The 54,997-nt window shown below is 63.2% G+C and carries 56 protein-coding genes and 1 tRNA gene (2 of these 57 cut by a window edge); 27 read left to right on the forward strand and 30 right to left on the reverse strand.

Translation table 11 applies throughout. The features are described from left to right. On the forward strand, nucleotides 1-1,247 hold the 3' portion of the coding sequence (locus AX756_RS06945; RefSeq protein WP_068309727.1) for a tripartite tricarboxylate transporter permease. It extends 259 nt beyond the left edge of the window; only the last 1,247 of its 1,506 coding nucleotides appear in the window; its start codon lies beyond the left edge, outside the window; it ends in the stop codon at nucleotides 1,245-1,247. Between the two features lie 5 nt (nucleotides 1,248-1,252). After that, nucleotides 1,253-2,062, forward strand: coding sequence for an HpcH/HpaI aldolase family protein (locus AX756_RS06950; RefSeq protein WP_068309728.1), 810 nt, complete (start codon nucleotides 1,253-1,255; stop codon nucleotides 2,060-2,062). 271 nt (nucleotides 2,063-2,333) lie between these two features. On the opposite strand, the gene AX756_RS06955 is transcribed toward AX756_RS06950, so the two are convergent. Continuing rightward, nucleotides 2,334-2,720, reverse strand: coding sequence for an ester cyclase (locus AX756_RS06955; RefSeq protein ID WP_068309729.1), 387 nt, complete (start codon nucleotides 2,718-2,720; stop codon nucleotides 2,334-2,336). Nucleotides 2,721-2,988: 268 nt separating this feature from the next. Beyond that, nucleotides 2,989-3,561 (reverse strand): peptidoglycan L,D-endopeptidase MepK, encoded by a 573-nt coding sequence (mepK, locus tag AX756_RS06960; protein ID WP_068309730.1) that lies wholly within the window; start codon nucleotides 3,559-3,561, stop codon nucleotides 2,989-2,991. A gap of 363 nt (nucleotides 3,562-3,924) precedes the next feature. Here mepK and AX756_RS06965 point away from each other — a divergent pair, with 363 nt between their 5' ends. The 4 genes from AX756_RS06965 (at nucleotide 3,925) to AX756_RS06980 (ending at nucleotide 8,437) form a co-directional block, all read left to right on the forward strand. Further along, complete coding sequence (locus tag AX756_RS06965) at nucleotides 3,925-5,529, forward strand: L,D-transpeptidase family protein (RefSeq protein ID WP_068309731.1); 1,605 nt, start codon at nucleotides 3,925-3,927, stop codon at nucleotides 5,527-5,529. A 307-nt stretch (nucleotides 5,530-5,836) separates the two neighbouring features. After that, nucleotides 5,837-6,928, forward strand: coding sequence for a UDP-3-O-(3-hydroxymyristoyl)glucosamine N-acyltransferase (gene lpxD, locus AX756_RS06970; protein ID WP_068309732.1), 1,092 nt, complete (start codon nucleotides 5,837-5,839; stop codon nucleotides 6,926-6,928). Nucleotides 6,929-6,962: 34 nt separating this feature from the next. Beyond that, nucleotides 6,963-7,232 (forward strand): acyl carrier protein, encoded by a 270-nt coding sequence (locus AX756_RS06975; protein ID WP_068309733.1) that lies wholly within the window; start codon nucleotides 6,963-6,965, stop codon nucleotides 7,230-7,232. Further along, complete coding sequence (locus AX756_RS06980) at nucleotides 7,229-8,437, forward strand: beta-ketoacyl-[acyl-carrier-protein] synthase family protein (RefSeq protein WP_068309734.1); 1,209 nt, start codon at nucleotides 7,229-7,231, stop codon at nucleotides 8,435-8,437. Before AX756_RS06975 ends, AX756_RS06980 begins: the two co-directional genes overlap by 4 nt. Nucleotides 8,438-8,618: 181 nt before the next feature. Here the strand turns inward: AX756_RS06980 and AX756_RS06985 are convergent, their stop codons facing one another. Continuing rightward, nucleotides 8,619-9,296, reverse strand: a complete 678-nt coding sequence (locus AX756_RS06985; protein ID WP_068309735.1) for an invasion associated locus B family protein — start codon at nucleotides 9,294-9,296, stop codon at nucleotides 8,619-8,621. A 443-nt stretch (nucleotides 9,297-9,739) separates the two neighbouring features. Here AX756_RS06985 and AX756_RS06990 point away from each other — a divergent pair, with 443 nt between their 5' ends. Beyond that, the gene (locus AX756_RS06990) at nucleotides 9,740-11,284 is read left to right on the forward strand and encodes a helicase HerA-like domain-containing protein (protein WP_170307803.1); all 1,545 of its coding nucleotides are present in this window, start codon (nucleotides 9,740-9,742) and stop codon (nucleotides 11,282-11,284) included. Nucleotides 11,285-11,595: 311 nt separating this feature from the next. Here the strand turns inward: AX756_RS06990 and AX756_RS06995 are convergent, their stop codons facing one another. Both AX756_RS06995 and AX756_RS07000 read right to left on the reverse strand, forming a co-directional pair. Next, nucleotides 11,596-12,897 carry an HlyC/CorC family transporter gene (locus AX756_RS06995; protein WP_068309737.1) on the reverse strand — a complete coding sequence of 434 codons (1,302 nt, stop codon included), beginning with the start codon at nucleotides 12,895-12,897 and terminating at the stop codon, nucleotides 11,596-11,598. An 87-nt stretch (nucleotides 12,898-12,984) separates the two neighbouring features. Continuing rightward, nucleotides 12,985-13,602 carry a Hint domain-containing protein gene (locus AX756_RS07000; protein WP_082738983.1) on the reverse strand — a complete coding sequence of 206 codons (618 nt, stop codon included), beginning with the start codon at nucleotides 13,600-13,602 and terminating at the stop codon, nucleotides 12,985-12,987. Nucleotides 13,603-13,684: 82 nt separating this feature from the next. Here AX756_RS07000 and AX756_RS07005 point away from each other — a divergent pair. The 5 genes from AX756_RS07005 to AX756_RS07025 all read left to right on the forward strand — a co-directional run bounded on the left by AX756_RS07005 (nucleotide 13,685) and on the right by AX756_RS07025 (nucleotide 17,560). Continuing rightward, nucleotides 13,685-13,769, forward strand: a tRNA-Leu gene (locus AX756_RS07005). A 109-nt stretch (nucleotides 13,770-13,878) separates the two neighbouring features. Further along, a complete protein-coding gene (gene tig, locus AX756_RS07010) occupies nucleotides 13,879-15,216 on the forward strand; it encodes a trigger factor (RefSeq protein ID WP_068309739.1) in 1,338 nt (445 codons plus the stop codon). A gap of 111 nt (nucleotides 15,217-15,327) precedes the next feature. Beyond that, nucleotides 15,328-15,924 carry a GNAT family N-acetyltransferase gene (locus tag AX756_RS07015; RefSeq protein ID WP_068309740.1) on the forward strand — a complete coding sequence of 199 codons (597 nt, stop codon included), beginning with the start codon at nucleotides 15,328-15,330 and terminating at the stop codon, nucleotides 15,922-15,924. Between the two features lie 56 nt (nucleotides 15,925-15,980). Continuing rightward, nucleotides 15,981-16,361: a hypothetical protein gene (locus tag AX756_RS07020; RefSeq protein WP_068309741.1), complete on the forward strand. Its 381-nt coding sequence runs from the start codon at nucleotides 15,981-15,983 to the stop codon at nucleotides 16,359-16,361. Between the two features lie 158 nt (nucleotides 16,362-16,519). Beyond that, entirely contained in the window at nucleotides 16,520-17,560 is a 1,041-nt protein-coding gene (locus tag AX756_RS07025) for an aldo/keto reductase (RefSeq protein ID WP_068309742.1), read from the forward strand. Between the two features lie 87 nt (nucleotides 17,561-17,647). Here the strand turns inward: AX756_RS07025 and rplI are convergent, their stop codons facing one another. The 4 genes from rplI to AX756_RS07045 all read right to left on the reverse strand — a co-directional run bounded on the left by rplI (nucleotide 17,648) and on the right by AX756_RS07045 (nucleotide 19,448). Continuing rightward, nucleotides 17,648-18,271, reverse strand: coding sequence for a 50S ribosomal protein L9 (gene rplI, locus AX756_RS07030; protein WP_068309743.1), 624 nt, complete (start codon nucleotides 18,269-18,271; stop codon nucleotides 17,648-17,650). Between the two features lie 12 nt (nucleotides 18,272-18,283). Further along, complete coding sequence (gene rpsR / locus AX756_RS07035) at nucleotides 18,284-18,511, reverse strand: 30S ribosomal protein S18 (RefSeq protein ID WP_010139260.1); 228 nt, start codon at nucleotides 18,509-18,511, stop codon at nucleotides 18,284-18,286. A 29-nt stretch (nucleotides 18,512-18,540) separates the two neighbouring features. Then, a complete protein-coding gene (gene rpsF, locus AX756_RS07040) occupies nucleotides 18,541-18,897 on the reverse strand; it encodes a 30S ribosomal protein S6 (RefSeq protein ID WP_068309744.1) in 357 nt (118 codons plus the stop codon). A 191-nt stretch (nucleotides 18,898-19,088) separates the two neighbouring features. After that, nucleotides 19,089-19,448: a hypothetical protein gene (locus AX756_RS07045; RefSeq protein ID WP_156461412.1), complete on the reverse strand. Its 360-nt coding sequence runs from the start codon at nucleotides 19,446-19,448 to the stop codon at nucleotides 19,089-19,091. Nucleotides 19,449-19,647: 199 nt separating this feature from the next. Between AX756_RS07045 and fabD the strand changes: the two genes are divergently transcribed. Continuing rightward, the gene (gene fabD / locus AX756_RS07050; RefSeq protein WP_068309746.1) at nucleotides 19,648-20,580 is read left to right on the forward strand and encodes an ACP S-malonyltransferase; all 933 of its coding nucleotides are present in this window, start codon (nucleotides 19,648-19,650) and stop codon (nucleotides 20,578-20,580) included. 202 nt (nucleotides 20,581-20,782) lie between these two features. Beyond that, the gene (locus AX756_RS07055) at nucleotides 20,783-21,736 is read left to right on the forward strand and encodes a calcium/sodium antiporter (RefSeq protein ID WP_068309747.1); all 954 of its coding nucleotides are present in this window, start codon (nucleotides 20,783-20,785) and stop codon (nucleotides 21,734-21,736) included. A 61-nt stretch (nucleotides 21,737-21,797) separates the two neighbouring features. On the opposite strand, the gene AX756_RS07060 is transcribed toward AX756_RS07055, so the two are convergent. Beyond that, nucleotides 21,798-23,552 (reverse strand): acetolactate synthase 3 large subunit, encoded by a 1,755-nt coding sequence (locus AX756_RS07060; RefSeq protein ID WP_068309748.1) that lies wholly within the window; start codon nucleotides 23,550-23,552, stop codon nucleotides 21,798-21,800. Between the two features lie 373 nt (nucleotides 23,553-23,925). Here AX756_RS07060 and AX756_RS07065 point away from each other — a divergent pair, with 373 nt between their 5' ends. The 5 genes from AX756_RS07065 (at nucleotide 23,926) to AX756_RS07085 (ending at nucleotide 27,208) form a co-directional block, all read left to right on the forward strand. Beyond that, nucleotides 23,926-24,849 (forward strand): MBL fold metallo-hydrolase, encoded by a 924-nt coding sequence (locus AX756_RS07065; protein ID WP_231700999.1) that lies wholly within the window; start codon nucleotides 23,926-23,928, stop codon nucleotides 24,847-24,849. A gap of 15 nt (nucleotides 24,850-24,864) precedes the next feature. Next, entirely contained in the window at nucleotides 24,865-25,413 is a 549-nt protein-coding gene (locus tag AX756_RS07070; RefSeq protein WP_068309750.1) for a thioredoxin family protein, read from the forward strand. A gap of 4 nt (nucleotides 25,414-25,417) precedes the next feature. Then, entirely contained in the window at nucleotides 25,418-26,083 is a 666-nt protein-coding gene (locus tag AX756_RS07075; protein WP_068309751.1) for an HAD-IA family hydrolase, read from the forward strand. After that, nucleotides 26,083-26,775 (forward strand): HAD-IA family hydrolase, encoded by a 693-nt coding sequence (locus AX756_RS07080; protein ID WP_068309752.1) that lies wholly within the window; start codon nucleotides 26,083-26,085, stop codon nucleotides 26,773-26,775. Before AX756_RS07075 ends, AX756_RS07080 begins: the two co-directional genes overlap by 1 nt. A gap of 142 nt (nucleotides 26,776-26,917) precedes the next feature. After that, nucleotides 26,918-27,208, forward strand: coding sequence for a hypothetical protein (locus tag AX756_RS07085; protein ID WP_068309753.1), 291 nt, complete (start codon nucleotides 26,918-26,920; stop codon nucleotides 27,206-27,208). A gap of 54 nt (nucleotides 27,209-27,262) precedes the next feature. Here AX756_RS07085 and AX756_RS07090 read toward each other — a convergent pair whose 3' ends face one another. Both AX756_RS07090 and AX756_RS07095 read right to left on the reverse strand, forming a co-directional pair. Next, a complete protein-coding gene (locus AX756_RS07090; protein ID WP_068309754.1) occupies nucleotides 27,263-28,015 on the reverse strand; it encodes a YbaY family lipoprotein in 753 nt (250 codons plus the stop codon). A 110-nt stretch (nucleotides 28,016-28,125) separates the two neighbouring features. Continuing rightward, nucleotides 28,126-28,566 carry an Rrf2 family transcriptional regulator gene (locus tag AX756_RS07095; protein WP_068309755.1) on the reverse strand — a complete coding sequence of 147 codons (441 nt, stop codon included), beginning with the start codon at nucleotides 28,564-28,566 and terminating at the stop codon, nucleotides 28,126-28,128. 127 nt (nucleotides 28,567-28,693) lie between these two features. Here AX756_RS07095 and cydD point away from each other — a divergent pair, with 127 nt between their 5' ends. From cydD to AX756_RS07135, 8 genes are all read left to right on the forward strand, one after another. Then, a complete protein-coding gene (cydD, locus tag AX756_RS07100) occupies nucleotides 28,694-30,400 on the forward strand; it encodes a thiol reductant ABC exporter subunit CydD (protein WP_068309756.1) in 1,707 nt (568 codons plus the stop codon). Continuing rightward, nucleotides 30,397-32,052 carry an amino acid ABC transporter ATP-binding/permease protein gene (locus tag AX756_RS07105; RefSeq protein ID WP_068309757.1) on the forward strand — a complete coding sequence of 552 codons (1,656 nt, stop codon included), beginning with the start codon at nucleotides 30,397-30,399 and terminating at the stop codon, nucleotides 32,050-32,052. Before cydD ends, AX756_RS07105 begins: the two co-directional genes overlap by 4 nt. Before the next feature lie 182 nt (nucleotides 32,053-32,234). Then, nucleotides 32,235-33,845 carry a cytochrome ubiquinol oxidase subunit I gene (locus tag AX756_RS07110; RefSeq protein WP_068309758.1) on the forward strand — a complete coding sequence of 537 codons (1,611 nt, stop codon included), beginning with the start codon at nucleotides 32,235-32,237 and terminating at the stop codon, nucleotides 33,843-33,845. A 6-nt stretch (nucleotides 33,846-33,851) separates the two neighbouring features. Beyond that, a complete protein-coding gene (gene cydB, locus AX756_RS07115; RefSeq protein WP_068309759.1) occupies nucleotides 33,852-35,015 on the forward strand; it encodes a cytochrome d ubiquinol oxidase subunit II in 1,164 nt (387 codons plus the stop codon). A gap of 15 nt (nucleotides 35,016-35,030) precedes the next feature. Then, nucleotides 35,031-35,141 carry a cytochrome bd-I oxidase subunit CydX gene (gene cydX, locus AX756_RS07120; protein ID WP_068309760.1) on the forward strand — a complete coding sequence of 37 codons (111 nt, stop codon included), beginning with the start codon at nucleotides 35,031-35,033 and terminating at the stop codon, nucleotides 35,139-35,141. Between the two features lie 465 nt (nucleotides 35,142-35,606). Further along, on the forward strand, nucleotides 35,607-36,911 hold the full coding sequence (locus AX756_RS07125; RefSeq protein ID WP_068309761.1) for an NAD(P)/FAD-dependent oxidoreductase: 1,305 nt from the start codon (nucleotides 35,607-35,609) through the stop codon (nucleotides 36,909-36,911). A gap of 10 nt (nucleotides 36,912-36,921) precedes the next feature. After that, nucleotides 36,922-37,281 (forward strand): DUF5368 domain-containing protein, encoded by a 360-nt coding sequence (locus tag AX756_RS07130; RefSeq protein ID WP_068309762.1) that lies wholly within the window; start codon nucleotides 36,922-36,924, stop codon nucleotides 37,279-37,281. A gap of 116 nt (nucleotides 37,282-37,397) precedes the next feature. Continuing rightward, nucleotides 37,398-38,372 (forward strand): SLAC1 anion channel family protein, encoded by a 975-nt coding sequence (locus AX756_RS07135; protein WP_068309763.1) that lies wholly within the window; start codon nucleotides 37,398-37,400, stop codon nucleotides 38,370-38,372. Nucleotides 38,373-38,642: 270 nt separating this feature from the next. Here AX756_RS07135 and AX756_RS07140 read toward each other — a convergent pair whose 3' ends face one another. The 18 genes from AX756_RS07140 to AX756_RS07220 form a co-directional block, all read right to left on the reverse strand. Further along, entirely contained in the window at nucleotides 38,643-38,891 is a 249-nt protein-coding gene (locus AX756_RS07140) for a DUF1289 domain-containing protein (RefSeq protein WP_068309764.1), read from the reverse strand. A gap of 79 nt (nucleotides 38,892-38,970) precedes the next feature. Further along, entirely contained in the window at nucleotides 38,971-39,129 is a 159-nt protein-coding gene (gene hemP / locus AX756_RS25040) for a hemin uptake protein HemP (protein WP_093149055.1), read from the reverse strand. A gap of 141 nt (nucleotides 39,130-39,270) precedes the next feature. Continuing rightward, the gene (locus tag AX756_RS07145) at nucleotides 39,271-40,029 is read right to left on the reverse strand and encodes a proteasome-type protease (protein ID WP_068309765.1); all 759 of its coding nucleotides are present in this window, start codon (nucleotides 40,027-40,029) and stop codon (nucleotides 39,271-39,273) included. Nucleotides 40,030-40,148: 119 nt separating this feature from the next. Continuing rightward, a complete protein-coding gene (locus AX756_RS07150; protein WP_068309766.1) occupies nucleotides 40,149-40,952 on the reverse strand; it encodes a transglutaminase family protein in 804 nt (267 codons plus the stop codon). Nucleotides 40,953-40,955: 3 nt separating this feature from the next. Next, a complete protein-coding gene (locus AX756_RS07155; protein ID WP_068309767.1) occupies nucleotides 40,956-41,897 on the reverse strand; it encodes an alpha-E domain-containing protein in 942 nt (313 codons plus the stop codon). A gap of 4 nt (nucleotides 41,898-41,901) precedes the next feature. Beyond that, nucleotides 41,902-43,329, reverse strand: coding sequence for a circularly permuted type 2 ATP-grasp protein (locus AX756_RS07160; RefSeq protein ID WP_068309768.1), 1,428 nt, complete (start codon nucleotides 43,327-43,329; stop codon nucleotides 41,902-41,904). A 136-nt stretch (nucleotides 43,330-43,465) separates the two neighbouring features. Further along, entirely contained in the window at nucleotides 43,466-43,918 is a 453-nt protein-coding gene (gene dtd, locus AX756_RS07165; protein WP_068309769.1) for a D-aminoacyl-tRNA deacylase, read from the reverse strand. Beyond that, a complete protein-coding gene (locus tag AX756_RS07170; RefSeq protein ID WP_068309770.1) occupies nucleotides 43,915-44,847 on the reverse strand; it encodes a carbohydrate kinase family protein in 933 nt (310 codons plus the stop codon). Before AX756_RS07170 ends, dtd begins: the two co-directional genes overlap by 4 nt. Before the next feature lie 195 nt (nucleotides 44,848-45,042). Continuing rightward, entirely contained in the window at nucleotides 45,043-46,236 is a 1,194-nt protein-coding gene (locus tag AX756_RS07175) for a TFIIB-type zinc finger domain-containing protein (RefSeq protein ID WP_082738984.1), read from the reverse strand. Between the two features lie 15 nt (nucleotides 46,237-46,251). Further along, nucleotides 46,252-47,403: an SPFH domain-containing protein gene (locus AX756_RS07180; protein ID WP_068309771.1), complete on the reverse strand. Its 1,152-nt coding sequence runs from the start codon at nucleotides 47,401-47,403 to the stop codon at nucleotides 46,252-46,254. A 29-nt stretch (nucleotides 47,404-47,432) separates the two neighbouring features. Then, nucleotides 47,433-48,383 carry a DUF2927 domain-containing protein gene (locus AX756_RS07185; RefSeq protein ID WP_170307804.1) on the reverse strand — a complete coding sequence of 317 codons (951 nt, stop codon included), beginning with the start codon at nucleotides 48,381-48,383 and terminating at the stop codon, nucleotides 47,433-47,435. A 30-nt stretch (nucleotides 48,384-48,413) separates the two neighbouring features. Continuing rightward, nucleotides 48,414-49,613, reverse strand: coding sequence for a toxic anion resistance protein (locus AX756_RS07190; RefSeq protein WP_068309772.1), 1,200 nt, complete (start codon nucleotides 49,611-49,613; stop codon nucleotides 48,414-48,416). Nucleotides 49,614-49,650: 37 nt separating this feature from the next. Beyond that, nucleotides 49,651-50,550 (reverse strand): 5-bromo-4-chloroindolyl phosphate hydrolysis family protein, encoded by a 900-nt coding sequence (locus tag AX756_RS07195; RefSeq protein ID WP_068309773.1) that lies wholly within the window; start codon nucleotides 50,548-50,550, stop codon nucleotides 49,651-49,653. Continuing rightward, the gene (locus AX756_RS07200) at nucleotides 50,550-50,759 is read right to left on the reverse strand and encodes a hypothetical protein (RefSeq protein WP_068309774.1); all 210 of its coding nucleotides are present in this window, start codon (nucleotides 50,757-50,759) and stop codon (nucleotides 50,550-50,552) included. Before AX756_RS07200 ends, AX756_RS07195 begins: the two co-directional genes overlap by 1 nt. 174 nt (nucleotides 50,760-50,933) lie before the next feature. Then, the gene (locus tag AX756_RS07205) at nucleotides 50,934-51,668 is read right to left on the reverse strand and encodes an SEL1-like repeat protein (protein ID WP_068309775.1); all 735 of its coding nucleotides are present in this window, start codon (nucleotides 51,666-51,668) and stop codon (nucleotides 50,934-50,936) included. A gap of 206 nt (nucleotides 51,669-51,874) precedes the next feature. Beyond that, nucleotides 51,875-53,170 (reverse strand): OmpP1/FadL family transporter, encoded by a 1,296-nt coding sequence (locus tag AX756_RS07210; RefSeq protein ID WP_068309776.1) that lies wholly within the window; start codon nucleotides 53,168-53,170, stop codon nucleotides 51,875-51,877. 206 nt (nucleotides 53,171-53,376) lie between these two features. Continuing rightward, nucleotides 53,377-54,234: a DMT family transporter gene (locus tag AX756_RS07215; RefSeq protein WP_068309777.1), complete on the reverse strand. Its 858-nt coding sequence runs from the start codon at nucleotides 54,232-54,234 to the stop codon at nucleotides 53,377-53,379. Next, nucleotides 54,231-54,997: the 3' portion of a glycosyltransferase family 8 protein gene (locus tag AX756_RS07220; protein WP_163887133.1), read on the reverse strand. The gene runs 205 nt beyond the window's last position; the window shows 767 of its 972 coding nt (coding positions 206-972); the start codon falls outside the window, past its right edge; the stop codon is at nucleotides 54,231-54,233. The genes AX756_RS07215 and AX756_RS07220 overlap by 4 nt, the downstream gene beginning before the upstream one ends.

The following is a 54,997-nucleotide window of genomic DNA, read 5'->3' on the forward strand; positions in this document are numbered from 1 at the left end:
CCTATGTGGATGACGCGCATGCGCTCTCACAGTCGGGAAAGGCGCGCACATCGCTCTTTGTCTCGCTCATCACCGCTGCCATCGGTGGCGTGATCGGGGTGATCATCCTGATGCTCGTGGCACCGCAACTCGCCCGCATCGCGATCAGCTTTTCCAGCTTCGAGACCTTCTGGCTGGCCTGCCTCGGTCTGACCTGCGCCATCTTCGTCGGCGGCGGGACGGTACCCAAGAGCTTTGCCTCGCTCTGCATCGGGCTGGCCATTGCCTGCGTCGGTATCGACGTGGCGGTCGGCCATCCGCGCTACACCTTCGGCACCTTCGACCTTCTGGACGGCATCTCCTTCATCCCCGCGATGATCGGTATCTTTGCCTTCTCCGAAGTGCTGCGGAACGTCCAGATCCTCGACAAACCGGCCGAAACGATCATCCACGCCACTGAAAAGGTCGGCGCGGCCCTGAAGGCCGCGCTCGCCGTGGTGTTCAAATATCCCAAGACGGTCGGAAGTTCCTCCGTGCTCGGCACGCTCGTGGGTGCGCTGCCCGGGGCAGGGGCCGATATTGCCGCCTGGATCTGCTATGCGCTGACCCGCCGCTTCTCGAAGAACCCGGAGAAATTCGGCAAGGGATCGCTCGAAGGCGTGGCCGCCGGCGGCTCTGCCAACAACGCTGCCATTGGCGGCGCCTGGACACCGGCGCTCGTCTTCGGCATCCCCGGCGACTCCGTCACCGCCATTGCCATCGGCGTGCTGTTGCTGAAGGGACTGACACCCGGCCCGCGGATCTTTGTGGACCAGCCGGAACTGACCTCGGCGCTGTTCGGCTCTTTCCTAGTGGCCAACATCATGATGATTCCGGTGGGAATTCTCGCCATCCTCGCCTCCACCTTCATCCTGAAGGTACCGCGCGCGGTCATGGCGCCGGTGATCCTGCTCTTCTCCATGGTGGGCGCCTTTGCCATTGCCGGCACCGTCACGGCGATCTGGATCGTGCTCGCGCTCGGCCTGATGGGTTACTACATGGAAAAGGTCGGCATCCCGCTCGCCCCCGCCATCCTCGGCATCGTGCTCGGCAAGATCATCGAGGACAATTTCATGGTCTCCATGATCAAGGCGCAGGGCGATCTGACCGCTTTCTTCGACAGACAATATTCGATGGTCCTCGGCATCATCACGCTTGGCCTCTGGGGACTGCTTGTCCTTCGGAGCATCCGTGAAATCTCACGGTCGAGGCCGCAAACAGAAGGGTAAGTGACATGAAAGGCAGGAATTGGCTCCGCGATCAGATCGCAGCTGGTCGTTGCGTGCGCGCGATCTGGCTTGACCTGGGGATTCCGTCCATTGCGGAAGCCGCGGTCTGGGCGGGCTGGGATTGCGTTGTGATCGACAACGAGCATGGCCCCGCGGGGCTGGAAACCACGATGCACATCATCCGCGCGGTCGAGGCCGCCGGTGGCCACGCCATCGTGCGCGCGCCCTGGAACGACCAGGTCTATCTCAAGCGCCTGCAGGAGATCGGTGCGAAGTCGATCATGATCCCCATGATCTGCAATGGCGAACAGGCGAAGGCGGCCGCCGATGCTTGCAGGTACCCGCCGAACGGCACCCGTGGCTATGCGGCACCCGTGGGGCGGGCGACGCAATACGGCACCAATACCGGCTACCTCGCGACCCATAACGAGGAAACCTTCGTGATCGCCCAGATCGAGCACAAGGACGCGATCCCAAATATCGCCGATATCGCGGCGGTCGATGGGATCGACATGCTGTTCCTCGGTCCCAACGACCTTGCGGGCACGGTTGGCCTTCTGGAGCAACTCGACAAGCCCGAGGCCGAGGCGTTGGCCGCCGAGACGGAACGCCGGATCCTGGAGACGGACAAGCTCATGGGCACGGTTTCCCGTCCGGCCTACAACCATGCCGAGTTGAAGGAGCGTGGCCATAACCTGATCGTGGGCGAGGTGGATATCTTGCTCATCATGGAAACCTTCCGCAAGGCGAATGCCAAAATGGCCGAGGCCCTCGGCGACAAGATTGCGGAAGCGGGCGAGACGAAAACCTACTGACAGGAAGTCCTGTCGACAGAGCTAGGGCTGTACCGCGTGGCATGGCCCTTGTTTTTTTGACCTGAAGTCGACCGTTGCTGGCTGGTGGTTTGAAGCGTTGCAAGTCAACAGATGGGTCAAACAGCCAACGCGACCTGCGCTGAACCGACGTCGAGCCAAGTCCGTCACTATGCTGGTCCTGCTCTGACAACGCGTGCCATCCAACCTCGAACCGGTTGTTGGTGGACGATACGGCGAAGGGCGCTGACGAGCCCATATCAGCCCATGAGGTTCAGATTTGGGCGGCGACAGCAGCCTTGTCGATGACAGACCAAACGCTCTGGATTTTTCCATCTCGGAATTCGTAGAACACGTTCTCATCGAACCGAACCCGTTTGCCGTTGACGGGATAGCCGAAGAACTGACCGATGGGCGTGCAGTCGAAGGCGAGGCGACTGGCGATCATTGGCGGATCACTGGCGAGATGGGTGAAATTGAAATAAAGGTCTGGAATCGCAAGGAAATCCTCGACGAGCATAGCCCGATAACCCTTTAGTCCGATAGTTCTTCCGTTGTACTCGACTTGATCGGCAACATAGCGGTGGAGGTTATCCCAGTCTTGTTTGTTCAAGCACTCTATATATGCCCGGTAGGCGCCTTTGATTTCTTCAGATGTCATGAAGCCTCCTTGGCCCCCTGGTCTTGCAGACGGAATTGAAAGTGTTCCCGCCCGCATTTTCGATAATCGAGTTGGCGTGTCGGGCTTTGCTGTACCCACAGCGATTGTCCCCTCAGTCGGTAAGGCATGCACCCCGTAAAGCAAGGGTGCCGTTTCGGCCTAGCGCCCTCAACCACAAAAAGAAAACGCCAAAGACCACGCCGCTTAATGCGGTCGTGGCCTTGCAGGGTGTGAACGGTCCTGTCCGGTCAGGGACAGGAAGGTCGCCTTAGCCGTTCCAGCTGCGGACGACGCCGCAGTCCATGTGCACGAAGTTGGAGCCGCGATAGGTGCCGACGCCGCCGCCACCACAGGATTTCGCAGCTTTGGCGACCTGATAGATCGAGCGGTTCCCAAGGCGAAGATCGGCTGCCTGACCCTTCAGGTGGAGGGAATTCTTGGCAACGCCGCGCGAACGCGAGCGGAGCATCGCATTGGTGGCGGGCGAGCGGTAGCCCGACAGGAGCATGTAGGGCTCCGAACTGTCGGTCAGGTTATGCGCGGCGGCCATGATGTCGATCGTCCGCGTGTCGATGGTCTTGACCTCGTTGCGACGCCAGTCGCGCATGAAAGCATTGATCTCTTTCAGCGCATCCTTGATGTAGCTTCCCTCGATCCAATAGATGGTGTCCATCGTCTCGCCGGTGCGCCCGTTATACATCTTCAGGCGGCGGATATCTCCCGCGCCCCGAAGGAAACCAGCTGCATTCGAGAATGTTGGCGCTGCCACAACGGCAGTCGCCGCGAACGCGGACAATACGCCACGTCGAGTAATGCCCTTAAGGGCTGACTTTTCTGTCATCGGTCCTTGCCTGTCCCGTTTCTCTTTCCGTTTCCGCTGTTTCGCGGATTTTTCACACCTCATCCCCAGGCGTGCCAGATTGATGCCACAAACCGATTCTCCTTCCAAGTGCGCATTTTGCACCGCAGCGCTGTGTGGCCGAAAATAGGCAGAAACCTGCTGAGAAAGCGCTAACAAGCGTGAATTTTTGGTTTCTTTCCCGGTACCTGCGCCAGCAAAGTGCAGGAAAGCCACATCTGCGGTGTGTCCCGGCAACAGCATTTGGGCAAGGATCGGTCCTATGACAGTTGTTCGTGGACTTGGCCCGCAGGCTCGTGGAAGCTTGGGAAACCTTGCAAACAGGAAATTTTCAAAGGACTTCCCATGTCGATCCTGACGAGACATTACCGCCTTGCGGCCATTGCCCCGGCATTGCTGGGGGCCCTGCTGTCCATCTCGGCCGTGCCGTTGCATGCTCAGGATACCGCCTTCCGGCAATCCGTGGCCGAGGCTTCCTATGGCAACGAGGCCGTCGGGGCCTTCTACCGGACGCGGAACTACGCGCCGATCTTTACCGGGGCCGAGGACGGACCGCGCCGCGCCGCGCTGCTGCGCGCGCTGCAGACCGCCGACATGCACGGCCTGCCGGCAGGCCGCTATGACCCCGAAGACCTAAAAGCGGCTTTTCGTGCCGCCAAGTCGCCGCGTGCGCTCGGCAAGGCCGAGGTTCTGGCGGCAAAGATGTTCGTGCAATACGCCCAGGACATCCAGTCCGGCGCCATGACCCCGCGCAAGATCGACAGCTCCATCGTGCGCGATCTGCCGCGCCGCGACCAGGTTGAACAGCTCAAGGCTTTCACCACGGCTTCGCCCGCGGGCTATCTGAAATCTCTGCCGCCGAAGACGCCGCAATATACCGCACTTCTGGCTGAGAAGATGCGCCTGCAACATACGTTGGAAAAAGGCGGCTGGGGCGCGGAAGTGCCCGGATCGGCGCTCAAGCCGGGCCAATCCGGCGATGCGGTCGTGGCGCTGCGCAACCGGCTCATTGCCATGGGCTATCTCGGCCGAAGCGCCTCGCAGCATTATGACGGCAACATGCAGATGGCGGTTCAGCAATTCCAGCTGGCGCACGGGCTGACGCCCGATGGGGTTGCGGGCGAGGGGACGATCAAGGCGCTGAATGTTCCGGCAAAGGAACGGCTGGCGTCCGTTCTGGTCGCCATGGAACGGGAGCGCTGGACCAATATTCCCAAGGGCAAGCGGCATATCCTGGTGAATATCCCGGAGTTTACCGCCCGTATCATCGATGACGGCAAGGTCAGCTTTGCCACGCGTGTCGTCGTGGGCAAGAACACGGACGGGCAGCGGACGCCGGAGTTTTCCGACGTCATGGAATACATGGTCATCAACCCGACCTGGAACGTGCCGCGCTCGATTGCCACCAAGGAATACCTGCCGCAGTTGAAGCGGAACCCGAACGCGGTCTCGCATCTTAAGCTGGTGGACTCGCGCGGGCGCACCGTGAGCCGGTCGGCGGTGAATTTCTCCAAGTACTCGGCCTCGACCTTCCCCTTCGCGCTGAAACAGCCGCCGTCGCAGCGCAACGCGCTCGGCCAGGTGAAGTTCATGTTCCCGAACCAGTACAATATCTACCTGCATGACACGCCTTCAAAGAGCCTGTTTGCGCGGGACCGCCGTGCGTTCAGCCACGGCTGCGTGCGCGTCGCAGATCCGAAGGATTTCGCCTATGCGCTGCTTGCGCTTCAGAGCGACGACCCCGAGGGATTGTTCAATGCTCGCTTGCGCACAGGGGCCGAGTCGCGCGTCAATCTCGACGTCACCGTGCCGGTGCACATTCAATACCGCACCGCCTTTGCCACGCCGAAGGGGCGGATGAACTACCGCGAAGATATCTATGGTCGCGATGCCAGGATCTGGGCGGAAATGCAAAAGGCCGGGGTCTCGCTGGAACTCGCCGGTAGCTGAGAGGTTTGCCGCTGTGGACGGGGGAGCCTCCGCTCTTGAAAGCGCTCCCCCCAAGCTATCTGAAGAAAGAGAACTTGAGCGCCTCTCGTGTTCGTCTTTCTCCAAATACCTCCGTTGGAGGCAAGATCCGCAGGAGTATTCCGGCGCCTGAACTCGCGCAACATTGATGTCCGCTGGAGGATCCCGATCTTCCTCGGACATTCCGGTTCGCCTTCAAGCAAATAGATGCACCTGCCAAACTGCGGTTGCGGTTTTTCCTCGCTTTGCTCTACATCTGCAGCCCAGAGCGAAAGGCGGGACGAGATCCATGCAACATTCCATTCAGAACATTGCCGATACATTGGGCGCCAAAGCCGTCGGGGATGCGTCCCTGACCATTTCCCGCGTTTCCGAACCGGCGAGTGCGGGACGGGATGCGCTGGCTATCGCGATGGCGCCGGCCTACGCGGAGGGCATCAAGGAGGGGGAGGCGCGCGCGGCGATCCTCTGGGACGGGGCGGATTGGGAGGCAATGGGGCTGGAAGCGGCGGTGTTGGTGTCGCGCCCCCGCTACGCGCTCTCCGGGCTGACGGAATTGCTCGATATTGGTCCGGAAATCGCGCCGGGCATTCATGAAACGGCGATCATCGACCCGAGCGCCGAGATCGGCGACGGGGCCGCAATCGGTCCGTTCGTGGTTATCGGGCGCGATGTCGTCATCGGCGTCGGCGCCCGGATTGGTGCGCATGTGTCTATCGGGGCCGATTGCCGGATTGGCGAGGACGCGCTGATCCATGCCGGGGCGCGGATCGGGCGCAACGTGCGCATCGGGGACCGATTTACCTGCCAGTCCGGCGCGGCCATTGGCGGAGACGGCTTCTCCTTTGTCACCCCGCAGGCCTCCGGCATGGAGCAAGCGCGCGGCGCGATGAGCGACGAGGTGGAGAATACGGGTCACCAATGGGTCAAGATCCACTCGCTCGGCGGTGTCGAGATCGGCGATGATGTCGAGGTCGGCGCCAATTCGACCATCGATGCCGGAACCATCCGTGCGACACGGATCGGCAACGGAACCAAGATCGATAACCTGGTCATGATTGCCCATAACGTGGTTGCGGGCGAGAACTGCCTGTTCTGCGGCCACTCTGGTGTTGCCGGTTCCTCGATTGTCGGGGATCGGGTGGTCATGGCGGGGCAATCCGGTGCCGTGGACAATATCACCATCGGCTCGGACGTGGTGATTTCGGCCGCCACCAAGGTGCTGTCCAACGTGCCCTCGGGCCGGGTTATGATGGGCTATCCGGCGACCAAGATTTCGAGCCAGGTCGAAAGCTACAAGGCCCTGCGGCGCCTGCCAAAACTGATGCGCGACGTCGCGGATTTGCGAAAGGTTCTTTCCAAGGGGAACGGCAGGGACTAAATGTCCCGCACGGCAAGAGCAGGGGAACCAGAAGATGGCCGAGAGCGTCAAGGATCAGGTGATCGCGATCATCGCGGAGCAGGCGGTTCTGGAACCGGGCGACGTTAAACTGGACTCCACGCTGGAGGATCTCGGCATCGACAGTCTTGGCCTGGTCGAGAGCATCTTCGCCATCGAGGAGGCGTTCGACATCTCGGTGCCCTTCAACGCCAATGAGCCCGAACAGAGCGAATTCGACATCTCGTCGGTCGCGGCCATCATCACCGCCGTCGAGGGGCTGGTCGCGGAGCAATCCGGCTCGTGAAACGCGTTGTCATAACGGGGCAGGGCACGATCAACGCTCTGGGAACGAACGTGCCCGAGACCTTGGAGGCGATGCGCGAGGGAAAATGCGGCATCGGTCCGTTGGAAATCCGCGATGTCGACCGGCTTGCCATCCAGATCGGTGGGCAGGTCAAGGGATATGACCCGGACAGCGAGTTCAACCGCCAGCAGATCGCCCTTTATGATCGGTTCACACAGTTCACGCTGCTCTCCGCCCGTGAAGCCATTGCCCAATCCGGCTTGAGCTTCGAGGGCGATCTGGCCGCGCGCTCCGGTGTCGTGCTCGGCAATTCCGGCGGCGGCATGAACACGCTCGACGACAATTACCGTACCGTCTACGAGGACGGGAAGAACCGCGTGCACCCGTTCGTCGTGCCCAAGTTGATGAACAACGCGGCCGCCTCTCATGTCTCGATGGAATTCAACCTCAAGGGGCCGACCTTTACTGTCGCCACAGCCTGCGCCAGTTCCAATCACGCGATGGGCCAGGCTTTCTATTTCATCCGTTCCGGCATGGCCGAGGTGATGATTACCGGCGGTTCGGAGGCGATGCTCTGTTTCGGCGGGGTGAAGGCGTGGGAAGGGCTGCGGGTGATGTCCAAGGATGCCTGCCGCCCGTTTTCAGCCAACCGCAACGGCATGGTGCAGGGCGAGGGCGCGGCGATCTTCGTCTTCGAGGAATACGAACACGCCAAGGCCCGCGGGGCCGAGATCATTGCCGAGGTGATCGGCTTCGCGATGACATCGGACGCGGCCGATATCGTCATGCCGTCGAAGCAGAACGCCGCGCGGACGATGACGCTGGCCATGAAGGATGCCCGGATCCGCCCCGAAGAGGTGGGCTATATCAACGCCCATGGCACCGGAACGGCGGCCAATGACAAGACCGAATGCGCAGCCGTCGCCGATGCGCTCGGCCATCACGCCAACGACCTGATGATCTCATCGACGAAATCGATGCACGGTCACCTGATTGGCGGCACCGGCGCAGTGGAACTTCTGGCCTGCACCATGGCGCTGAAGGACGGGATCGTCGCGCCCACGATCGGTTACGAGGAGCCCGACCCGGAATGTGCGCTGGATGTCGTTCCGAATGTCGCGCGCGAGGCCAGGGTCGATGTCGTCCTGTCCAATGCCTTCGCCTTTGGTGGCTTGAACGCCGTTCTGGCCCTGCGCCGGGTCTGAAGGCCAGCGGCTGATCAGCGGATGAGCGCGGGGCGATAACCCTTGTTTTCGGGATTTGCGACGACGTGTTTTCAGACCGCTGCGCTCGCCCATATTTGAAATCGACCAGTTCGCCACAAAGAAAACGCCGCCCAAATCGGACGGCGCTCTGCAAAGGTGGTCTGGATTTGAGCGGGTCGGCTCAGTTGCCGCCCTCGCTTTGGGCTTTGCGAACGGCTGCCTCGCTGGCCTTGTTCATCTCGGCGAGTTTGTCGTAGCCGGCGGTAAATCCGCTGAGAGACATCGTCAGGTTGACCTGCTGGTCGGGGGCGCGCAACGGAACGATGATTGCCTCGGCCTTGGCACCACGCTTGAAGGCCGTCACGGCGTCGGGGGCGAAGGGCACCTGGGCCACGCAGAATTGCGGCGAGCAATAGTTGAACTGGTGCTGGCTCTTGCGTCCGCCGTCGATCGACAGGGTCAACTGTTCGGACAGCAGGGTTTCCAGCGGTGCGTAGAAGGTGGCAACGGCCGGCGCCGGGCTTTCGGCGGGCAGTGTCACGACCTCGACGCGTACCGCAGGGTTGCCCTGGTCGAGAAGGATCTGGACCATGCGGCAGGGATCTGCTTCCAGCGTGGTGCGCAGGCACTCGATTTGCCAGTCCCCGGCCACTTCCGCGACATAGGGCTGTCCGAGGGCCTGATCGGCGGGCTGCTCCGTTTCAGCGGTGGCCGGCGCATCCGCGGCATCGGTCGGTTGGGAGGCTTCCGCTTCGGTGGCCGGTTGGTCCGAAGCCGTGTCCTGGGCGATGGCGGGCAGGGCGCCGAGAGTGGCGGCCAGGGCCACGCATGTCAGGCGGGAAGACGAAAGAAAGGTCATTTTCGCTGTATCGCTTCTTTGCTCGAGTTATCCTGATTGCTGGATGTATCACGGGTGCGCGGGCCTGTCAGCGGTCAAAGGCGCGGTGGGATCGCTTTGATGCGGATCTCCGGGGGGAGCTGGGACAGGTCATTCGGCGACCAAACAAAAAGGGCCCGGATGGACCCTTTCTGCGGGTGTTTCCCCGCGGTGATTTTTCACCGATTTAGTTCTCCCTGTCGGACGGGCCGACTTGACGAAGCAGACGCTATTGGCATCGGAAACATCCGTCAACAGTCAAATTAATATCTGCCAAGATTATGATCGAAATATAAAAACCTCTGCGGAAACCGGTTTCGGCGCCCCTCCCGGCACGTCAACCCGTACCCGCAGGTCTTTGCGGGCGCTGGCGAAGGCGGGACAAAGGTGTATCTTGGCGCGCAGATCGAGGCAGGAGGTAGGTGATGAGTGGAGTTTTCGTCGGGGGTGGTGGCGAGGGATATGCCAGCCCGCAGGAATTGTTGTTGCGCTATGCAAACCGTCACGGCCTGATCGCCGGCGCGACCGGGACAGGCAAGACGGTGACCTTGCAGATCCTTGCCGAGAGCTTTTCCGCCGCCGGCGTTCCGGTGTTCCTGTCCGATGTGAAGGGCGATTTGAGCGGCATGGCCGCGTCCGGTTCCGCCGAGGGGGCGCTTCATGCGCCTTTCATGGAGCGGGCGGCGACAATCGGGCTGGATCTGCAATATGATGCCTTTCCGGTCACTTTCTGGGATCTGTTCGGCGAGCATGGGCATCCGGTGCGCACGACGGTGGAGGAGATGGGGCCGCTCCTGCTTTCGCGGCTGCTGGAGCTGTCGGAGGTGCAGGAGGGGATCCTGAATATCGCCTTCCGGGTGGCAGACGAGCAAGGTTTGCCGCTTCTGGACCTCAGCGACTTGCAGGCGCTGCTGGTCTGGGTCGGGGAGAACCGCACGGCCCTCTCGCTGCGTTATGGCAATGTGTCCACGGCTTCGGTGGGGGCAATCCAACGGCGGTTGCTGATGCTGGAGAACGAGGGCGGGGATCGGCTTTTCGGGGAGCCGGCACTGGCGTTGGAGGATCTGTTCCTGACCGACGAGGCCGGGCGCGGGCGGGTGAATATCCTGGCCTCCGACAAGCTGATGGCGGCGCCGCGCGTCTATGCGACCTTCCTTTTGTGGCTGCTCAGCGAGTTGTTTGAGACCTTGCCGGAGGTGGGCGATCCGGAGAAACCGAAGCTGGTCTTCTTCTTCGACGAGGCGCATCTGCTCTTCGAGGACGCGCCCAAGGCGCTGGTGGACAAGGTCGAGCAGGTGGCGCGCCTGATCCGCTCCAAGGGGGTGGGCGTCTATTTCGTGACGCAGAACCCCGCCGATGTGCCCGACGACATTCTGGGCCAACTCGGCAACCGGGTGCAACACGCGCTGCGCGCCTTCACCGCCAAGGACCGGCGGGCGCTGAAACTGGCCGCGGAGACCTATCGCGACAACCCGCGTTTCTCGATCGAGGACGCGATCCGCGAGGTCGGGACGGGCGAGGCGGTGACCTCTTTCCTGGTCCGGAAGGGGGCGCCGGGCATGGCCGAGCGCACGCTGATCCGTCCGCCGTCCTCGCAGCTCGGACCGCTCGATGACACTTTGCGCGCGGAGGTGATGGCCAACTCGCCGGTCGTGGGGAAATACGACACGCTTCTGGACAGGGAGAGCGCGCGAGAAATGCTCGCGGAACGGGCCGCCAAGGCGGCGGCGGCGGCGGAGCAGATCGAGGAAGACGAGGAGGACGCTCCGATGGCGGAACGAGAATACCGCTCGGCGCGGCGCTATTCCGGGGCCCGTGTTGGACGCTCGACCGCGAAGCCGGCACGGCGGTCCTCGCGCTCGGATTCCGTTGGCGAGGCCTTCGCCAAGAGCTTCGCCCGCCAGCTCGGCACCCAATCGGGCAAGGCGGTGGTTCGTGGCATTCTTGGTGGGTTGTTCAAAGGACGATAAGGCCGATCGGGGGCGCTCCCGCCCGGCGGCTGCGCATCAAGATGCTTGCTGCCGGTTGGGGGGCGCGCGCGCCTGCGGCGCGCGCGGTCGGTGTTCGCAGCATTGCTCGGAAACCGTGCCACTCGTGCTTGCGGTGGGCGGAAGGGAAACAGCTGAGAGGCGCTTGAGGGCGCATTCCGCGTCCTCAAGCATCCCTTTCAATTGTGTTGGTTGATTTTCCAAAGCGTCAAGGACGCTGCGCGCCGCCTGCGGCGGTGTCCGCGGGCGCGGCCATCCTTGACCCTTTGCAGAATCACCCGGTGCAGCGTTCGTCAGAGCGGGCGGATCTTGAGCTGGGTCAGGCGGTTCTGTTCCCGTGTGACCACTTCGAAGCGGAAGCCGTGGAAGGAGAAGACCTGTCCCTGTTCCGGGATGGTCTGCGCCTCGTGGATGACAAGGCCGGCAATGGTGTTGGCTTCGTCGTCGGGCAGGGTCCAGTCGGTCGCGCGGTTGAGGTCGCGGATTGTTGTCGCACCATCGATGAGATAATTGCCCGCCTCGTCGGGCAGGACGCTTTGGGCCTCTTCCTCGTCGAACTCGTCGGTGATCTCGCCCACGATTTCCTCGAGGATGTCTTCCAGCGTGATCAGCCCTTCGAGCGCGCCGTACTCGTCCACCACCAGGGCAAAATGCGTGTGGCGGCGCAGGAATTCGCGCATCTGGTCGTCGAGCGTGGTGGTCTCGGGGACGAAATAGGGCTCCTTGGCGATGTCGAGCACCTGGAATTCGGCCAGTCCGCCCTCGACCGACTTCGCCTGTCGCAGCAGCCGGTCCATCTCGCGCAGCACATCCTTGGCATGGACCACGCCGATGATGTTCTCGGGCTCCTCGCGAAAGACGGGCAGGCGGGTATAGGCCGAGGCAAGGACCTGGGTAACGATGGCCTCCGGCGCATCGGCCGAGTCGATCATTTCGATCTGGGAACGGTGGAGCATGATCTCGTCCACCATCCGGTCGCCGAGATCGAGGGCGCCGAGCAGCCGGTCTCGGTCCTCCTTTTCCACGATCCCCTCGGAGTGACCGATCTGCAGCGCGCCGACGATCTCCTCGCGCACGGACAGCATCGAGTCTGGATCGATCTTCATGCCGAACAGCCACAACACGAAACGGACGATCGCCCGGATGATGGCAACAATCGGCGACAGGACGGTGATGAACGGCCCGATGATCGGGGCCGAGCGGGCGGCGGCCTTTTCGGGGTCGTTGATCGAATAGGTCTTGGGAAGAACCTCCGAAAAGATCAGCACCAGCAGCGTCATCACCAGCGTGGCCAGCGCGACGCCGCTATCGCCGAAGAGACTGGTGAAGAGCGCCGTGGCAAGCGAGGTGGCCAGGATGTTGACGAGGTTGTTGCCCAGCAGGATGCCGCCGATCAGGCGCTCGTTATCCTCCTTGAGGTCGAGCGCGGTGGAGGCGCCGCCCGAGCCCCTGTCCGCCATCGATCGCAGCTTGCCGCGCGAGGCGGCTGTCAGCGCCGTTTCGGAGCCGGAGAAGAATCCGGACAGCACCAGCAGGCAGAAAATCCCGGCGGCGGTGATCCAGAATGTGGTGTCGGGGTTGGCAACGCTTTCCATCAAGAGCTCTTTGTTTTTCTTTGCTCTGTTATGGGGATGGATGCGCGCCGCCGCAAGATTGGCCGTTCACATTGATGCGGGCGCGGATCAGCCTTCGATCATCAGTTCCAGACCGCCAGCATGCACAATCTCGTGTTGTTCGAACGCGAGCCGGACCAGTTTGATAGGTGCGTTGGGCTGGTGCCAGCAGATGCGCTCGTGGTCGACGAGCTCGCGCAGGGCAAACAGGCCGTCGGGAAGCTCGCTCGTCAGAAGCGAGCCTTCGAAGCGGCGCAGCAGGATCTTCTGATCGGGGGGCAGGAGCACGAAATCCTCCGGCCGGGCGCGGCCGAGCGCATTGGGGGCGATGCGGATCATCTTGCCGGTGAAGGTGTCGAAACACACGCTGCGCACAGTTGCCGGGCCCCGGCCACGCCGGATGACCTTGTCGCCGGGCGTGAGCAGGACTGCGGGAATCGGGCCGTTTTCGGTGTAAAGAGAGAGCGAACCGGTCAGGCCGGTCTCTTGCTGCGGCGATGGCTGCAGCGGCGGACGCCGGAGGGCGCTGCCGAGAAAGGGGATGTTCATGTGGCTGCTCGTGCCTGTTTTTTCTTTATCCTCAGATGCTAGCCCGTGCAGGGCGATCTGCCGAGAGATATCCACAGAATTTTCCACAGAAGGCACGAAGCGTTGCAAATCTGTGGTTTTTACGCTCGCATCCGGCATTCAGCCTTGCTAGAAGGGCGCGAATTTGGATCGGGCGGCTGCGGCGCTGTGAAATGCGCTCCGCAGTCTTTTCGATATCAAAGCGGATGTGGCGGAACTGGTAGACGCACCAGATTTAGGTTCTGGCGCCGCGAGGCGTGGGGGTTCGAGTCCCTTCATCCGCACCAATGACGTTTCGAGAGGAACGTTCGCAATGCTGGAGTGAGGGTGCCGGGGCCTTTCCGGGATCTGTTGCGGCGCGGATGTTTCGAATGTGAGGAAGGAAAGAGAAGAGCCATGCAGGTCACCGAGACCCTGAACGAAGGCCTGAAGCGCGGGTACCAGATCACCATCACGGCGGATGAACTGGACGCCAAGGTCAATGTAAAGCTGGCCGAGGCGCAGCCCGAGATCGAGATGAAGGGCTTCCGCAAGGGGAAGGTGCCGATGGCGCTGCTCAAGAAGCAGTTCGGCACGCGCCTTCTGGGCGAGGTCATGCAGGAAAGCGTCGATGGCGCGATGACCGAGCATCTCGAATCCACCGGCGATCGTCCGGCGCTGCAGCCCGAGATCAAGATGGAAGGCGAGAACTGGCAGGAAGGCGACGATGTCGTCGTTTCCATGAGCTACGAGAAGCTGCCTGAAATCGAGCAGCCCGAGCTCAAGGAAATCGCCATCGAGAAGATGGTCGTGAGCGCCGATGAGGCCTCTGTCGAAGAGGCGCTGAACGGTCTGGCCGAGCAGGCCAAGAGCTTCAAGGCGCGCCGCAAGGGCTCCAAGGCCAAGGAAGGCGACCAGGTCGTCATGGATTTCGTCGGCAAGGTCGACGGCGAGCCCTTCGAGGGCGGCTCGGCGGAAGACTTCCCGCTGGAGCTTGGCTCGGGCCAGTTCATCCCCGGCTTCGAAGAGCAGCTGATCGGTGTGAAGGTCAACGAGGAAGAGCCGGTCTCCGTGACCGTCACCTTCCCCGAGGAGTACCAGGCCGAGCATCTCGCCGGCAAGGAAGCCGTCTTCGATTGCACGATCAAGGAAATCAAGGCGCCGGCCGCGGCCGAGCTCGATGACGAGCTGGCCAAGCAGTTCGGTTCCGAGAGCCTTGATGCGCTCAAGGAGCAGATCAAGGAACGTCTTGAGGCCGAATATGCCGGTGCTGCCCGTGCCGTCATGAAGCGCGCGCTGCTGGACAAGCTCGACGAACTGGTTTCCTTCGACCTGCCGCCGACCCTGGTGGAAGCCGAGGCCAGCCAGATTGCGCACCAGCTCTGGCACGAGGAAAACCCCGATGTGCAGGATCACAACCACGATCCGATCGAGCCGTCCGAGGAGCATAACAAGCTGGCCGTGCGCCGCGTGAAGCTGGGCCTTCTGCTGGCCGAACTGGGCCAGAAGAACGAGATCCAGGTTTCCGACGCCGAGATGACCCAGGCGATCCTCAACCAGGCGCGTCAGTACCCGGGCAAGGAGCGCGAGTTCTTTGAATTCGTGCAGCAGAACCAGCAGGTGCAGCAGCAACTCCGCGCGCCCCTGTTCGAGGACAAGGTCGTCGATTACGTCTTCGAACTGGCCACGATCACCGAAGTTCCCGTGGACAAGGACAAGCTGAAGGAAGCCGTCGAGGCGCTCGACGAGGAGTGATCCTTCGCTGACCGGAATTTGGAAAGGCCGCTCCTCTCGGGGCGGCCTTTTCGTTTGTAGTGCGCTGCCTCCGGCGGGGATATTTGGGAGCAGAAGAGGACAGGTGGGGTGATGTTGAACGAAGGGTATCACGACGTGCCGGACGGGATGCTGGCGATGGTGGTCACGCATCTGGAGATGCGCGCGCAGGTTGCGCCGCGTCCGGTGCCGCAGCCCACGGGCGTTGAGCTCCGTTTCCATGAGACGCCGGATGTGGATTGGTACTGGGCACTGTTTCGACGGATCGGAGCGGAAGAGTGGCTCTGGTTCTCCCGGCTGAGGCTGTCGCGGGAAGCGCTGGAGGATATCCTGCACCACCCGGATGTCGCGCTGTTCTCGGTTGAACGGGGCGGGGAGTCGCTTGGTCTGCTGGAATTGGATTTCCGGCAGGAGGGGGAATGCGAATTGGTGTTTTTCGGACTGGCGCCGGCGTTGATCGGTGGCGGTGTGGGCCGGTGGTTGATGAACAGTGCCATTGAACAAGCGTGGAGCCGCCCGATCTCGCGCTTTCACCTGCATACCTGCACGCTGGATCACCCCGGCGCGCTGTCCTTTTATCGCCGTAGCGGTTTCGTGGCCTTTCGCCGACAGGTCGAAATCGCGGCCGATCCGCGCGTTGTCGGGGAACTGCCGGAGAGCTGCGGCCCCCATATGCCGCTCATTCGCTGAGATTGCGCGTTTCGGGCCGCCCGCCTAGGCTGATCTCAGGCATGGGAGGGCCCCGGATGAAACGACAATGCTTTGCGGCTATCTGCGTGATCCTTGCAGGAAACGTGGCCTGGGCCGAGAAATTCTATGGAACGCTAGTATCGCCCGTGAGTGGGGCGGGCCTGCCGGCGGCCTTCGAGATACGTGCGGATGGCGCGCTCGACTATTGTTTCCAGGACGTTGAGACGAATTGCTATCCACTGCCGCTGGAGACGCTGGAGGCCGGTGCCTACCGGGCGTCGGTCCTGAACGTGAGGTCCGTGGACGGGGTCGAGACGCGACATACCAATATCTGGACATGGGCACCGATTGACGGCGGCTATCACGGTCGCTTCGAAATCCAGATCGAAGACGGTGCACCGGAATTGAAATCCGAAGGCGATTTCTTTCCGCGATAAGCGGCACTGGGCCTCCGCCGCCGTGCCCGTTTGGACAACGTGACGGTCCGGTCTGGGCGGCCACTCGGCGGACAGATCGTTTGCACGCAGCGTCCTTTGTCTGCGACACTGGTCCCGTCCGGTTCGGCGCCGGGCCAACTCAGCAGGGGAAATCCGCCATGCGCTATCGTCGTCTCGGCCATTCCGGCCTTTTCGTTTCCGAGCTTTGCCTTGGTACCATGACATTCGGCGGCTCCGACGGCATGTGGGGCCAGATCGGCAAGCTTCAGCAGGAAGAGGCGGATAGTCTGGTCCGTGTCGCGGTGGATGCCGGGGTCAATTTCATCGACACGGCCAATGTCTACGCAAGCGGGCGGAGCGAGGAGATCCTCGGCCAATCGCTGCGCAATCTCGGGATCGCGCGGCAGGACGTGGTGATCGCCACCAAGGTGCATGGCGCGATGGGCGTGGGGCCGAATGCGCGCGGGCTTTCGCGGGCGCATATCCTCGATCAGGTCGATGCGAGCCTGAAGCGGATGCAGATCGATCACATCGACCTCTACCAGCTTCACGGCGTCGATCCGGCCACGCCCGTTATCGAGACGCTGGAGGCGCTCGATACGCTCGTGCGCTCGGGCCGCGTGCGCTATATCGGCGTGTCGAACTGGGCCGCCTGGCAGATCGTCAAGGCGGTGGGCATCGCCGAGGCGCGCAAGCTGGCGCCCATCGTTTCGCTGCAGGCCTATTACACGCTCGCGGGGCGCGACCTTGAACGCGAACTGGTGCCGATGCTGCGCGCGGAGGAGATCGGCCTGATGGTGTGGAGCCCGCTCGCGGGTGGCTTCCTGTCGGGCAAGTTCGACCGCGAGGGCACGACCACCGAAGGGCGGCGCGTCAGTTTCGATTTCCCGCCCATCGACAAGGAACGCGCCTATGACGCAGTGGACGGGATGCGGAAGATCGCCTCGGAGAAGGGGTGCAGCATTCCACAGGTGGCGATTGCCTGGCTGCTGCATCAAAGGGTGGTGACGAGCGTGATCGTCGGCGCCAAGCGGGTCGACCAGCTTACCGACAATCTCGGCGCGGTCGATGTGGCGTTGTCGGAAGAGGATCTCGCGGCCCTCGACGCGGTCACGCAGCTACCATCGGAATATCCCGGCTGGATGATCGAGCGGCAGGGCGAGGCGCGGGCAGGGCAGTTGCGGGATCAGCGGCGCTGAGGGGCGGCCCCGGGGCGCCGGTCTTTGGCAAAGAAAAACGGGCCGCTCGTTCGAGCGGCCCGTTCCATTTCCCGATAGCGGGAAAGATCAGTCTTCGATCGGGTCCTGAGGGGCCTCTTCGGCGGTGGCGCCGCGCAGGTCCTCGTCGTCTTCCGCGGCAGAACCCATGTCGTCGAACAGTTCGGCGATCTCGAATTCGTTCTGCGCTTCCTCTTCGGCGGCCAGTTCCTGGATGGACTTGCCGGTGGCCTGAAGTTCGGCCTCTTCCTGAGAGCGGGCGACGTTCATGATGATGGTCACCAGAACCTCGGGGTGCAGGGTCACGGTCATCTCGTGCAGGCCGAGTTCCTTGATCGGCTTCGGCGTGGTGACCTGCTTCTTGTCGACAGAGAAGCCACCGGCGGTGGCTGCTTCGGCGGCATCACGCGGGGTGACCGAGCCATAGAGAGCGCCGGCATCGGAGGCCGAACGAATCACGATGAACTGCTGACCATCGAGCGAGACGGCGAGGCTTTCGGCCTCTTTCTTGCTCTCGAGGTTGCGGGCTTCCAGCTGGGCTTTCTCGGCCTCGAAGCGGGCCTTGTTGGCCTCGGAGGCGCGAAGGGCCTTGCCTTGCGGCAGCAGGAAGTTGCGGGCATAGCCGTCCTTGACGGAAACGACTTCGCCCATCTGGCCAAGCTTGGCCACACGTTCCAGAAGGATGACGTCCATTTTCGGGTCTCCTTATTTCACGGCGTAAGGCAGCAGGGCGAGGAAGCGGGCGCGTTTGATGGCACGGGCCAGCTCACGCTGCTTCTTGGCCGAAACGGCGGTGATGCGGGACGGCACGATCTTGCCGCGCTCGGAAACGTAGCGCTGCAGGAGACGGGTGTCCTTGTAATCGATCTTGGGCGCGTTCTCACCAGAGAACGGGCAGACCTTGCGGCGGCGGAAAAACGGTTTTGCAGCCATTGGTTATGCTCCTTTTCTCAGGTTTCGAATTAACGGCGCTCGCGACGGCGATCGTCGCGGTCGTCGCGCTTCTGCATCTGGGCGGACGGGCCTTCGACATGCTCGTCCACCTTGATGGTGAGCACGCGCATCACGTCGTCATGCAGGCGCATCAGGCGCTCCATTTCCTGCACGGCCGGCGCGGGGGCGTCGGTCTTGAGGAAGGCGTAGTGGCCCTTGCGGTTCTTGTTGATCTTGTAGGCCATGGTCTTGACGCCCCAGTATTCCTGGTCGACGACTTGGCCACCATTGTCGGCCAGAACGGTCGAGAAGTGCTCGATGAGCCCTTCGGCCTGCGCGTTGGACAGGTCCTGACGCGAGATGAAAACATGCTCGTAAAGCGGCATGCGAACTCCTGTCATTTCTAGAGCGGCCTTCATAGGGCGGGCGATGATCTCCGCTGCCCGTCCACGAGAGGCGCCGCTGGTCACATCAAATAGCGGAGATGGGCGCGTTTACGTCAGATGAGGGGTCAATGCAAGTGGAACCGGTGCCGGACAGCGGGGTGGAACCCTGAAAGAAAAAGAGACCTCTGGACCTAAGGGTCGTAGAACAGTCGTCCGACGTAGTTGGACCTTCGCGCGTTGCCGGAGGGCAGATCCTTGCGGAACCGCACAAGCTGAAACTGGTTGCCGCCGCGATGATAGGTCCGGATGGTAACTACCGTGGCCGCGTCGATCCTGTGGCGTATGACACGATGCCGCCCTTCGATCATCAATGGCAGGGGATTACCGTGTTTGCCCAGCCTTTGTTCGACGGTCGGCGTGGCATCGAGCTTCTCCTGAAGCGTAGGGTCGGCGAACGCATCCTTGAGGCTCCAGTCTATGCGGCATCGGACGATGTCATCTGCTTCCCGGGAGCTGGTTTGAGACAGGTCCGCAGCGGGGGCCGTTGGCACAATGACACCGAAGCACGCGAAAAGGATAAACCGGAACATAGGCACGCATTATGAAAGGTTTACCAGGTCAAGCCCGAGTGCTGACGTTGGCTGCCGTCAACAAATGCCGATCTTCGGTTGGTCGCTTGTGGCTTCGAGCGCAGAGGAGTAGAGGGTTCCGTAACGGAAAAATCACAAATGTAGTGGAAGGGACAGCAAGATGAGCCGGGCATTCGTATTTCCAGGTCAAGGCGCGCAGGCGATCGGGATGGGCAAGGCGCTGGCCGATGCATACCCGGCAGCGAAGGCGGTCTTCGATGAGGTGGACGCGGCGCTTGGGCAGAGCCTGTCCTCGCTGATCTGGGAGGGCGAGATCGAGACGCTGACGCTTACCGAGAATGCCCAGCCCGCGCTGATGGCGACCTCGATTGCCGCGCTGAAGGCGCTGGAGGTCGAGGGGATCGGCATCGAAACTGCTTCCTTCGTGGCCGGTCACTCGCTGGGCGAATACTCGGCGCTGGCCGCGGTCGGTGCGATCAGCATCTCGGACACAGCACGGCTGCTGCGCACGCGGGGGCAGGCCATGCAAAAGGCTGTTCCGGTGGGCCAGGGCGCGATGGCCGCGATCCTCGGGCTGGACTACGCCGCGGTGAGCGCGGTGGCCGAAGAGGCTGCGCAAGGCGATGTCTGCGCGGCGGCCAATGACAACGATCCCGCGCAGGTCGTGGTTTCGGGCGCCAAGGCGGCGGTCGAACGCGCGGTGGAGATCGCCAAGGGCAAGGGCGCCAAGCGCGCGGTCCTGCTGCCGGTTTCCGCACCCTTCCATTGCGCGCTGATGGCGCCGGCGGCGGATGTGATGGCCGAGGCGCTGGCGGCCGTAGACATCAACGCGCCCAAGGTGCCGGTGGTGGCGAATGTGCGCGGCGTGGCGGTGAGCAACCCCGACGAGATCCGCAAGTTGCTGGTGGAACAGGTGACCTCCGCCGTGCGTTGGCGCGAGTCGGTGGCCTGGATGGCCGGGCAGGGCGTGGACGAGATCTGGGAGATCGGCGCGGGCAAGGCGCTCACCGGCATGGTGCGCCGGATCGACCGCGCGGTGGCGATCCGCAATATCGGCACGCCTGAAGATGTGGCCAAGGCCAAGGAAGCCTGAACGACGTCCTATTCCCGCGCCAATCGGCACGGATGAGCCTGTTGAAACGCCCGCCATGAATCTGGCGGGCGTTTGCCTTTTTCGGTGGGCAGTTCTTCCTGCAAGGATGCCGGAAAAGAAAGTGCGCGGAAACTCTCGCTCCCTCTTGCAGGGCGCATTGGCGGTGCCGATTTGCTGATGGTTGAACATGCGGAGATAACAGGTGATCGCGCTCGGCTTGATTGTCCTAGGTCTGACCGGGCTGGTGCTCGGCGGTGAATTGTTGCTGCGCGGAGCCGTTTCGGCGGCGCGGAACCTGCGTATCTCGCCCATGGTCATCGGCCTGACCCTTGTCGGCTTCGGCACTTCGACACCGGAGCTTGTCACCAGCCTTCAGGCCGCGCTGGCGGGCTCTCCGGGCATCGCGGTCGGCAATATCGTCGGCAGCAATATCGGCAACGTCCTGCTTATCCTCGGCATCGCGGCGCTGCTCGCGCCCATCGCCGTTGCCCCGGCCGCCTTTCGCCGCGACGGAACGATGCTCCTGATCGCAACGGGCCTGTGCCTTCTGGCGGTGCTGGTGGGAAATATCGGCCGGCTGGGCGGGGGCGTTCTGGCCGCTGCATTGGCGGGCTACCTCTTCTACACGTTTCGGGCAGAGAGGCGTTCCTCGGACACGGCGACGTCCGAACTCTACGAAGCCGAAGCGGAGATCCTTCCGGGCGCGGGCCAGTCTGTCGGTGCCGCACTCGGGTTGGCGGCTGTCGGGCTGATCGTCACCATTCTCGGTGCGCGCTTCCTCGTGGTGGGCGCCATCTCGACGGCCCAGGCGGCCGGCATATCGGAGACCGTGATCGGGCTGACCATCGTCGCCATCGGCACCTCGATGCCGGAGCTGGTGACCTCGGTGCTCGCGGTGCGCAAGGGGCAGGGAGATGTGGCCCTGGGCAACGTGCTGGGCAGTAATATCTTCAACGTGCTCGGGATTCTCGGGGTCACGGCGATGGTGCAGCCCATAGCCGTGCCGGCGCAGATCATCCGTTTCGATATCTGGGTGATGATCGGCGCGGCTCTTATGCTGGTCCTGTTCGCCCGGACGGGGTGGCGCATTGGCCGGCGCGAAGGGGGCGTGATGCTGGGCTGCTATATTGGCTATCTGGCCTGGCTTCTGATCTGAACGGCGAAACTGAAAAGGGCCGGCTCGCTGGAGCCGGCCCTTCCAATGCGTGTCGGCGGGATCAGACGAGCACCGCGCCGGTGCTGCCAATCGCGTCCTTGGTGGAGGCCTCGCCCAGCAGCATGGAGTTATGCGGCTCGCCCGACGGGATCATCGGGAAGCAGTTCTCGTGCTTCTCGACCAGGCAGTCGAAGATGACCGGGCCGTCGTAGTTGATCATCTCCATGATCGCGTCGTCCAGATCGGCCGGGTCCGACACCTGGAAACCCTTGCCACCGAAGGCATCCGCGAGCTTGACGAAATCGGGCAGCGCCTCGGACCAGCTGTGGGAATAGCGTTCGCCATGCAGCAGTTCCTGCCACTGGCGCACCATGCCGAGGCGTTCGTTGTTCAGGATGAATTGCTTGACCGGCAGGTCGAATTGCCGGGCCGTGCCCATCTCCTGGATGTTCATCATGAAGGAGGCGTCGCCCGCGACGTTGATGACGAGCGCGTCCGGGTGGGCCACCTGCACGCCGATGGAGGCGGGCAGGCCGTAGCCCATCGTACCGAGCCCCCCGGAAGTCATCCAGCGGTTGGGGTCCTCGAAGCCCATGAACTGTGCCGCCCACATCTGGTGCTGGCCGACCTCGGTGCAGATATAGCGGTCATATTTCTTGGTCAGCGCTTCCAGCCGTTGCAACGCGTGCTGCGGCTTGATGATCTTGTCGGAGTTCTTGAACGTCAGGCAGCGGACTTCCTTCCACTCCTCGATCTGCGCCCACCACTTGGCGAGCCCCTCCTTGTTCACCTTGCGCCCGCGCGCCTTCCAGATGCGCAGGGCATCTTCCAGAACATGCGCCACGTCGCCGACGATCGGGATATCGGTGCGGATGACCTTGTTGATCGAGCTGGGGTCGATATCGATATGCGCCTTGATCGAATGCGGGCTGAAATCGGCGATCCGGCCGGTGATCCGGTCATCGAACCGCGCGCCGATATTGATCATCAGGTCGCAGCCATGCATGGCCAGGTTGGCCTCGTAGAGACCATGCATGCCCAGCATGCCCAGCCAGCGCTCGCCGGAGGCCGGGTAGGCGCCGAGCCCCATCAGCGTCGAGGTGATCGGGAAGCCCGTGGCTTCGACGAACTCGCGCAGCAGTTGGCTGGCAATGGTGCCCGAATTGATCACGCCGCCGCCGGTATAGAAGACCGGCCGCTCGGCCGTCTCCATCGCCGCGACCAGCTCGGTGATCATCTCGACATCGCCCTTCACCCTCGGCCGGTAATGGCCCTGCCGGATCTCGTTCGGCGCCAGGTAGGTTCCGGTGGCAAACTGGACATCCTTCGGAATGTCGATCAGCACCGGGCCGGGACGGCCCGCGGTGGCGACGTGGAAGGCCTGGTGGATCGTCGAGGCGAGTTCGTCGGTATCCTTCACCAGCCAGTTATGCTTGGTGCAGGGCCGCGTGATGCCAACCGTGTCGGCCTCCTGAAAGGCGTCCGAGCCGATCATGAAGGTCGGAACCTGGCCCGACAGGACGACCATCGGGATCGAATCCATCAGCGCGTCGGTGATGCCGGTGACGGCATTGGTGGCGCCGGGGCCCGAGGTGACCAGGACGACGCCCGGCTTGCCGGTCGAGCGGGCATAGCCCTCGGCGGCATGGGCCGCGCCCTGTTCGTGGCGAACGAGGATGTGCTTGATACCCTGATCCTGAAAGATCTCGTCATAAATGGGTAGCACGGCGCCGCCGGGATAGCCGAACACGACGTCCACGCCCTGGTCCTTCAGGGCCTGGACAACCATTCTTGCTCCGGTCATTTGCTGCGCCATCTTGCATCTCCATCATCGTCTGGCGTTGCGGCAATAAAAAACCCCCGTCGTTGACGAGGGCGCATGGGATACCGTTATGGTCAACCGTTACCGGCCCATGCGCCTTTCCCCTACGAGTACAAGAATGAGTGCCATTCTTTGGGTTTCCTTTGCATCTGTGCGCGCGACCATATGGGCGTCTGCCGGGAGGGTCAACGCCATTTTTGGATAAAATGACGCAGGTTGCGGGCGCGGCGAAACAATCTTTCGCGAGAGGCCCTGTCGCGGTGCGGGTCGATCCGTACGCCCGCGCCGAATTGCGCTGCAAGGGCTATTCTATTCGCCATATTGAATGTAAGAATGCATCCGCGATTGGCGTGAGGGAGGACAAGCCGTGAAACTGACCCGTAGAACGATGATGCAAGGGGCGCTGGCGGGAGCCGCGCTCGGTGGGGCGGGGCTTGTGCCGCGCTGGTCGCACGCCACGGTGGCGCTTGGCGACATGAGCGTCGAGACTCTGAGCGACGGCCACCTCGTGTTGCCCGCCGATTTCATCTTTGGCCCCATGCCCAAGGACGAGCTTGGCCCGGTCCTGCAGGCCAATGGCCTGACACCGGGCGCGGAACTGACACCGGAATGCAACCTCACGCTCCTGCGCAGCGATGACAATGTGATCCTGTTCGATGCCGGTTCCGGCCCGAGTTTCCAGCAGAGCGCGGGCAAGCTCGCAGATGCGCTCGACGCCGCGGGGCTTGCCCCCGAAGACATCACCCATGTCGTCTTTACCCATGGCCACCCGGATCACCTTTGGGGCGTTCTGGACGATTTCGACGAGCCGTTTTTCTACGAGGCGCAACATTTCATTGGCAAGGCGGAGTGGGATTACTGGATCGACCCGAAGACGGTCGACACCATTGAAGCGGCGCGCACCACCATGGCAGTAGGCGCGCAACGGCGGCTGGCGGCGATGGAAGATGCGATGACCTTTTTCGAGGATGGCGAGGAGATCCTGCCCGGCGTGGCCGCCCGTATGACCCCCGGCCACACGCCCGGCCACATGTCCTTCGAGATCCGTTCGGGCAGCGAGAGCGTGATGGTGATCGGCGATGCCATCGGAAATCACCATGTCGCCTTTGCCCGCCCGGGCTGGCATTCCGGCTCCGATCAGGACCGCGAGCTGGGATCGGCCACTCGTACCGCCCTCATGGACCAGGTTGCCAGCGAGCAGATGCGCATCATCGGCTTCCACCTGCCCGGCGGCGGGATTGGACGTGCGGAAAAGACCGCGGACGGCTATAGGTTCGTACAGGAAAGCTGACCCGAGGAGGCCGTCATGGCTGCAACACCGCCTGTCTGCGATTTCGGCTGGAAAGCCGTGGATTTCGACCTGCCCGCGACCGATGGCAAACGGTATCGGCTGGCGGATGTATCAGGGCCGAATGGCCTTTTGCTGATGTTCATCTGCAATCACTGTCCCTACGTGCTGCGCGCCATGGAGCGGATCGTACAGGACAGCGCGGAGTTGCAGGGGCTCGGGATCGGCGTGGCGGCGATCTGTTCCAACGATCCCGTGGCCTATCCGGCCGATTCCTTTGACAAAATGGTGGAAAAGGCCCGCGACTGGGGCCTTTCCTTTCCCTATCTCCACGACGAGGACCAGACGGTCGCCCGCGCCTATGATGCCGCCTGCACGCCGGATTTCTTCGGCTTCAACGCGGCCGGTGAGCTTCAATATCGCGGGCGTCTTGACGCAGCGCGAAAGGATGCCGCAGCCCCGGGCTTGCGACGTGACCTGTTCGAGGCCATGAAACAGGTGGCCGAAACGGGCGCAGGCCCTGAAGAGCAGGTTCCCTCCATGGGCTGCTCCATCAAGTGGAAATAGCATCATGAACATCGTCTTCGACCTCGACGGCACGCTGATCGACAGCGCGCCGGACATTCAGGCTGTGGCCGCCAAGATTCTTGGCAAGCTGGGCAAGCCACCGCTGAGCATCGAGGAGACGCGCGATTTCATTGGCGAGGGTGCCAAGATCCTCGTCAGCCGCATGATGGCGTCCCGCGGGATCGAGGAAACGCCCGAGAGCCACGCGCAGATCTTTGGCGATTTCGTCGCCGAGTACGAATATGCCGTCGAACGCGCGGTGTTCTATCCCGGCGTGGTCGATGCGTTGGCCGTGCTCAAGGGCGGCGGCCACAAGCTGGCGCTGTGCACCAACAAGCCCGAACTGCCCGCCCGCGCGGTGATGAAACACATGGGGCTGGGGCCGATCTTTGACGCCTTCGTCGCCGGCGGCATGACGAAGAACCCCAAGCCCGACCCGGAAATGGCGCTGAAATGCGTCGCCGATCTCGGCGGCGGCCCGACGCTCTATGTGGGCGACAGCGGCACCGATGCGCAGACGGCGCAGAATGCGGGCCTGCCTTTCGCGCTTTATACCGAGGGCTACCGCAAGAGCCCGGTCGACGAGATCCCGCATGACTGGGCCTTCGACCATTTCGACCGTCTGGCCGAGATCGTGGCCGAGGCACAGGCGCGGCACGCCGCGGCCTGATGAAAGCGCTGATCTTCGATGTCGACGGGACGCTGGCGGAAACGGAGGATCTCCACCGCCGCTCCTTCAACGTCGCCTTTGCCGAGCATGGGCTGGACTGGGAGTGGGACACGGAAACGAACCGGGGCCTGCTCGCGGTTTCCGGCGGCCTGGAACGGATGAACTTCTTTCAGGAGCGCTTGCCGGAAGCAGGGCGCGTCTCCGCGGAGGTTCTCAAAACCATCCACGCCGCCAAGCGCCGGACATATGCGCGAATGTTGGCAGGGGGTGCCCTCTCGCTACGTCCCGGCGTCTGGGAATTGCTGGAAGCGGCCGGGCAGGCCGGGCTTCAACGGGCGGTGGTGACGGCTGCAAGCCGGGAAAGCTTCGATGCACTCGCCAATGGCTGCCTGCCCGTTCCGGCGGAGGAGATCTTCGAGATCATCATCACCGGCGACGATGTCTCCCGCAAGAAGCCGGACCCGCAGGGCTACCTTCTGGCGCTGGACCGCCTCGGCCTTGATGCGTCGGACGCGCTCGTGTTCGAAGACAGCCCCGTCGGCCATGCTGCCGCGCGCGCCGCCGGTATCCGCACCGTCGTCACCCCGTCGCCCGACGGGCCGCTCGGCGGCGATTTCGGCGGCTCGCTCGTGCTGCCCTCGCTGGAGCCAGCCCATTGGCCCGCCTTCGGATTTCCGCCCGCCGGGGCCTGAGGGCAGGGCATGCGCGGGACGGGTGCGCCGGCGACAATTGGCCGTGAATTGTTATTTGCATTTCCGCCGGGCCATCTGGTTAGCTGCAACGGGTGGTGTCGAATGTCGGCCACTGTTTTTCCATGACCGAAAGGACTGTCCCGTGCTGTCCAAACCAATCCTTCTTATTGTCCCGTTCACCCTTGCGTTGCTTGCGGGGTGCGAATCCTCGGCACCGCCCGGCACCAATGGCGGCGTGGAACAGCTTCGCCTCTCCATGACGCCCGCGCTTCGCAACGCCGGTGTGCCGGATTCCTGCATCGCGCAATTGCCAAGCTCGTCCCTGTCACAGGTCAAGGGCATCACCTCGTCCAGTGTGCGCAGTAGCAAGGGTTACTTGCAGCGGCGGCAGCAACTCCGTACCGCCGCCGAAAAGGTCTGTGGAGACTTCTGACACTGGCCATCGCGGGCAGACGATCCTTGCCTGCCCGTCCAGTGATGCGCGGGCTCAGAAATAGACTGCGCGGAAGGTGGCCAGCGTGCCGCCGGACGGGTCGAGCAGTTCCATGCTTTCGCCGCTGATGCCGAAGCTTGCCGCGGCCTCCAGCGCCTGCACAAGGTCGCGCTCGAAGCTGTCATAGGGCGGAATGCAGGCCATCATCGTCATCGGCCCGGGTTTGAACGCGACCTTGGCGCCGCTCACCTCGTAGCCGCCGAGGATCATGTTGCACCCGACAGTGGCGTTATAGTTGCCATCGCTGCGCAGGATCACATGCGGCTCCCGCTGGTTATTGGCGACCGGAACCTCTTCGCCATTCAGCGTCAGCAGCTTCCAATAGGTGTTCACGAAATCCGAATCCGGCTTGGTCTCTTCCGACCCGCCCACCATCCGCAGGATCATCTCCACCTCGGTTCCCGCGCCCCGCGTCAGGACCGGATAGGCCGTGTCCGTGGTCATCAGCAGCTTGTCACCCTGCTTCACGCTGGCGCGCAGGCTGTAGCTCAGGCGCTCGTCGATCTGCTCGGGCGCGTAGTGGATGGCGAACCCATAGGGCGGGGCGCCGGGCGCTTCGATGCGATAGGTCACGAGGGTCTTGGCCGGCGCGTCGGCGCGGCTCACATCCTGCAGCAGGATTTCCACGCTGGCATCCGGCGGCAGCATCATTCGCTGAAGGTAACTCACCGTGCCGGTGATGGTTTCGGCGCTCGCAAGGGTCGGGGACATCAAGAGGGCCGCGAGGGCGATAAAAAGTCGACGCATGAATTTCTCCCGTTCAGGACATGTTTTGCCGACGCAAGGGGATGCGGCAAGGCCGGGTGTGGCGTTGCCGATGCGACGAAGCGGTAACGGGAGTGAATTTGGGGCGCGCTTCAGCGCTGTTCAAGTTCCAACAACGTGCGCAGGCCCGAATTGTCCTTCACCAGGTCGGCAAGTGTGACATTGTCCAGCGCGCCGTAGAACGCTTCAAGCGCATTGGAAAGCTGCCCGCGCAGGCGGCAAGAGGCTGTCAGCGGGCAATGGTTGTCCGAGCCGGCAAAACACTCAGCAAAGGGCACATTCGCTTCGAAGACGCGGAAAACCTGACCGACGGAGAGCGCTTCGGGCGAGACCTTCAGGCGAATGCCGCCATTGCGCCCGCGCGCTGTCTCGATGAACCCGGTCTGGCCCAGCATGTTGATCACGACGCCAAGATGGTTCTCGGAGGAATTGCAGGCTTCGGCGATCTCGGATTTGCGGACGGTCCGGTCTGTATTGATCGCGCAGAACATCAGGGCGCGCATGGCGAGATTGGTGCGTACGGTCAGACGCATATGTGCACTTCCTTTTCGAATGCCTGGCTACCCAGGCGAGCTACGCCGAAGGGCTCCTTGATCCAGATCACAAACTTCTTCAGGTATCCAGTTTAAATGCATGGCGAATGTAGCATTGGAGCACCGCATGGCCAACAAGCAACCCGATGCGGCCCCCGATCGGGCCCGCGAACGCCTCGATGCCGCGCTTGCGCCCGTTTCCGGGTCGCTGCGGCGCGCCGGGCTGATCACGGCGGGCGGGTCGCTTTTGTGGCTGCCGCAGGCGGCGTTGGTGGCGTGGCTTCTGGCCAGCCTGATCGCGGGGAGCGCGGATCGGGGCACGGCGCTGCTTGCCGCGGTGGGGTTTGCCCTGCTCGGAGCGCTTCGGGCCGCCTTTCAGATCCTCGCCGACCGGATCCTTGCCAAGGCCGCGGACCGCGTTCTGGCACGCGAACGCGCCGTGCTGGTCGCGCGGGAAGGGCGGCGGGCGCCCATGGCGGCGGGGCCACGATCAGCGGAACTGGCCGCGCTCGCGAGCGAGAAGCTGAACACGCTGGAGCCCTATATCCTGCGCTATCGTCCCGCGCAGATGCGGGTTTTTACCGTGCCGCTGGCAATTCTTCTGCTGTCCTTCACCATCTCCTGGGCGGCTGGGGTGATCCTGCTGGTTGCCGGCCCCCTGATCCCGGTCTTCATGGCCCTTGTCGGCATGGCTGCCCGCGAGGCCAGCGAGCGTCAGATGGACGAGATCGGCACGCTGAACGGGATGCTGCTGGAACGCATCCAGGCGCTTGTCGATATCCGGCTTCTGGATGCGGGCGAGCAGGTTGCGCGCGGTTTCGAGGAGCGGGCGGAGAGCCTGCGCGAACGCACGATGGCGGTGCTGCGCGTGGCCTTCCTGTCATCGACCGTCCTGGAGCTGTTCTCGGCGCTCGGCGTGGCGCTGGTCGCCGTCTATGTGGGCTTCTCGCTCCTCGGCACGATCGGCTTCGGCGCATGGGGGACGCCGCTCGGCGTCGGCGAGGGGGTTTTCCTGCTGCTGCTGGCGCCGGAGTTTTTCCAACCCCTGCGGGACCTGGCCGCCGCCTGGCACGATAAGGCCTCCGCGACAGCGGTGGCGCGCGATCTGGTGAAGGCCGAGGCCGTTGCACCGGTGGAGATCCTCGGAACCGGCGCCGGGGCGGTGCCCCTGCCGATGCCGGACGGCCCTGCACTGGTTTCGGTGCGCGGGTTGGAAATCGGGCTTGGCGGTGCGCAGCGCATCGCCTTTCCCGACTTCGATATTGCCTGTGGTGAGACTTGCGCGCTGCTGGGGCCGAGCGGGCGGGGCAAGTCCACGCTGCTGTCGGCACTTGCGGGGCTGCTGCCGGTAGCGGCCGGGCGGATCGAGATCGGTGGCCAGCCGCTGGACGCGGACCGCGCGGATCGCTGGCGGATGTCCGTCGGCTGGATTCCGCAGGCGCCGCATTTCTTTTCCGGAACGTTGCGCGCCAACCTGCGGCTGGGCGATCCGGAGGCCGGGGATGCCGAGCTTCTGGCCGCGCTCCGAACCGCCCATGCCGAGGAAATCGTAGAACGGCTTCCGCGCGGGCTGCTTTCGCAATTGGGGGAAACCGGGGCAGGGGTCTCGGGCGGCGAGGCGCGGCGGCTGATGATCGCGCGGGCCGCGCTCGGCAAGCTGCCGGTTATCCTGGCCGATGAACCCACCGCAAACCTCGACGCGCAAACCGCCGAGGTGGTGACGGACGGGCTGTTGGCGCTGGCCGAGGCAGGCGCGACGTTGATCGTGGCCACCCATGACGAGACGCTCGCCGCCCGGCTGGGCCGGCGGATCGAGCTGGGAGGTGCGGCATGAGACCTCTTCTTCCGATCCTGAAGCTGGTCTGGAGCGCCGACCGCGCCGCCTTCCTGCGCGGTATCGCGCTGGCAGTGGTTGTGCTCGTGATGGGCGTGGCGCTGCTTGGCCTGTCGGGCTGGTTCATCATCGCCGCGGGGGCGGCGGGGCTTGCCGGAACCGGCGCGGTGTTCGACGTGTTCCGCCCCTCCGCCGGGGTGCGTTTCCTCGCGCTCGGACGGACGGCGGCGCGCTATGGCGAGCGTCTGCTGACGCATGATGCCACGCTCAAGGCGCTGGCAGCGCTCCGTGTGCGGCTTCTGCGCGGGATCTCCGCGGCGCCCTATCGCAGCCTGCTGCGGCTCAGGGGCGCTGAAGTTCTGCACCGTCTGACCGCCGATATCGATGCGCTGGATGGCGTCGCGTTGCGTCTGGCCATTCCGCTTCTGGCCGGGGCGCTGGTGCTGGCGGGCAGCCTTGCCGCGCTCACCTGGCTGGTGGATTCCCGGGTCGCGGCATGGTCAGTATTCTCGCTGGCCCTCGGCGCGACGCTGGCGCTGATCTGGGCCGCACGCCGGTCCGACAGGCCCTCGCGCATGGCCGAGGCGGCCGGGCGGGCCTTTCGTGTGCGCCTGGTCGACCATCTGCGCGGGCGCGCCATGCTGGCCTTTGCTGGGCAGCTCGACATGTCCCGGCAGGCCGTTCTGAAGGCCGACGCGCGGGCACGGCGGGAGCGGTTGACGCTGGCGCGTACCGAGCGGCGCACCGGGGCGGTGGTATCGTTGACGGCGACGTTTTCAGCGGCCGGGGCGCTCTATATCGGTGCGGAGCTGGCGCTGCGTGGAGAGATCTCCCCAGCGCTCGCCGCGCTCGGCTTCTTTGCCACGCTGGGCATGGCCGAGGTGGTCGGGCCATTGCGGCGCGCAATGCGCGAGATCGGTGGCATGCGCGATTCCGCGCGCCGCGTGTTGCGCTGGCTGCCGGGTCAGGATCTACCCCGATCCCGCCCCGAAACGGCCCCTCCCAACGATCCCGAAGCGGGGCTGGAATTGGTGGACCTCTCCGTTTCGGCTTTGCCGGAGGGGCCGGAACTGGCCGAGGGGCTGTCTCTTCAGATCCTTCCCGGAGAAACCCTCGCGCTTGTCGGGCGCAGTGGGGCGGGCAAGACGACGGTTCTGGACGTGGCGGCGGGCCTGATCGCGCCGCGTGCGGGCGAGGTGCGCCTGTGCGGGCGGGCGCTGGTGCAGTGGGAGGAACGCGCGCTGCGGCACCATCTGGGCTACCTGCCGCAGCGTTCCGCGCTCACCAGCGGCACCATCGGCGAAGCGCTGCGCTTGGCGCGGCCCGAGGCCAGCGATGCGGAGTTGCACGCGGTTCTGACAGCTGTCGCGCTGGATGCGGTGGTGGCGCGGATCGGCGGGCTGCAAGCACGGCTCGGCGAAGGCGGGCGAGGGCTGTCGGGCGGCGAGAGCCGCAGGCTCGCCCTCGCGCGGGTGCTGCTGCGGGCCCCCGATGTTCTGCTTCTGGACGAGCCGACCGAGGGGTTGGACCGGGCAACGGCAGAGCGGGTTCTAAACGGAATTCGCGCGGCCTGTCCGAAGTCTGCTATCCTGATCGCGGCCCATCGCGCGGTGGAACGGGACTGGGCGGATGCCCTGCATTCCGTCGGGTGAGTCTCGGATGAGTGGCTCCGTTGGGTTCATACCGAGGCGGTGCAGCTGCAGCAAAAACTGTATTTAAATTCATTCTTATTTTGATCTGTGTCAATGTGTGCTTCCATTGCTGGGTGCAAAAGGCGTTTTAAAGCGGTATTGGAAATATATCTTCAACCGCTCACTTGAAACGGAGGCACTTTATGGAAATCGATGTTGTGGAGTTGTCGCGTCTGCAATTCGCGATGACAGCCATGTATCACTTCCTCTTCGTACCGCTCACGCTCGGTCTTTCGATCATCGTGGCGATCATGGAGACGGTCTATGTGATGACGAACCGGCCCGTGTGGCGGCAGATGACGAAATTCTGGGGCACGCTCTTCGGGATCAACTTCGTTCTCGGCGTGGCCACGGGCATTACCATGGAATTCCAGTTCGGCATGAATTGGTCCTATTACAGCCACTATGTCGGTGACATCTTCGGCGCGCCTCTGGCGATCGAAGGGCTCATGGCCTTCTTCATGGAAGCCACGTTCGTGGGGCTGTTCTTCTTCGGCTGGGACAAGCTCTCCAAGCGCGGGCACCTGACGGTGACCTGGCTGGTGGCCATCGGCTCGAACTTCTCCGCGCTGTGGATCCTGATCGCCAATGGCTGGATGCAGAACCCGGTCGGCGCAGAGTTCAACCCGGTCTCCATGCGCATGGAGTTGACCAATTTCTTCGAGGTCGTCTTCAACGAGGTCGCGCAGGCCAAGTTCGTGCATACCGTTTCGGCCGGCTATGTGACCGCGTCGGTCTTCGTTCTAGGTGTCTCGGCATGGTACCTGCTCAAGGATCGCCATGTCGCGCTCGCGCGTCGCTCGATCGCCATTGCGGCCTCGTTCGGCCTTGCCTCGGCGCTCTCCGTGGTGGTTCTGGGCGACGAGTCCGGCTACGCCGCAACCCATAGTCAGAAGATGAAACTCGCCGCCATCGAGGGTATGTGGCACACCCAGCCCGCGCCGGCCTCCTTCACCGCCATCGGCTTCCCGGACATGGAAGCGCGCGAGACGCATTACGCCGTTCACATCCCCTGGATGATGGGCCTGATCGGCACGCGGAGCCTGACGCAGGAGATTCCCGGCATTGCCGAGTTGGTCGAGAATGCGGAAGCGCGGATCAAGTCCGGGATCATCGCCTATGACGCGCTGGAGAAGATCCGCGCCGCCGGCGGGGAAGCGGATGAGACGATCACGGCACAGTTCGAGGCGCATTCGGCCGATCTCGGATTTGCCTTCCTGCTCAAGCGCTACGTGGACGACCCGCGCGAGGCGACAGAGAAGCAGATCGCGCTGGCCTCCAACGATACCGTGCCAACGGTCTGGCCGCTCTTCTGGGCGTTCCGGCTCATGGTGGCGCTCGGCTTCGGCTTCATCGGGGTGATGGCCTATTTCTTCTACCGCGCCAACTGGAGGGGCATGATCTTCCCGCGCCCGGCACTGCGGCTCGCGGTCTGGATGATCCCGGCGCCCTGGCTCGCAGCCGAGCTGGGCTGGTTCGTGGCCGAGTTCGGTCGACAGCCATGGACGGTGGACGGGGTTCTGCCGACGGTGATGTCGGTCAGCCACCTCAGCGTTGCCGACCTGGCGATCACGCTCGTGGGCTTCGTGGCCTTCTACTCGGTGCTCTTCGTCATCGAGATGGGCCTGATGCTCAAATACATTTGCAAGGGCCCGTACATGGACGTTCCCGAAACGGACCAATGGATGGCCCGCCACGAACATCGCCTGCGCACGCATGACGGAAACATCCCCGATGCAACGCCCGCGGAGTAACGAGACATGATCCTTCACGAACTTATCGACTTTGAAATCCTGCGGGTGATCTGGTGGCTGCTGCTCGGCGTGCTGCTGATCGGCTTCGCGCTGACCGACGGCTTCGACATGGGGGTGGGCGCGCTGCTTCCCTTCGTGGCGAGGACGGACATCGAACGCCGTCAGGCGATCAACACCGTTGGACCTGTCTGGGAAGGCAACCAAGTGTGGTTCATCCTTGGGGGCGGCGCGATCTTTGCCGCCTGGCCGCCGCTCTACGCGGTCAGTTTCTCTGGCTTTTACCTCGCCATGTTCACCGTGCTCGCCGCGCTGATCTTGCGCCCGGTGGGGTTCAAGTACCGCTCCAAGCGTCCGTCGCAGCGCTGGCGGAGCGGCTGGGACTGGACACTATTCGTTGGCGGCGCGGTGCCGGCGCTGATCTTTGGCGTGGCCGTGGGCAATGTGCTGGTGGGCGTGCCCTTCCACCTGACGCCGGAACTGCTGTCGATGTATGACGGGCCGTTCTATGCCAAGTTCCTTGGCCTGCTGAACCCGTTCTCGCTGCTGGCGGGCATCGTCTCACTCGCCATGCTTTTGCAGCACGGCGCGGCCTGGCTGGCGCTGAAATCCGATGGCATGGTGGAAACCCGCGCCCGGCGGATGGGGCCGATCTTCGGCTATGTCGCCGCCGCCGGATTCGCGCTGGCCGGTGTTTGGCTGGCGGTCGGCATCGACGGTTATGCCTTCGTGGGCGCGGTCGTGACCGACGGTCCCTCCAACCCGCTGCTCTCCGAGGTGACGCGGGGCGGAAGCTGGCTCGACGCCTACAGCGTGCGCCCGTGGATCGCCATCGCGCCGGTTCTCGGCTTCGCGGGCATCCTGATGGCCGCGCGGACGCTCAACGGGCATTCCGAAGTCGCGCCGCTTCTGTGGTCCAAGCTGGGCATCTTCGGGGTGATCTCGACGGTCGGGCTGACCATGTTCCCCTTCATCCTGCCCTCAACGGTCGATCCGAACTCTTCGCTCACCGTCTGGGACAGCTCGTCCTCGCATCTGACCCTGTTCGTCATGCTGATCTGCACGTTGATCTTCATGCCGCTGATCCTCGCCTACACGGCATGGGTCTACAAGGTGCTCTGGGGCAAGGTCACCCAGGATGAGATCGCCGACAATTCTGAATCCGTTTACTGAAGAGAGGTATCTGAAATGTGGTATTTCGCATGTATCCTCGGCCTCCCGCTCGCCGCGCTGCTTGCCGTTCTCAACGCCATGTGGGTTGAGATGCAGGAAGACCGGGCGCTGACCGAAGAGAACTGAGTTTCCCTCACTCCACGTGTTCCCTTTCCTGGAGTGTTGACTGGTCGGGGCTCGATGGGCCCCGGCCTTTTTTGTGTATTCACGATACGTCAAAATGATTTGGATCAAGGTGGGGCGCGGCGCAAGGGTGTTGTCTGTGCCCTGAAAAGAAAGGAAAGTAGCAGGAATTCATTGGGTTGTCTGTCATTTCTGCGATGTCCTGACAAGCTCTGCCGGCGGACTGGAAGCAGGGCGTCCAGCGGAGTGCAAAGCCGTTCTTGATTGGGGCTGCCGTCGTCATGTCCGGGTCCGCTACGCGATCCAGGAAGAGAAATGGAACGAGCACAAAAATATATATAGAAAATCTCGGAATTGATTTGGATCAAGGCATACGAGTGTATGCAATGGAATGGGTCGTCGAAGTCTGAGTATTATACCAATCTGAAATATGCCTTTTATGGGTGTGATTCGAGGGAGCAAGAGAACATGCAAACAAGCCGCAGACAGTTTTTCGGGTTGGCCGCAGGGGCGGCCGCGCTGATCGGAGCGCAGACCGCGCCGGCCCGCGCCGAGAAGGTCAAGACCAAGGCTCGTATCGTCATCCTCGGGGCAGGGGCCGCGGGAACCGCGCTCGCCAACCGCCTGGACGAACGGCTCGACGGTGCCGAGGTCACGCTCATCGACGGGCGCAAGGAGCATCTGTACCAGCCGGGCTTTACCCTGATCGCCTCCGGCCTGAAACCGGCCGGCTATTCAGTCACCCGGACGACCGACTGGTTGCCAGCTTCGGCCACGCTCATCCCCGAATATGCCGCCGAGATCGATCCGGTCGGCAAGAAGGTGACAACGGCGGGCGGTGCCACGGTAGACTACGATTATCTCATCGTCGCGCTCGGCATAAAACTCGACTGGGACGCCATCGAGGGGTTCTCGCTGGACTTGGTGGGCAAGGACGGCATCGGCGCGGTCTATGCGGGCGCAGACTATGCCGCGAAGACATGGGCGGCGATGGATCGCTTTACCGACGAGGGCGGCGAGGGGCTGTTCTATCGCCCGGCCACGGAAATGAAATGCGCCGGCGCGCCGCTGAAATACACTTTCATCACCGATGATTGCGCCCGCAAGAAAGACACCCGCGGCAAGGTGAACATCACCTATGCGGCCCATTCCAAGAGCTTTTTCGGCGTTCCGATCGTCAACGAAAAGGTGCGGATGCTGTTCGAGGATCGCGGTTTCGAGACCACCTTCGACCACGTCCTGAAGGCCATCGATCCGGGCCGGAAACTGGCCACCTTCTCGACCCCGGAGGGCGAAAAGGAGCTGCCCTATGATTTCACCAACGTGATCCCGCCGCAGGTGGCGCCGGATGTGATCCGAAATTCCGACCTGCCCTGGCAGGACGGGAATTGGGCCTCGCAAGGCTGGGTCGAGGTGGACAAGGGCAACCTGCGCCATGTCCGCTATCCCGAGATCTTCGCCCTGGGGGACATCGCTGGCGTGCCCAAGGGCAAGACGGCGGCATCGGTCAAATGGCAGGTTCCGGTGGTGGAGGATCACCTGATCGCTGCGATCGAGGGCAAGGAGGGCACGGCCGTCTACAACGGCTACACGTCCTGCCCGCTGATCACGCGCATCGGCCGCGCCATGCTGATCGAGTTCGACTACAACAACAACCTGACGCCTTCCTTCCCGGGCATCGTCGCGCCGCTGGAAGAGCTTTGGATCTCTTGGCTGATGAAGGAAGTCGCCCTGAAAGCCACCTATAACGCCATGCTGCGCGGCAAGGCCTGAGGAGACAGACATGCAACAACTGACCCTGGAAACCCTCATCGCCGTCTTCGAAGAGATCTTTGGCGCGGCGCTTTTCTGGACCATGGTGGCCGTCGCGGCGATCATAACGGTTCTCTATGTCTACGTTCTGATCCGAGACCGCTCGGTGAGTTGGCGAAAGTTCCTCTGGGCGCAGCTGTCGATGCCCTTTGGTGCGGTCGCGGCGGTGCTCTTCGTGCAGAAGATGACCAATTCCAGCCTCAACGATATCGGCGGGCCGATCGACGTGTTCGTGCTTCTGGGCGTTGCCGTCGCCGGCGCGATCGGCCTCGCGATCCTAGTGTACACGGCGGAATCTCTGATCTGGCCCAAAAGGGAAGAAGAATTCTGAACTGGTGGGCGGCGCGGTCGATATGGTCGCGCCGCAGCGGATTGGGCTTGCGGGACGCGCAGGTTTGATCATCCTTTCCTATATGGCCTATGCGCTGATTGTCGGAGTACAGGACGATGACTGATACCCAAACCGCCACCGAACCGAAGCTGGCCCATTTTCCTGTCACCTTTTTCGCCTCGGTGATGGGCATGGCTGGACTGACGCTGGCCACCCATATGGCCGAGGTAAGCTGGGGTGTGCCGGCGGCGCTCTCCGTGCTGCTGCTGTTGGTAACGATCGGGATTTTCGTAGCGATCTCCACCTTCTTCGCCCTGAAATGGAGGCGCTACCGGGCCCATTTCCTTGCCGAGTGGAACCATCCGGTGAAAAAGGCCTTCTTTCCGGCGATCTCGATCTCGTTGCTGTTGATTGCCACCGCGCTCGCCCCGCACGCAACCGGGCTGGCGCGGGGCGTCTGGATTGTCGGAGCCGCGTTGCAAGCCGGTCTGACGCTCGCGGTCATCTCCGGCTGGATCGGGCATAACCCTTTTCAACAATTGCATATCTCGCCGGCCTGGTTCATCCCCGCTGTCGGCAATGTCGTCGCCCCTCTGGCGGGTGTTTCCCTTGGCTTCGTCGAACTGTCCTGGCTCTTTTTCTCGGCGGGGTTGGTGTTCTGGCTTGTCCTGTTGGTACTGGTCATGAACAGGCTGATCTTTCACGATCCGCTGCCGGGCAGGCTCCTGCCGACACTGGCGATCCTGATCGCGCCGCCCGCGGTCGGTTTCCTCGCCTGGATCAATCTCAATGGCGGAGAGGCCGACGCGTTTGCCCGGATCCTGTTGAATGCCGCCTATGTCTTCGCAGCGATCGTCGCCGTGCAGGCGCCGAAGATCCGTACCAGCCCCTTCGCACTCTCCTGGTGGGCGCTCAGCTTTCCCATGGCGGCGATGACGGTCGCGACCTTCCGCTTTGCAGCTATCGCAGGCTCGGGCTTTCACGCGGTTCTGGCAGCGGTGTTCTACGCGGTCCTTCTGATCATCATGATCATACTCGTCGCGCGGACCTTGAAGGCAATCCGGGCTGCCGAAATCTGCGTGCCGGATTGAGGCATAAAGCAGGGTAGGACGCGTCGCGTGCGCGAACGAACTTGCGGGTCATGCCTCCTGCGGGCGAATTTCTAGCAGGAGGAAGTTCGGTATGTCAGCCTGCCTTCTTCTGACCGGAAATATCCCGGGGGAGCGCCCGCAAGCGCGCGGGGGGGGGGGGAGGCCCCCCCAATCCGTCCGTGACATGCGCCTCGACGTTCTGCGATTGAGCGTGCGGAGAAAAGACTCTCCCGCCAGCTTCGACATGACGTTGCAGCGGCCGCGACGTGCTCAGGAGCCTTCCTGCGTCTGCCTTTCAGCGCGTGCACATTTCAGTCTGTAGGCGTCCGGCCAATGTTCGTAGCGGCCCATCAACTCTTGCTGCGCGCGGATCACGTCGATGAATTCCCTGCGTTGCGCATCGCTCTTCAACCCCCCGAAGAGGCGTTTTTGGGCTTGTGTCATGGAGCAGCCAACGCAGTGGCCGCGGCGGGTGTATTTGCAGATATCAATGCAGGGCGAGGGAGAGAGCTTGCTCATGGGCGACGGGTCTTGGTTTCCTTATCGACCCCCAAGTTACCGACGAGCGTCGCGCGGGAGTCCCTCTCCCGTCCTGTCATCATTTCGTGAGGATCAGCTTACCAGCCTTTGTGATTCTGAGGGTATAGACTTTCTCATCCAATACAATTTGTGCCAAACCGTCCGAGCCGGTCATGCTGCGCGCGTCGTAGCTGGGGCGGTTGGCCGGCATGGTCTCGGCCAGGGAGATTTCTTTCATCAAGGTCATTTCAGGGCTCCATCCAGATAAGGTGGAGAGATCCCTTGCCGGGCAAGCGGGCGGGCCGCGACGGGCTAAGCCGGGTGTCTCTGTTCACACTGCTTAACCTATTAAAACTGTCGGATATGTAAAGTCTGATTTTCAGGTGCCGGACGGCGGATCCTGGTCCTTCATTTCATAAGGCGGAATCCTGCCAAAGGCTTCACGCAGCGCTTCACTCCAACCGTCTGAAACAGCGTGATAATATGCATCATCCGGCTCTATCCGGTTCCGATAGCCAATCTCATGGCTGTCCTTTTCGTATACTTGCAGGTCAAAGGGCAGCCCGACAGACAGATTTGCCTTGAGCGTGGAATCGAAGCTGAGCAGCAGCAGCTTGATCGCCTCGGGGAAGCTCATCTCCGGATCGAATCCGCGCAACAGGATCGGGCGGCCATACTTGGTTTCGCCAATCTGGAGGAAGGGCGTGTCCTCGCTGGCTTCGATGAAATTCCCTTCGGGATAGATCAGGAACAGGCGCATCGGGCCCGGTGCAATCTGCCCGCCGAGGATCATCGTGGCACTGAAGGTGGCATCGGCCCTCTGGCCCTCGCCGGACTGGGTTTCGATGACCTCGCGCAGCGTATTGCCGACAAGCTGCGCGACCCGGAACATGGAGGGCTGTTCGAAAATCGACGGGTTTCGATCGCTTTCGGCCTTGCTGCGTTCTTCCAGCAGCGAAACCACCGACTGGGTGGTGGCAAGATTTCCCGCTGTCATCAGCGTGATGAAACGCTCGCCGGGCACGCACCAGCTCTGCATCTTGCGATAGGTCGAGATATTGTCGATGCCCGCGTTGGTGCGCGTGTCGGACATGAAGACAAGGCCGCTTTTCAGGAGCAGGCCGACGCAATAGGTCATGGGGCGATTCTCGTTGCTAGGGACGAAACTGTGTTTCGTCTCTGCTCCTACAGGCGAAACCGCGCCGGATCACCCGGAGTTTTCGGGAAATCACACAATTCGTCATCGGCGTTACAGGGCTATTGCTGAACCTGGAGACTGACCGCGAGGGACTCCCCTGCGCTATCTCCGAAATGCAGCCCCGAGATCGGCGCCGCCTCGGCATAATCCCGTCCGGTGGCGATCCGCACGTAGCGCTCGTCCGGGCAGACCTCGTTTGGCACGTCGAAGCCGACCCAGCCGAGATTGTCGATATGCACCTCGGCCCAGGCGTGGCTGGCCTCTTGTTGTTCGCGTTCGTCCATCATCAGGTAGCCCGACACATAGCGCGCGGCGTAGCCAAGCTGGCGGGCGGCGGCGATGAAGACATGGGCGTGGTCCTGGCAGACCCCCTTGCCGGCGGCGAGGGCCTCCTCGGCTGTGGTGGCCGGGCCGGTCTGGCCGGTCTGGTATTTGACCGCGTCCATCACGCGGGCCGAGAGCAGGTGGCACCGTTCGATCGGATTCTCGGTTTCGGCCGTCAATCCCTTGACCAGCGAGCGGATCCCCATGCCCTGATGGGTCAGCACGGTGGGCCGGCGGAACAACCAGAGCGGCGCGAAGCCGCCCTGCGGGCCGGACACGCCGTTGGTGTCCCGGGTCTCTACCTCGCCGGAGCATTCCACCACGATGTCGTGCCCATCCCCTTCGTAGGACATGAGCGTTACCGTGTTGGCGTTCTGGTCCTCGAAGCTGAGCTCCTGCTTGCCGCCTTCGATATGGATCTTCCAGTCCAGAACTTGCTGGCTGGGGCGATCCTTGGGCGTCAGGCGGATTTGCTGCAGAGCATAGGCCACGGGGGTCGAGTAGCTGTAGGTGGTGCGGTGTCGGATTTGCAGGCGCATGGCTTACTCGTAAAATCTGTAATCGGTTTCGATCATGGCGCTGAGTTCGGAGATGTCCGCCAGCAGATCGAGGATGAATTCATGCAGCCCTTCGTCGAATATCTCGTCGATTTTCGCCTCCGCGAGCAATGTAACCATTTCCGCCACCTTTTCCTGTGAAGGATTGCGCGTTGCGTATTCCTTTTCAAGATAGCACAGGTTCGAGGCGACCTTGTCGATGCAGAAGGCCAGCGAGCGCGGCATGCGGTGGTCGAGAATGAGGAATTCGGCGATGCCGAGCGCCGAGATATCCGGCCCGTTCAACCAGCGATAGGAGCTGTGCGCGCCGACCGATCGCAGGATGTTCTCCCATTGGACGTTGTCCAGCGCCGAGCCGATATGGCTGATCGAGGGCAGCAGCACATAGTATTTCACGTCCAGGATACGCGCGGTGGCGTCGGCGCGTTCCATGAAGGTGCCGATGCGGCAGAAGTTGAAGATGTCGTTGCGCAGCATCGTGCCATGAGTCGCGCCGCGCACGAGTGCGTTTTGTTGGCGGATGATCGAGAGAACCGCTGGCAGGTCGCGGTCGCGCACCTTGTGGCCGAGCGCGGCCTTCAGGGTCATCCAGCAATCATTCGTCACTTCCCAGACTTCGCGCGACAGCGCTGTGCGCACGAGGCGCGCATTGTTGCGTGCGTGCTCGATGCAGCTCATCACCGAGGAGGGGTTGTTGCAGTCGCGCAGCAGGAAATCCACCACCGCCGATTGCTCGAAGGATTGGTGGCGTTCCAGATAGGCCGAGCGCACACCCGCCGCGTCGAGCACGGCCGCCCATTCATCGGACGCCGTGGCGGGGCGGGTCAGCGCATTGCGAAACCCGGTTTCAATGAGCCGCGACATGGTCTCGCAGCGTTCGAGATAGCGGAACATCCAGGTGAGCCCGCCGGCGGTCTTTCCCAGCATGTTCTTATTCCTCCAGCACCCAGGTGTCCTTGGTGCCGCCACCTTGGGACGAGTTCACCACCAGCGAGCCTTCCTTGAGCGCGACCCGTGTCAGCCCGCCCGGTGTCAGGTCGATCCCCTTGGGCGAGACCAGCACGAAGGGGCGCAGGTCCACATGGCGCGGCGCAAGTCCCGCCTTGGTCAGGATCGGCACGGTTGAAAGCGCCAGCGTCGGCTGGGCGATGTAATTGCCGGGTTTCGCGGTCAGCTTCTCGCGGAAGGCCGCGATTTCCTTCTTGCTTGCCGCGGGACCCACCAGCATGCCGTAGCCGCCCGAGCCGTGGACCTCCTTGACGACCACTTCGGAGAGATGGTCCAGCACATAGGCAAGGCTGTCAGGCTCCGAGCAGCGCCAGGTTGGCACGTTTTTCAGGATCGCCTTCTCGCCGGTATAGAACTCGACGATATCAGGCATGTAGGAATAGATCGCCTTGTCGTCGGCGATGCCGGTGCCGGGGGCGTTGGCGATAGTGATGCCGCCCGCGCGGTAGACATCCATGATGCCGGGCACGCCCAGCACCGAGTCGGGCCGGAAATTCAGCGGGTCGAGAAAATCGTCATCCACCCGGCGATAGAGCACGTCGATCGCCTTGTAGCCCTGGGTCGTGCGCATGGCGATACGGCCATCGACGACGCGCAGGTCCGAGCCCTCGACCAACTCCGCGCCCATATTGTCGGCCAGGAAGGAATGCTCGAAATAGGCGGAGTTGTGGATACCCGGCGTGAGAACCGCCACCACCGGCTTGCCGTTGCAGGCCGGCGGCGCGCAGGCCGAGAGAGAGCGCGACAGCCGGGTGGGGTAATCCTGCACCGACTGCACGCTGATCTTGCTGAACAGCTCCGGGAACATCTGAAGCATCGTCTCGCGGTTCTCCAGCATGTAGGAGACGCCGGAGGGGGTGCGGGCATTGTCCTCGAGCACGAAAAACTCATCCTCGCCGGTGCGCACCAGGTCCGTGCCGACGATATGGGTATAGACGCCGCCGGGCGGCTGCACGCCGATCATTTGCGGCAGGAAAGCCTCGTTATTGGCGATCAGCTCGACGGGGACGCGGCCGGCGCGAATGATTTCCTGCCGGTGATAGATATCGTGCAGGAACGCGTTGATGGCGCGCACGCGTTGGTCGATGCCGCGCTTCAGCCGTGACCATTCCCGCGATGAAATGATTCTGGGCACGATGTCGAAGGGAATCAGGCGTTCATCCGCTTCGGCCTCGCCATAGACATTGAAAGTGATGCCGGTGCGGCGGAAAAACATCTCCGCCTCGGAGGATTTCTTGCGCAAACGCTGCAAATCCTCGCTTTTGAACCATGCGTTATAGTCGCGATAGGGGGGCCGGGGATCCGAGCCATGCCCGTGCAACTCGTCGAAAAATTTGGCGTTCTTGCTCATGAAGACAGTCTTGCAAGGCCCCTCGCGGGGTGCAACAGAGCTATGCAGTTGACGAGACAAAATCGCGCGGAAACTGCCTTTGCGCTGTGCAATGCGCCTGAGTTTCCGCAATTTCCCTGTGCGTTTCGCCTATTATTCAGGCAGGTTCCGGAGGGATCTCCAGGGAAATCGTCACGGGGCCGTCATTGAGCAGCTCGACCTTCATGTCGGCGCCGAAACGACCCGTCTCCACCCGTGGCCCGAGCTGCGCGAGATGCGCGGCGAAATACTGGTAGAGGCGGTTACCGTCTTCGGGGGCTGCGGCTTCGGAGAATCCCGGCCGGTTGCCGCGCGAGGTGTCAGCGGCCAGGGTGAACTGGCTGACAACGAGCGCTTCGCCGCCGGTGTCGAGCAGGGAGCGGTTCATCTTGCCGGCTTCGTCCTCGAAGATACGCAGCTTGGAGAGCTTCGCGGCCAGTTTCTCGGCCTGTGCCTCACTGTCGCCGCGCATCGCGCAGACAAGCGCCAGCACGCCGGGGCCAATCTGGCCGATGAGCTCGCCATCGACCGTCACGGAGGCGCGCGAGACGCGCTGGATCAGCGCTTTCACAGGTCGAGTTCCTCGGCCCAGGGCGGGTTGGCGCCCGCGCGGCTGACCGTCACTGCGGCCGCCCGGTTGCCGAGGGTGAGGGCAGCGGAGATTTCCGCATCCGTCAGGGTGGCGACCGCCGCTTTGGTGAGCTTTCCAGCCCGGTCCAGCCCGGCAAGGAAGCCGGCATTGAAGGTGTCGCCCGCGCCGACCGTGTCGACCACCTCGACCATTTCCGAGCTGACGCTCACCGCGCGGTCCTTCAGGTAGGCGGTGACGCCGTCCTTGCCTTTGGTCACGCAGATGATTTTCGGCCCCTTGGCCAAAAGCGCGCCTGCCAGCATGGCCAGATCGCCGTCGCCGGCAATCCATTCGAGGTCCTCGTCGGAAACCTTCACGATATCGGCCACGCCGATCATCCGGTCGAGCCGGGCACGGTAGCGGGCCTCGTCCTTGATGAAGCCGGGGCGGATATTCGGGTCGATCATCACCAGCCTGTTGGCCGCCTCGCGCAGCGCAAGCGTCTCGTAGGTGGCGCCGCAGGGTTCGACTGGCAGCGAGATGCCGCCGAAGAACAGCGCGTCCACGCCGTCGAGCGATACCGGTGTGGGCAAATCCGCCTCCGCGATCAGGCGCCCGGCCGTGTTCTCGTCATAGAAAGCGTATTTGGCATGGCCATCGGTCAGCTCGACGAAGGCAAGAGTGGTGGGCCGGTCCGAGCGGTCGCAGAGCGTGGCGTCCACCTTGGAGGCGGCGAGGCTTTCCATGAGTTTCGCGCCGAAAAGATCCGTCGAGATGCCGGAGAAGAATTTGACCTGCCGACCGAGCCGGCCGAGAGCGATCGCGGTGTTGAACACCGCGCCGCCCGAGACCGGGGCAAAGGAGGGTTCGTCGCGGGTGGACATGCGCGGCAGCATGTCGATCAGGGCCTCGCCGGCGCAGAGGATCATCAAGTCTCTCCTTCGAGTTGAGCGCTTTGGGCTATCTAAGCCGGGATGGCGCCGAGGTCCATTCCTTCTGATGCCGTGGGCCTGTGTCGTGGATTAGGGCGATCGACCGGCTCGCGTCAGGGGGAGTTGGTGCTGGGGGGCGCTGCCCCGCGCGCCCGGGCCAGCGTGCGCCCGGGATATTTGACGAAAGAGGACTTACTGCATCTGGTTGAGATAGAGGAAACCGCCGATCAGCAGAATGGCGAGGAAGGCCGCGAAGGCGATCTTCCACGCGGACCAGGGACGCTCGCCCTTGACCTCGCCGGTGCGTGCATTGACGACGAAGCGGTAGGATTTGCCGCGGAACTTGTAGGCAGCCATCCAGATCGGCAACAGGATATGTTTGAAGGTCACCTCGGAGACGGCGGTGTCCACGGAGGAAATCCGCTGGTGGTCGCCGCCGATATCGCGGCGGATATCGGTGGCGATGACCGCGTCCATCTTCTGCCGGGCGATAGTGAAGCCGCCCTCCAGTTCGACCGAGTAGCCTTCGGCGGCGTAACCCGCGAGATATCTCGGCTCGTAGGGGACCAACTCGCCGAGATCCCAGGGCTCCAGCGCGTCGGTGTAGTCACGCGGCAGGCTGTCGGAGGCGAGCACCAGCACGTCGTCAAACTGGCGCGCGACGCGGCCGGAGACGCGGGTCCAGCGGGTCTTGCGCACACGTTCGGTGCGCCGCTTGCCATCCACGACACGGGTGCGGGTGGTGTAGTAGTCGTCGCCGCGCTGGCCGGAATAGCGGCTGCGGGTGTCTGCGTCATAGGTCCAGTAGGGCACGTAGATGCCGGTCAGCTTGCGACCCTTGCGGGCATATTCCTTGAGCCCGTTCGGTGCGAACCAGAGCCTTCCGAGCCAGTCGCTCATCTTCTTGTGGGCGCTGCGTTCGTCCAGCTTGAAGGGGAGCAGCGCCTGCGGCTTCAGTTGGCGGTGGCTGCCGGTATCGGTGACGATGGGCGAGGCGCAGAAAGGGCATTCCTTGGCCTGCTCCATTTGGCTCATCTCGATATCGGCACCGCAGCTGTCGCAATGGGCTGAGCGGATCTCGACGATTTGGTCACTGGGCACCTGTTTGCGCAGCGCGGCCTCGTAATCGAGCTCGCGCAACGCATTGCCCCATTGGTCGCGCCCAACCGCGGAGACATGCTCGACATGCCCGCAATGGTCGCACATCAGGTCGCCCTTGTCGGCGGAGAAGCGCAGATCCGAGCCGCAAGCCGGACAGGGGAAGCGGTGCTTTTCCGAGACGGCCTTGTCCTGGGTGCTGAATTCCTCGGGGAAATCCTGTTCCGGCGGCGCCGGCGGCGCGCTTTTTGCGCCGCGCGTGCGCGGGATCTTGGGGATGTCGCTCATCGGTTGACTCCGCGGTTACACGCCGGGGGGCGGCGGCGGGGGCAGGATGGTGAAGAGCTGGGCCAGTTCCTGAACATCGCCCGCCTTCATCCAGCCATCCTGGCCCGGGGTCCAGACATGCGTGTCGCGGGTCAGTTCGCCGCTGGCGGCCTGGCGCCCCATATCGGCTTTGGAGAAGGGGCCGGAGGTCTGGCCAGCCTTGGCGATATGCCAGACATGCTCGACCGGCGGCGGCGGCGGGGCAGGGTGCGCGGCGACGGGCGCCGGCTGGGCCTGCTGCGGAGCCGCACCCCAGGGGCCGGGTTGGTAGCCCTGCGGATTGGCCATTTGGTTGGCCATCGCCATGCCCATACCCATGCCGAGGCCTGCGCCCATGCCGCCGCCACCGGCGGGGTTCTGGGCTGCGGCGGTCATGGCTTCGGCGGCGGAATACTGGGTGAACTTGCCCAGGTCGCCGGCCAGCCCCATCGAGGTCCGCTTGTCGAGCGCGGCTTCAACGGCGGGCGGCAAGGAGATGTTTTCAATATAAAATTCCGGCATCGTCAGGCCGTATTCAGCGAGCACCTCGGAGACCTTCGTGGCGATCAGCTTGCCCATGTCGCCGGTATTGGCGGCCATGTCCAGCACCGGGATGCCGGAGCCGGCCATCACGCGGGAGCTCTCCTGAACGATGATGTTGCGGATCTGGAAGGTGATCTCGTCGGTGGTGAACTCGCCATCGGTGCCCACGATCTCGGTCATGAAGCGCGCCGGTTCCGTGACCTTGATCGAATAGGTGCCAAAGGCCCGGATGCGGGTCGGTCCGAATTCCGGATCGCGCAGCATGACCGGGTTCTTGGTGCCCCATTTCAGATCGGTGAAACGGTTGGTGTTGACGAAATAGATCTCGCTCTTGAAAGGCGACTGGAAGCCGTGATCCCAGTGCTGCAGCGAGGTCATGATCGGCATGTTGTTGGTCTCGAGCATGTAGAGACCGGGGGTGAACACATCGGCCATCTGGCCTTCATGGATGAAGACGGCCGCCTGACCTTCGCGCACGGTCAGCTTTGCGCCGTACTTGATCTCGTGGCCCTCGCGCTCGAAGCGCCAGACCAGCGTGTCGCGGGTGTCGTCGGTCCAGTGGATGACGTCGATGAACTGGCCGGAGAGAAAATCGAGGATACCCATGTGGTTGGCACTCCCTTGTCTGAAATTGTCTAGCTTTCGCCGCCCATCAGCTCGCGCGCGATCTCGTTCACGATCGGGCGGGCGGTGGTGGCGTCCATGCCGGCTTGCAACCGGCGGTCATAAAGGATGCGGAGGAGCAATTCGTCATGCGTGGTCAGCAGGGCGAATTCCTCGTCGTCGTTGAAGATGGAGGGGCGGGCGTCGGGGCTGTCATTGGCAAGGCCGAGCCCTTGGGCCAGTTCCTCGTGAATGCACGAAAGCCGCAGCAGGTCCGGATGTTCGGCCCGGATGACGGCCACGGCGCGCGTATAGGAGGGATCCTCGCCCCGCGAGAAGGCGAAGACGAGGCAGAAGGTCTCACGGGGCATGGTCTCGACGGTGCGGATGGCAGTGTCGCCGATGCCGGGCACAAGCTGTTCCAGGTATGGGCCGTAGTTGCGCCGCTCGTCCTCGTTCAGGATCAGCACGTGGAAATTGCCATTGGCCGAGGTGGTCGAAACCGGGTGGCCGGTCGCGTTGCGCAGGCGGCGGGCAAAGGAGATGACGGAGTTGTTGTCCTGAACCCTCTGGTCGGTCGAAACGGTGGCGCCGAAATGCACCTGCAGGCGCACGGGGCTGCCCCAGCGGCGCAGGCGGCTGACGGTTTGCTGCGCGACAAGCTGGCCGCCGCGGGAGACATATTCGTCATAGAGCGCGATGCGGACGAAGTTGTTCGTCAGGTTATGGGCGGCAAAAGGCGTATCGGGCCCGCCGCCATCGGTGCGCAACAGGCCCTGGCTGAGCAGGTCGGCCTGAACCCGGGCATAGTGGCGCTCCAGGTCCAGCGATGTTTGCGACCGCTCGTTCGGCAGCGCGGGCAGGGCGGTTTCGGGCGCGGCGGGAGCGCCGGGTCCGGCATCATAGACCGGCGCGGGCAGGTCGCAGGCAGACAGCGCAGCAAGCGACGCTGCCAGGATGCCGGCCCTGGCGCCAATCCGCAATTTTAACCCTTCCCGCGCCCTGTCCACGGATCAGTTCGCCGGAACCGAGGTGGAGGTCGTGTCTCCGAGTCCGGTCTTGCGAGCCTTGGCCGAGGCGAGTGTGTCGCGCAGCTCGTGTTCCATCTTGATCAGCTCTTCTTCGGCGGCGGCGCGCTTGGCCTTGCCCTCGTCAGCGATCTGCAGGCTCTCGTTGATCGTGGCGATCAGGTCCGCATTGGCCTGTTTCACCGCCTCGATATCGAAGACACCGCGTTCCATCTGCTCGCGGACCGTCTTGTTGGTCTCGCGCAGGTTCTTGGCATTGGCGGTGAGCAGCTCGTTGGTCAGGTCATTGGCGCTCTGCACGGCCTGGGCCGCGTCGGCGGAACGCTGGATGGTGATGGCTTGCGCAAGCTGCGTTTCCCAGAGCGGCACGGTGTTGACCAGCGTGGAGTTGATCTTGGTGACGAGCGACTTGTCGTTCTCCTGCACCAGCCGGATCGAGGGCAGGGACTGCATGGTCACCTGCCGGGTCAGCTTGAGGTCGTGCACCCGGCGCTCCAGGTCGTCGCGCGCGGCGCGCAGGTCGCGCAGCTCCTGCGCCTTCATTACCTGCTCGCCCTCGGGCGCGGCCTGCACTTCGCTTTCCTTCGCGGGGATGGTCTGTCCGTCCAGATCGCCGAGTTTGGCCTCGCCGGCCGAGATATAGAGCGCCAGCTCGTCATAGAAGGCCAGCGTCTTGTCATAGAGCATGTCGAGCGACTTGATGTCCTTCAGCAGCGTATGCTCATGGCCGAGCAGGTCGTCGGTGACCTTGTCGATCTGTCCCTGCACATCCTCGTATTTCGCCATGAAGCCGGCAATCGGCTCGGCCTTGCCCAGCAGCCGCTCCCACCAGGAGCGCTTGCGGTTCGGGTCCAGCTCGTCGACCGAGAAGCCGCGAATGGTGCCGACAATGTCGCGCAGGCTGTCGCCCGCGGGTCCGACATCCTTGTTCTTCACATCGGCCAACATGGCCTGCGAAATTTCCTGCAACTCGGCCTGCGCGGTGGAGCCAAAGGAGACGATGGAATTGGTGTCTCCCATGTCGATCTCGTTCATCCGCTTGCGGATCTCGCCGCCGAGCATCTCGTCGGCATCCGCGAGCGGCACGATATCGGCCGCGGGGGCGGGCTCTGGCAATTGCACTTCGGTAACTTCCTTTACCTGTGTTTCGATCTCGGTGGCCTTGGCCTGGATCTCTTGCGACATATCCTGTTCCCTCCTGAAATACCCTGAAAACCTTGGGTCAATCCATTCTGACGCCTTCGCGCTGCAGCCGGTCGCGCAATACCTCGATTTCCACATCGAGCGCGCTGCGATCGGACTCCATCAGCGTTTCGGTCTTGGCAGTAAAATTACGTTCCAGATCGTCCAGAAGCGCAGTGTAGCTCGCGCGCGCCTCCGGGTCGCGGCGGCGGGCATAGAGATCGGCGAACTTGACCGTCGCCTCGGCCGCGCCCTGCAGATAGACGACGAGGAACTTGCGCGCGGCGGTCAGGTCGCGCGGGTCTTCCTCGACCGTGCGGCACATGTGGCGCGCGGTGGCCTGGAAGGTCTCGACTCGGCGTTCCAACTGGCGGTCGCCCGCGCGCAGAATGGCCGCGCCCATGCGGTCGAGTTGATCCTCCGCCTCGTCGACCACGCGGGCGACGCGATCCTGCTGAAACTGGTCGACGCCCTCGACGTTTTTATCGGCCAGGGGGTCGAGCCCGAACGCGGCCAGATGGAGCACGAGGGCGATCACGCCATAGACGAGCGGCTGGAGCATGCTTCCGGCCTGTGGCGCATAGGCGGCGAGAAAGACGCCGAGCCCGGCGAGGGCGGCGGCGATGATCTTGCGCGGAATGGCCGGGCGGCGCGCGACCTTGCGTTCCTCATAGGCAGCTTCGGCCTTGAGCCCCTCGGAGAGCGTGAAGACGCCGAAGACCAGAACCGCGGCCGCGGCAAGGTCCACCGCCATGCCGACGGCATCCTGTCCGAACGCGCGAAAGAGCAGCGGGATCGGGGCAAGATAGAGCAGGTTCACCCGCGCCGCGCCGCGTTTGCGCGCGGCCGGAGTGGTTACAGGCCGCCCGGTCGGGGCGGCGCCGGTTTGGGTGCCGGTGCTGCCGTCGGGAGAATACTTTCCGCCAAATCGTTGTGCCATCACGCCGCTCCGATGATGCCGAGCGAGATGCCGAAGATCAGCACCCAGAGCAGGATGAAGGCAATACGCGGGATCAGCCCGCTCTTCACCGGGCCCTGGTCAAAGGCCTTGCTCGCTGAGCCGGCCAGTGCCGCTCCCGCCAGAGTAATACCAATTACCATTGCCGTCATGACCGCGATGGCCAGGACCACAGAAACAAGGATTCGCATGGGGTTGCCCCTTTCGCCTCACCTGAACGAGTTTATACGACATGGAGACGATACCGGCCAGCATCAAGACCAACCCTTCGGTCGCCAAGCGTTCCTTTGCTTGGGGCGGGCGGTGCGCTTTGCCGTCAAGGCGCTTACCGGCAGGGTCCGGCACGGGTAAATGCGGCAGGCGTGCTACCGAAAGAAGCTGTCTGCCCCGCGCAGAGCTTCGGCACGGCCGCCGAAAGGCGATTTCTGGATGATGTAGCCAACGATGGAACATCGCGCCATCACGATCAGTTTCTGGTCGAAACCCTTCTGCCGCAAAGCGTTGGAGAAATCATTCAGACCATCCGTCACCTGATCGGCGGCAGACCCCTCTTTCAGGCGCTCAAGGCCGCCTTCATAGACTGAACGGTCAATCCCTGTTCGTTTGACGTAGTCATGGACGAATTTCCAGTCGCTGGTCATTGCGCCGTCCAGTTCATAGGCGATGACATCGCTTGTCGCGCCGTATTGTTTGCAGACGACGTCGTAGAAACGCGCCGCGCAGATCATCAACACCGCTGGCAGGACGTCACCCTGACCGGGCTGGCTTTGTAGCAGTGCGACAAGGTTGTCGGAGCCGAATCCGCCTCTGTCGGCGGCCTCCAGAAGCCACAGGCTTTCCTTTGCCTTGGGGTGGCCGGCGGCCGCTGCCTTGTACCAGCAATCCGCGGCGGCATCGAAATCATAGGGCGTTATCGTGCCGCTGCCCCAGATGAGGGAGAGATTGTAGAGCGCGGAGATATGCCCACCTTCGGCCGCGCGCAGAAAATGCCGGCTCGCAGCCGCCCAGTCTCCGCGCTGAATGTACGTGACACCGGCGATATAGTCGGCCTCCACGCCGGAGTTTCCACTTTTGAAGAAAGGTTTCCGAAAAAGGGCCATAGGTCTCTCCGTCAAACGTCACCGAACCGATATACGTCGCCGCTCGCGGCATTTTTGGGGTCGTTGCGGGGCGTCCTTGGGGCGAGATTCCTGTGGAAAGCCCAGGCGCCGCACAAAGAAAAACGCCCCGCCAACAATCTGGCGGGGCGTTCTGTTCCGTTGGCCCGACAGCGTGTCCTGTGCTGTCGGGGCGTCCGTTCGGGACCTTAGAAATCGTAGCCGATCCGCAGACCGACAGACGTGCCCGAATTGCTTTCGAAGATGGCGCGGGTCGTGTCCGGCGTGCCGGTCTCGGCATTGGCGTCGCCCAGCCAGGAATGGCGGACGCCGCCGGTGATGGTCATGTCGCCCATGTCATAGGAGGCGCCGACCGCAATTGCCCAAAGGCCGGTCGTGGGGGCGAGCGGCGAGACCATGTCGTCGCCGGGGGACTCGTAGCTGACAGCGACGGAGGCCGCCCATTCCTCGGTGAACTTGCGCCCGATGCCAATGGCATAGGTCGTGGTGTCCTCCAGGTCGACAAGCCCGCTGCCGGTGACTTCCATGAAGTTCTTCGGATCGATGCGGAAGGCGCTCCAGTCGACCCAGCGGATCGAACCGAAGAGCAGCGTATCTGCCGCGATGCCGGTACGGAATTCGAGATTGACCGATTGCGGTGTCTTCACCTTGGTCGTCGACTCGCCGTCAAAAACCGGAACGGCAATCGGCGCGCCGGTCGAGGGATCGACTCCGACGAGAACGGTCGGGCCGCTCTCGGTGGTCGCCATCTCGTGCTCGATCTCCGAGTTGTAGGTCAAGGAGACCCGCGCGGCGATGGAGGGGATCTCGTAGGAGGCGCCGAGCACGTAACCGAGCGCCCAGTCTTCCTCCAACTCGACCGAATATCCGTTCGCGGTACCGGCCAGCGTGGAGACAACCGAGCTCGGATAGCCGGCCAGTGCCGCCTGGTAGGCCGCGGTCCCGGCGGCTTGCTCGGTCAGCCCGTAGGAACGCCCAGACAGGGTGATGTCGCCGCTGGCCTTCTGCAGGCGCAGGCCACCATAGGCGCTCCAGTTATTGTCGAACTTGTAGCGCAGGTAGAAGGTCGCCGAGGTGGTCTCCGCCAGCGCGCTGGTGCCGCCAAGCTCGGTGGTCATCGGATCGCCCGAATAGGACACATCGGCGCCATAGGGGTTCTCGAGGATGATCGCGCCGGACCAGTTCTCGTTGAACTTGAGCTTCAGCGCTGCGCCGAAGCTGTTGAAATCGTTTCCGACATTTCTGTAGCCCGTGCCGCTCGGGACGTTCAGGCCCGGATTGATCGCGCTGTAGGAATCGATGCCAACGCCAGTGCCGTCGAGATTGACGAAAGTCCTGGCAAATCCGAGCTCGGCATAGTTGCCATTTTCCCCGCCCGGTTCAAACAAGGCCTGGATCGGCTGTCCCGTCCTGTCGAGGCCTCCGGCAACAGCTCCTCCGGCTGTGAGCGCTAAAAGCGACACAGTCGTCACCCATGTTTTCATGATGTCTCTTCCCTCGTGTTCGTTCAGTTGGCGGCGCGCCCGTACACGCCGCTGTCGTTTTGTGATTTGTGCCACGGATCCTATGGAGGGGTTTCCAAACGGGTCAATTTTTACGCTGGGTCACGAGCTCCAGAAGGGGATGTTGCGTCAATCGGATCACAAGTTACTTAACGTAACCTTACCGGATGCGGGCGAAGCCGCGCGAATCAACGACGCGGCCGCAGATTGAGCCAGTTTGCACAGAAGATGATCACTGCGCCGAGAATCACCAATGCATCGACCGACTCGCCGTAGAAAAGCAGCCCGATCAGCGCCAGGACCGGCAGCCGAAGGAAATCCATCGGCATGACAATGGATGCCGGAGCGAGCGACAGCGCGGATGAGAGGCAGAAATGGGCCGACAGCCCCGTCAGCCCGATCAGCGCCAGCCATGGCACCGCCTGCGCCGAGGGCAGGGCGATCTGTCCGTCAATTCCCGCACAGATGAACCCCATCACCGCCTGCATGACCGTGAGCCAGAACATGATGCAGGTGATGGTCGCTGTGCGGGTCAGCTTGCGCGTGAAGAGCGCGGAGCCGGCAAAGCCGATAGCCGAGGCCGCCGCGGCGATCATGGCCGGAGAAAGCCCGCCGATCTGCGGGCGCACCACAACGAGCACGCCGGCAAAGCCCACGAATGCGGCAATCGCGCTGCGTCGCGTGAGACGTTCCCCAAGCACCAGCGGCGCCAGCAGCGCCACCCAGATCGGCGAGGTGAATTCCAGCGCGATCACCTGGGCCAGCGGGATCAGCGCGAGTGCGAAGAACCACAGGTTCTGCCCGGTGAAGTGAAAGACGTTGCGCAGCAGGTGCAGGCGCATGTTCTGCGTGTTGACCTGCCGAATGGCGCCCGTGGCCGTGCCGACGATCAGCACCAGCAGGAAGCTCACGATGGAGCGATAAAAGAGGATCTCGAACGTGTCATGTTCGAAGGAGACCGCGCGCCCGGCCACGGCCATCAGCGAAAAGGAGGAAATTGCCCCGGCCATCCAGAGGCCCGCGCGCAGGGGATGTGCCTCGTTCATGGCCAGAGTGTGCGGCCCAGAACGGCTTCGGCCGCATCGCGTTCTGCCTGGAACTCGGCCCAGTAGCGGGCGCGCAACCGGCGTTCGAGCGGCTTGGTCAGCATGTGGATCTTGAAGGGCGGGCGTCGGCTCGACCACGGTTTTTCGAAGCCCGTATAATGGATTACGGCCGGATCTTCACGGCTCTGGCGGAAATGCGCGCGCAGCTCGGGCGAGATATAGGGGCGGTCCGTGCGTGGGTTGCCCCAGCCCGAGTTCCAGGTCGGATCGAGCACGAAGGTCTCGTTGCGAAAGACCATGTTGAGCCAGTCCTGATCGCGCGATGTGTAGCGGGCGGTGGCCTCGATATCCATCATCCGGGCGTCCAGCCCCTTGGCCGTGATGGCGTCCAGATCGAGCAGCATCACGCCGGAATTGAAATAGCGGCGCATGTCGATCCCGTCGAGCTTCTCGCCGCGCGCGAGGGTCTTCTCGCCGGCCTTGCGGGCTTCGGGCGAGCGGGAGCGTTCGTAGCGTTCCAGGATGGCCTGGACACCCGGCGCGAGCGCGGCGCCGATGCAGTTTCCCTCAAGATCCGTTTCCCAGAGCGGCGTCAGGTCCCGGCGGGCAAGCGCGTCGCCGTCAAGATAGAGCACGCGGCCGGAATGGATGGAGGGCAGCAGCAAGCGGGAGCGCGCCGCCAGCGGCAGCCGTCCGCGTGGCAGGTGACGCCAGGGGGCGAGATCGACCTCGCGTACGGTGATCTGGGCGGCGGGAAAGGCAT

Source organism: Aliiruegeria sabulilitoris (assembly GCF_001558155.1).
In the GTDB taxonomy this organism is placed as follows: Bacteria; Pseudomonadota; Alphaproteobacteria; order Rhodobacterales; family Rhodobacteraceae; genus Tropicimonas; species Tropicimonas sabulilitoris.

What these genes read in the sequence shown, in the direction of transcription:
- rpsF (WP_068309744.1), bottom strand. Translation starts at nt 18,897, where the DNA reads ATGCCGCTTTACGAGCATGTTTTCATCTCGCGTCAGGACCTGTCCAAC.
- AX756_RS07105 (WP_068309757.1), top strand. Translation starts at nt 30,397, where the DNA reads ATGAGACCTCTTCTTCCGATCCTGAAGCTGGTCTGGAGCGCCGACCGC.
- AX756_RS07140 (WP_068309764.1), bottom strand. Translation starts at nt 38,891, where the DNA reads ATGAGCAAGCTCTCTCCCTCGCCCTGCATTGATATCTGCAAATACACC.
- AX756_RS07180 (WP_068309771.1), bottom strand. Translation starts at nt 47,403, where the DNA reads ATGGGTATCCTCGATTTTCTCTCCGGCCAGTTCATCGACGTCATCCAC.
- AX756_RS07125 (WP_068309761.1), top strand. Translation starts at nt 35,607, where the DNA reads ATGCAAACAAGCCGCAGACAGTTTTTCGGGTTGGCCGCAGGGGCGGCC.
- AX756_RS07130 (WP_068309762.1), top strand. Translation starts at nt 36,922, where the DNA reads ATGCAACAACTGACCCTGGAAACCCTCATCGCCGTCTTCGAAGAGATC.
- AX756_RS07200 (WP_068309774.1), bottom strand. Translation starts at nt 50,759, where the DNA reads ATGCGAATCCTTGTTTCTGTGGTCCTGGCCATCGCGGTCATGACGGCA.
- AX756_RS07150 (WP_068309766.1), bottom strand. Translation starts at nt 40,952, where the DNA reads ATGCGCCTGCAAATCCGACACCGCACCACCTACAGCTACTCGACCCCC.
- AX756_RS07090 (WP_068309754.1), bottom strand. Translation starts at nt 28,015, where the DNA reads ATGCGTCGACTTTTTATCGCCCTCGCGGCCCTCTTGATGTCCCCGACC.
- AX756_RS07060 (WP_068309748.1), bottom strand. Translation starts at nt 23,552, where the DNA reads ATGGCGCAGCAAATGACCGGAGCAAGAATGGTTGTCCAGGCCCTGAAG.
- cydB (WP_068309759.1), top strand. Translation starts at nt 33,852, where the DNA reads ATGATCCTTCACGAACTTATCGACTTTGAAATCCTGCGGGTGATCTGG.
- AX756_RS07145 (WP_068309765.1), bottom strand. Translation starts at nt 40,029, where the DNA reads ATGACCTATTGCGTCGGCCTGCTCCTGAAAAGCGGCCTTGTCTTCATG.
- tig (WP_068309739.1), top strand. Translation starts at nt 13,879, where the DNA reads ATGCAGGTCACCGAGACCCTGAACGAAGGCCTGAAGCGCGGGTACCAG.
- cydX (WP_068309760.1), top strand. Translation starts at nt 35,031, where the DNA reads ATGTGGTATTTCGCATGTATCCTCGGCCTCCCGCTCGCCGCGCTGCTT.
- AX756_RS07095 (WP_068309755.1), bottom strand. Translation starts at nt 28,566, where the DNA reads ATGCGTCTGACCGTACGCACCAATCTCGCCATGCGCGCCCTGATGTTC.
- AX756_RS07210 (WP_068309776.1), bottom strand. Translation starts at nt 53,170, where the DNA reads ATGAAAACATGGGTGACGACTGTGTCGCTTTTAGCGCTCACAGCCGGA.
- AX756_RS07170 (WP_068309770.1), bottom strand. Translation starts at nt 44,847, where the DNA reads ATGATCCTCTGCGCCGGCGAGGCCCTGATCGACATGCTGCCGCGCATG.
- AX756_RS07175 (WP_082738984.1), bottom strand. Translation starts at nt 46,236, where the DNA reads ATGAGCGACATCCCCAAGATCCCGCGCACGCGCGGCGCAAAAAGCGCG.
- AX756_RS07075 (WP_068309751.1), top strand. Translation starts at nt 25,418, where the DNA reads ATGAACATCGTCTTCGACCTCGACGGCACGCTGATCGACAGCGCGCCG.
- AX756_RS07205 (WP_068309775.1), bottom strand. Translation starts at nt 51,668, where the DNA reads ATGGCCCTTTTTCGGAAACCTTTCTTCAAAAGTGGAAACTCCGGCGTG.
- AX756_RS07020 (WP_068309741.1), top strand. Translation starts at nt 15,981, where the DNA reads ATGAAACGACAATGCTTTGCGGCTATCTGCGTGATCCTTGCAGGAAAC.
- cydD (WP_068309756.1), top strand. Translation starts at nt 28,694, where the DNA reads ATGGCCAACAAGCAACCCGATGCGGCCCCCGATCGGGCCCGCGAACGC.
- AX756_RS07080 (WP_068309752.1), top strand. Translation starts at nt 26,083, where the DNA reads ATGAAAGCGCTGATCTTCGATGTCGACGGGACGCTGGCGGAAACGGAG.
- AX756_RS06965 (WP_068309731.1), top strand. Translation starts at nt 3,925, where the DNA reads ATGTCGATCCTGACGAGACATTACCGCCTTGCGGCCATTGCCCCGGCA.
- rpsR (WP_010139260.1), bottom strand. Translation starts at nt 18,511, where the DNA reads ATGGCTGCAAAACCGTTTTTCCGCCGCCGCAAGGTCTGCCCGTTCTCT.
- AX756_RS07135 (WP_068309763.1), top strand. Translation starts at nt 37,398, where the DNA reads ATGACTGATACCCAAACCGCCACCGAACCGAAGCTGGCCCATTTTCCT.
- fabD (WP_068309746.1), top strand. Translation starts at nt 19,648, where the DNA reads ATGAGCCGGGCATTCGTATTTCCAGGTCAAGGCGCGCAGGCGATCGGG.
- AX756_RS06950 (WP_068309728.1), top strand. Translation starts at nt 1,253, where the DNA reads ATGAAAGGCAGGAATTGGCTCCGCGATCAGATCGCAGCTGGTCGTTGC.
- AX756_RS07160 (WP_068309768.1), bottom strand. Translation starts at nt 43,329, where the DNA reads ATGAGCAAGAACGCCAAATTTTTCGACGAGTTGCACGGGCATGGCTCG.
- AX756_RS07025 (WP_068309742.1), top strand. Translation starts at nt 16,520, where the DNA reads ATGCGCTATCGTCGTCTCGGCCATTCCGGCCTTTTCGTTTCCGAGCTT.
- hemP (WP_093149055.1), bottom strand. Translation starts at nt 39,129, where the DNA reads ATGAAAGAAATCTCCCTGGCCGAGACCATGCCGGCCAACCGCCCCAGC.
- AX756_RS06955 (WP_068309729.1), bottom strand. Translation starts at nt 2,720, where the DNA reads ATGACATCTGAAGAAATCAAAGGCGCCTACCGGGCATATATAGAGTGC.
- AX756_RS06995 (WP_068309737.1), bottom strand. Translation starts at nt 12,897, where the DNA reads ATGGAAAGCGTTGCCAACCCCGACACCACATTCTGGATCACCGCCGCC.
- AX756_RS06975 (WP_068309733.1), top strand. Translation starts at nt 6,963, where the DNA reads ATGGCCGAGAGCGTCAAGGATCAGGTGATCGCGATCATCGCGGAGCAG.
- rplI (WP_068309743.1), bottom strand. Translation starts at nt 18,271, where the DNA reads ATGGACGTCATCCTTCTGGAACGTGTGGCCAAGCTTGGCCAGATGGGC.
- mepK (WP_068309730.1), bottom strand. Translation starts at nt 3,561, where the DNA reads ATGACAGAAAAGTCAGCCCTTAAGGGCATTACTCGACGTGGCGTATTG.
- AX756_RS07015 (WP_068309740.1), top strand. Translation starts at nt 15,328, where the DNA reads ATGTTGAACGAAGGGTATCACGACGTGCCGGACGGGATGCTGGCGATG.
- AX756_RS06985 (WP_068309735.1), bottom strand. Translation starts at nt 9,296, where the DNA reads ATGACCTTTCTTTCGTCTTCCCGCCTGACATGCGTGGCCCTGGCCGCC.
- AX756_RS07190 (WP_068309772.1), bottom strand. Translation starts at nt 49,613, where the DNA reads ATGTCGCAAGAGATCCAGGCCAAGGCCACCGAGATCGAAACACAGGTA.
- lpxD (WP_068309732.1), top strand. Translation starts at nt 5,837, where the DNA reads ATGCAACATTCCATTCAGAACATTGCCGATACATTGGGCGCCAAAGCC.
- AX756_RS07000 (WP_082738983.1), bottom strand. Translation starts at nt 13,602, where the DNA reads ATGCCGGATGCGAGCGTAAAAACCACAGATTTGCAACGCTTCGTGCCT.
- AX756_RS06990 (WP_170307803.1), top strand. Translation starts at nt 9,740, where the DNA reads ATGAGTGGAGTTTTCGTCGGGGGTGGTGGCGAGGGATATGCCAGCCCG.
- AX756_RS07195 (WP_068309773.1), bottom strand. Translation starts at nt 50,550, where the DNA reads ATGGCACAACGATTTGGCGGAAAGTATTCTCCCGACGGCAGCACCGGC.
- AX756_RS07070 (WP_068309750.1), top strand. Translation starts at nt 24,865, where the DNA reads ATGGCTGCAACACCGCCTGTCTGCGATTTCGGCTGGAAAGCCGTGGAT.
- AX756_RS07155 (WP_068309767.1), bottom strand. Translation starts at nt 41,897, where the DNA reads ATGCTGGGAAAGACCGCCGGCGGGCTCACCTGGATGTTCCGCTATCTC.
- AX756_RS07110 (WP_068309758.1), top strand. Translation starts at nt 32,235, where the DNA reads ATGGAAATCGATGTTGTGGAGTTGTCGCGTCTGCAATTCGCGATGACA.
- AX756_RS07215 (WP_068309777.1), bottom strand. Translation starts at nt 54,234, where the DNA reads ATGAACGAGGCACATCCCCTGCGCGCGGGCCTCTGGATGGCCGGGGCA.